Origin of the sequence: Natrialba swarupiae (genome assembly GCF_008245225.1) — an archaeon.
Lineage (GTDB): Archaea > Halobacteriota > Halobacteria > Halobacteriales > Natrialbaceae > Natrarchaeobius > Natrarchaeobius swarupiae.
The window spans coordinates 111080-167334 of sequence record NZ_VTAW01000003.1 but is presented as its reverse complement, the minus strand read 5'-3'; the positions used below and the strand labels follow the sequence as shown (position 1 = coordinate 167334).

Sequence of the window (56255 nt, the reverse complement as noted above, 5' to 3'; positions counted from 1 at the left end):
TTCCGTTTCCCCGGTGTTCAAATGGGTGTGGTCCTAGCCGTGGCGTATGCAAAAGCCCGAATTGAGTCGCCGCGGCCTCCTCGCTGCCGCTGGCGGCGGTCTCGTCGGTTCCCTCGCCGGCTGTGCACAACCCCAGCGCGACAGCGCCGTCGAGGGCGGCTTGTCGGCGGAGATCGACCGCGACGATCACGCCGAGGGATCGACGTACACCGACGTCTACGACGCGATCATCGACTCCGTGACCCAGGTCCGCGTCTTCGGCGTCGAGGATCCGCTCACCCAGACCGAAGGTCGCGGTCAGGGATCCGGCTTTCTCTACGATGACCGCCACCTCGTGACCAACGAACACGTCGTCGCCGACGGCGAGGAAGTCGACCTCCAGTACATCAACGGCGACTGGACGGCGACGAAACTCGTCGGCGTCGACCGGTTCAGCGACCTGGCCGTCCTCGAGGCCGACCACGTTCCCGACGCCGCGACGCCGCTTTCGCTGACCGAACAACGGCCCGTCGTCGGACAACAGGTGCTCGCGATCGGCAACCCCTACGGCCTCGAGGGATCGATGTCGGCTGGCGTCGTCAGCGGCGTCAACCGGACCCTCGACGCGCCGGGGCGGCGCTTTTCGTTCCCGAACGTGGTCCAGACCGACGCGGCCGTCAATCCGGGCAACAGCGGCGGGCCGCTCGTCGACCTCGAGGGGAACGTCGTCGGCGTCGTCAACGCAGGCGGCGGCAACAACATCGGCTTCGCCATCTCGGCCGCTCTGACCGAGCGTGTGGTACCGGCGCTCATCGAAGACGGTGAGTTCGAACACCCATTCATGGGGATCACGCTGGCGACGGTCGATCGGCTGATCGCCGAGGAGAACGACCTCTCGGAGGCGGGAGGGGTTATCGTCGTCGACGTCCTGCCCGACGGCCCCGCCACCGGCGTCCTCGAGGGCTCGGATCGGACGACTACCCGCCGAAACGAGGAGATCCCGGTCGGCGGCGACGTCATCCTCGAGATGAACGGCGAGCCGATCCCCGACAGGCACGCACTCTCGACGTTTCTCGCCCTCGAGACCAGCCCCGGCGACGAACTCGAGTTGTTGCTCCGACGCGGTCGCTCCGAGACGGTGGAGACGATGACGCTCGCGGCTCGTCCGGAGTAGTCGTCGCTCGCACCGGCGAGAGAGGGCGCACAACGCCCACCCCGTGACGGGTGGTCGCGTCACCGTCGACGATCGACGCGAGTGCGTCCGAAATTCGATATTACTCGATCGTAACGGGAAACTACCGTTACAGTCGGCCCGTAAGACCGCCGGACACGTCACGCAAAGACGAACTCACTGACGTGGAAACGGTGGTCACGATCGACGCCGGGCGTACGAGCGCCATCGTTGCCCAGTCCGGTAATCGATCGATAACAATGGGGTCCAATCGGGTAAATTCGATCGGCGCATCTCGCCTGTTACCATATGACACACGATGTCGAATCACGGACCGACGAACTCGACGACTCGAGTGCAGCCCTCGATCACGTCGTCGTCGAAAACGACGACGCGCCGAACGAATGTGCGATCTTCCCGAAGGCGGCGAGCGAGGATCGACTGCTGACCAACTGGCTTACGGCTCACGGGGACTCGTTCGTCTCGCTCGAGTCGATGCGATAGGCCGCAGTATGCACATCGGCGACTCCGCGACCGCTGCAGGCTTCTGGATCAGCACGCTCCTTCCCGTCGCCTACGTTCCCGTCCTCGTCGCCGGTATCGACTCCGTCGGGAGACTGTCGCTGTTCCTCGGACTGCTCGCGGTTCACGCCCTCGCACTCGTCGTCGGGCACGACTACCCGAAGTCGCGCCCGCAGTGAGCGTCCCTCCTCGTCTTTCGTCTTCGGCCAGGCCGAAGAGCGCGGACTCGAGTCGGCAACCGAAGGCCGTCTCCCCAACCGCTCGTCCTTTAAGTGTCTCTGGTCACAAGATGAAGATATAGTAGGGAAACGCCGTCTACGACGGCGGCGTTCCAGTTCGTTCTCACGATGACATCCGTTCCAGCGACCGTGATCGACGCCGCCGACGAAGAACTCTCGGCTCTCGAGTCGGATCACGACGTCGACGTCGTGCTGGCGGCCGCCCGGGGTAGTCACGCGTGGGGCGCGGCCGGCCCCGAAAGCGATTACGACGTCGGGTTCGTCTTCGTCCAGTCGGACCTCCGCCGGTACGCCCACGTTCGCCAACCGCCGACGACGATAACGTCGGAAGCCGATCGCACGGACGTCGACCTCGAGTTCCAAGGGTGGGACGTCCGTACGTTCGCCCGGTTGCTCGCCGACTCGAACGACGGCGCGATCGATCTCCTTCGGAGTCCGATCCGCTACCGGAGCGCGTACGAGCCCGACGAACTGGCGGCGTACGTCGAACGGACGGTCGATCCGATGGACCTCTATCACGCCTGGCGCGGGATCGCGACGAACAACTACCGGAAGTACGTCTCCCACCACCTCGTGCGAAACGACGACGAGACGGTTCCCATCCTCGAGACGACCGACGACGGCTACGTGGTCGAGGCAGGCGACGGGACGACGACGGTTCCGGCCGACGACGAACGATACGCGGAGACGCAGACGCGACCGACCGTCAAACGAAACCTGACGATCACCCGGGCGGCGATGTACGCACGCTACCTGTGGGCGACCGGCGAGCGCAGCGAGCACGAGCTCCCCGAACTCGAGTTCGATCGCTTCCTGTCCGAGCAGGCCCCGACGGTGTTCGACGCCGAGCGGATCGACCGCGCTCACACGTTGCTCGAGCGAAAGCGCCGGGGAGAGGGCGCCGAAACGGTCGGCGACGCGGTCGGGCGCGCGTTCGCACACCCACCCGTCGAAATCGATCCAGAGATACACGCACGCGACGGACCGAACCCGGCTCGACTCGACGCGTTCGTCGACGGGATGATCGCGACGGCTCGAGCCGACGACGGTCGCTCGATTCTTTAAGTGCTTCTGGTTACAAGGTGAAGCTACGAAGGGCTTTTCGCGGCATCTCACATCGGGAGCATCAGCGCTGCCCGGTCACTCATCCGATTATCGGCACCTGCCGATTACTGTCCCCTCTGACGACCAGCGTCGGGTAGCCAACGGCTTCGCTCCGCGTTTCCCATCCGACAGCCGACACGTGACGTCCCGTCTGTCGCGAAACGAGCGAGCATTTTTCACTCTCCCCCGCCGAACCACCGACGAGATGAGAGACGACGGTGTCGATCCCCGATCCAACCCGGAAGGGGGCGTCGCACTCGAGCGCCCTCGAACGCCCGAACGCGAGCGTCGCCTCGAGACGCGCCCTGGCTCCGGATCGCTCTCCCGGGCGGACGTCCAGCGTGACTCGACGGTCCGCCGGTGGGGCGTCGTCACGCCGAGTGCGACCGTCATCGGCCGCGCGGAGTCACCCGACGGCGATCTCTCGGAGAACGTTCGCCGCCTCCACGACGAACAACACGCGGCGACGCCGGGCTACAGCGAGCGCGCACACCACCTCGACCGACTGCGCACGACGCAGGCGCTGTGTAACGCCCTCGAGGTGACACCGTGGCAACGCGACCTCGCACTCGGCGTGATGGACGAGATCGACCTCACCGAGTTCGGAAGCCAGCGCGCGATCGAGAAGGTCGCGCTGGTGGTCATCAGACACGTCGTCGACGTCGACCGGCGGACGTACTTCGGCCTCGACGACATCGACGTCGGATCGCTGTCGGCCGACCGAATGGACGACCTGTTCGGTCGCTACCGCGCCCACGACATCACCGACGAACCGGCGTTTACGCGGCTGGCCGCCCAGTACGGCCTCGACAAAACGAATCTCAACCGGCTCCGGCGGGTGTTGAAGAGTCAACTCGACGACGAGCTACCCGCGTACGGCCGGAACCCCTACCGTGATCCCAACCTGCCCGAGTCGTCCACAACCGACCCCGAGACCGGCACCGACAGCACGACCGGAAGAGACGACAACTGACGGGGTTCTCCGGAACAGCCTCGCTGAGTCGACGGCCGGATCGGTCACTCGAGTTTCTCGAGGCCGTCGAAGAAGTTCGTTCTCGGACCGACGAGGGTGACGGGGTCGGCCGCAAGCGAGACCGAGACCGTCGCAGGCGACTCGAGTTGGTGGCGATTTCGTCCGTCGCTGATCGCATACGCCGTCTCGGCCCCCGTGACAGCGAGTTCGAGTTCTGCGCCGGGATCGACGACGAGCGGCGGCATCGAGTCTTCAGCCGCCATCTGCGTGACGACGAGGGCGTCGGCCGTCGGGTGGACGAGTGGCCCGCCCTCGCTCAGATTGTACGCCGTCGAACCCGTCGGCGTCGCGACGAGGACGCCGTCGGCGTGGCCGTCCGCGTACCGCGTGCCGTCGACGCGAATCTCGATCGTCGCCCCGCCACCGTGGCCCCGTCGGGGCCCGTGGACGACGATCTCGTTGAGCGCGGGTTCGAGCGTCCATCCGTCGCCACGCGCCCGGAGTCGCTCGAGGGTTCGTCTCTCGAGTGGATCACCCCGCCGGAGTCGGTCGACGAGATCGGTGACGACGTCGACCGCATCGGCTGGTGAGACGGCGTTTAGAAAGCCGACCTCGCCGAGGTTTACCCCGAGGATCGGCGTCGATCCGACCTCACGGGCGACGAACAGCAGCGTTCCGTCGCCGCCGATGCTCACGACGAGGTCGGAGTCGGCCATCTCGGTCACCGGAACGGACACCACGTCGATCGCGTCGCCGGTTTCCTCGTCGACGGCGACCGCGACCGAATCAGATTCGAGCACGTCGAGAAGCGCTTCGGTGAGTTGCTGTGCCCGCTCGTTGCCACGTTGGGCGACGATTCCGACGTCGACGTCCATCGTCGGCGGATACCCGTTCCGGGGTCAAAAAGCCACGCCTCTCGAGCGCCACGGCCGGAAACGACATTACGCCGGCTGAACACATTTTAGACGAGTGAACGATTCGTCACGGACGGTCACCGTCTCCCGTACGCTCCGCGCTCGGACGGAGACGCTCGAGGCGCGGACAGCTTTCGGTCAGCAGCGCGCGTACGTCGCGTGCACGGACGCGACAACTGCCGGAGGCTGCCCGTGACCGACCACGACGACTGGTTCGAGCGGGCGCTCGCCACAGAAGGCGACGATGACGACGTGGCTGACGGCGATACGGGCGACGCAGACACTACCGCGGAGACGGGCGATCGGGAGGAGACAACCGGTGAACACGACCGCGGGGATGAATCGCACGACACCGAGATCGACCTCGAGTTCGTCGACGAGGGCCACGGAGGGGGTCCCGAGACCAGCGACAGAGGCCACGGCGGGAAACGCAGCGAGGACGACAAGAGACGCGAGACAGACAGCGACGAATCCGATAGTAACGATAGCGACACCCTGTTCGACGAGGACTTCGGCTCGGCACTCGAGAACGCACCAGCCGCCACCGGTGGTGGCCAGAGCGGTTCACCCGCCGGGTTTTCGGATATCGACTTCGAACTCGGCGGTGACGACCCCGACTTCGAGGAGGACCCCGACACGGATCTGCCGCGGATCGATCTCGGCGTCGACGGTCTCGACCGGATGATCCAGGGTGGCGTCCCGGAGCGATCGCTCATGGTGGCCATCGGGAGCGCCGGTACCGGGAAGACGACGTTCGGGCTCCAGTTTCTCGAGTGCGGCCTCCAACAGGGCGAACAGGCGGTGTTCATCGCCTTAGAGGAGAGTCGGGAGCGTGTGATCAACAGCGCGACGGAAAAGGGGTTCGCCTTCGACGAACACGTCGCGGATGGTCGCCTCGCGATCGTCGACTTGAATCCCGTCGAGTTGGCTCATAGCCTCGGATCGATCGGGTCCGAACTGCCGACGCTCATCGAAGAGTTCGGCGCTTCACGACTCGTCCTCGACTCGGTGTCGTTGCTCGAGATGATGTACGACGACCAGGCGAAACGCCGAAACGAGATCTTCAGCTTCGCTAAGAGCCTGAAAGACGCCGGCGTCACGTCGCTGTTGACGAGTGAGGCCGCAGACGACAATCCCTACGCCTCCCGCCACGGGATCGTCGAGTACCTCACCGACGGCGTCTTCGTCCTGCAGTACGTCCGCCCGAACGACTTCCGGGAGACGCGACTCGCGATCGAGATCCAGAAAATCCGCGACGCGAACCACTCGCGGGAGAAAAAGCCCTACGAGATCACCGGTGAGGGGATCTCCGTCTATCAGCAGGGAAACCTGTTCTGAACGATACTCGGCGCGAGCGATCGGTAACGTTCGATTGTCAGCCGTTCGCACCCCATACTTTTTTCGAGCCGTTTGCCACACCAAACCATGGCCCAACGGACGACGGCCGACGAGACGCTCACGCGCGAGGAGGTCGCAACGTACTTCGAACACCTCGCTACGGCGTTCGGCGGGGACGAGGGAACGGTCCGCATCAGAGTCGGAAACAAGACGGTCGACCTCGAGCCCCCGGACGGCGTCGACCTCTCGGTCGACGTGATCGAACGCTCGACGATGTTTCGCGGGAAACGCGAGAGCGTCTCGATCGAACTGAGCTGGAAACCCTGACCTGTCGGCGTTCCTCGTCGGAACGATTCACCCCACTCGCGGGGTCGACACCCGTTCCCAGCGAGTCGAATCGATAGCGAAGTTCTTGTCCCTTCGCGCGAGTAGTGGCACCTAGATGTACGATACGATCCTCTTTGCCACGGACGGGAGCGACCACGCCGAAACCGTCACAACTCACGCGATCGACGCTGCGACCACCCGAGATGCGACGTTACACGTCCTCTCCATCGTCGACGATCGCGCGTTTCTCGTCCTGGGCGACGACCGCGTCGAGGCCATCCGCGACGACCTCCGTGCGAACGCACTCGAGGCGACCGACGAGGCGGCGACCCGCGCCGACGAGGCGGGTCTCGAAGTGGAGACAGCGATCGACACGGGCCACCCCGCCGAGTGTATCGTCGACTACGCCGACGAGATCGGTGCCGACCTGATCGTCATGGGAACGAGCGGCGACGACTACGAGAACAACGTCGTTGGCAGCGTCTCCCAGCGCGTCGTCCGAACCGCGTCGGTCCCGGTGACAACCGTCGGACCGGACGTCGACGCCTGAAACGGCTCGCTTCCGGGGGTACCGGCAGTCGGGTTTTCCGGCACTGGCACAACGCGAGGCGCGGCCAGGCGGGTCCCTGACGTACGTCGGACCGCAGACGTCTCGAGAGAGCGAAACGACGGCGCTATCGTTTCGATCAAATTGATATGTAAGGCGTCGCTAGTGCGAGTGCATGCGCCGCTCGATCGTGATCGCGACGGCTCTGCTGGCGGTCGCGTTTCTGCTTGTCGGCGGTCCCTCGCTTCTGTTCTCGCCGTCGACGGAGGAGATCACACCGGAAGAAAAAGAGCGGGCCGAACCGGAGATCGTCTCGTTCGAGGACAGCGATAGCGGCTTCTGGCCGTATCTCAACTCCAAGGAGGCCCACGAGAAACGAAGCCCGCTCAACGTCGTCGTCCGCGGCGACACCGACCGCGTCGTCCGCTTGTTGGCACGACACGGCGAGGGCGACTGGGAAGAAGCCGAACACGACCACTTCGAAGCGGAAGAGCTCTTCGAGCCCGGTGGCCCCGAGAACGGTTCCGCGATGGATCCCGACGGCGATGGAGAGGCGAACACGACCGTCGACGAGGTTCGTCCCGTCTCCCCGACTGACATTCCGTGGTCCGAAGCGGACGGAACGACCCGATACGCCTACGTCGATCCCGGCCCCGACGAGGACACGTACTGGACGACCGAAACCACGCAACTCGAGGACGGCGAGTACTACGGCTACCGGTATCACATTCGCCTCTACGAGAGTCCGAACCCCGACGACCGATGGGTCGTCATGCAAACTCACTCCGAACACTTCGACTGGTTTACCCTCCGACACCGAGTCGACGGCGTCGAGGACGCCCAGTCGCGACTCGAGGCCGACCTGATGGCGATCCCGAGCGTGGACATCCAGGAGGACGTCCAGCGGATCTACCTCGACAACGCCGGCCCCTCCGACGCCGACGGCTGGGCTACCAAGGTCGATCTCGCCGCCATGGCGCTCACACCGGTCGCGGTCGGACTCGCCGCACGTCGGAGACGCGACTCCCGGACCGAGCGGGCGGGAGGCCCACTGCGAACCGAGCGAGCCGGCGTCCTCGAGCGAGCAGAACACGAGGTCGACGGGAAGCTGAGCGACTCCGACCGCGCCCGTCTGGCGGCCGCCTCCGCCCGCCTCGAGGCGCGACACCTGATCCTCGCGGGCACGATCCTGACGATCGTCCTCGGCGTTCGGATCGCCGGGATTGCCCTCGATCGTTCCGCCGGCTTCCTCTCCGTCCACGCGATCGCCGCGTTGTTGTACCCTCTCATTGCACTCGGACTCCCCATCGCGACCTACGCCATCGCCGGCGGGCTCGAGCGCCGGCTCGACGCCGCACTGGCGGCGTCGGCCTCGCTCGCCGTCGCGATCTGGCTCGACTACGGCCTCCTCGGCGTCGACGTCCTCCCGATCGACGTCGTCTTCCAGCGGGCGCTCGTCGTCGTCGCCCTCGGACTGATCGCCGGCGGCGCGGCCAAACGCGCGACCCGCGACTCGAGAATAAACGACATGGTCGTCGTCGGCGTCGCCATGTGGACGCTCGTCCTGGTCGGGACGCTGTTGGGCTACCTGTAGTCACAGTGGCGTGTATCGGAAACGGTTCGCGTTGATTTCGAAACCGATCAGTTCGAGCGATACACCGTTGTTCGGGCGTTACACAGGTAGGATTTTTTTGATGGCGCGCTGGACTGCGGTGAGTCACCGACGAACCGCAGACCAACTTCGCGAGGGATGAGAGAGGGAACGACGTGACCGAGCGAATCGGCTGGGGAGGGAGTGGTTACTCCTCGTTGCCACGCGAGTCGAACGCTCCTTCCTCCCTCGTTATAGCGTGCTATCAGAATCTCACGCGCCAGCCTCCATCTTTCGGACGAGTTACCTGTTGCAGAAAACGGATGTGCCGGCCGGACTCACTCTGTTCGTCTATCGACCTTCGCCTCGCTTCGCTCGGCTCAGCACCGGCGCGCTCGTCATATCTTCCTCGCGTGCCGAGGATCGCAAATCCGTTGGATTTGCTCACCACCGGCGTGTATAGTATTCGAATTTACTGCATCGACACATTTCAACGTAGTGCTCTCGAGCGGTCTCCGGACGAACCGGGACGATAGATTTACGTTCGTCCACTTTTTTCCGGAGACGCGAGCCTATTAGGACAGGCAGACCGTATCGACGGTCGATGATCGACCTTCGCTTCTCGGAGGAGGAACTGGAACGACGACGCGAACACATCCTCGAGTTCGTCCGCGACAGCGTCGACGCCGCGGGTGCCGACGGGGCCGTGCTCGGGCTCTCGGGGGGGATCGACAGCACGCTCACGGGCTACCTGACCGTCGAGGCGCTCGGGGCAGAGAACGTCCACGGCCTCGTCCTCCCGGCGACGGTCAGCAGCGACGAGAACATGAGCGACGCCGAACGCGTCGCCCAAGAACTCGAGATCGGCTACGACGTAATCGAGATCGAACCGATCGTCGACTCGCTGCTCTCGGTCTACCCCGAAGCCGAGGGTGACCACGTGGCCACCGGTAACGCGAGAGCCCGCATCCGCGGCGTGCTGAACTACCTCGTCGCCAACCACGAGAACCGCCTCGTCGTCGGCACCGGCAACCGAAGCGAGGCCGCCGTCGGCTACTTCACCAAGTACGGCGACGGCGCCGTCGACTGTCACCCGATCGGAAACCTCTACAAACAGCAGGTCCGTCAACTCGCCCGCCACGTCGGCGTTCCCGAAGACCTCGCCGCGAAAACCGCTACCGCAGAACTCTGGGCCGACCAGACCGACGAGGACGAACTCGGGATCGCGTACGACACCCTCGACGCCATCCTCGCGACCCACGTCGATGGCCCGCTGTCGGTCGCCGCCACCGCCCGCGAACTCGAGGTCGACGCCGAGACCGTCGAGATGGTTCGCGGACTGTACGAGCGGAGCGAACACAAGCGCAACGCGCCACCAGCGCCCGAACCGCTCGAGTAAGACGGTCCGTCGCAATCGCTGTGATCGAAGGACGACCCCGGTCGCTACTTCCGACCGTTCCGCCACTCGCCGGCGAGTAAGCCGTACCAGTACGTATCCTGATGCTCGCCGTCGGCGAACCACGCGTCGCGATGGACGCCCTCCCTCGAGAAGCCAATCGACTCGAGCAGTCGCTGTGAGGGCTCGTTGAACTCGAAGACGCGAGCCTCGATCCGGTGGAACCCGAGCTGGTCGAAGCCGTAGGCGACGACCAGTTCGGCCGCCTCCGTCCCGTAGCCCTGCTCGTGGTGGTCGGGCGCGAGCCAGTAGCCGATCTCCGCGCGCCGTGCCCGCCAGACGATCGAATTGAAGCCGACGATCCCGACGCGCGTTCCGTCGACGTCGACGAGAAAGTCGATCGTCTCGTCCCCGCAGACGACCTCCTCGAAGAACTCCTGTTCTTGTGCCTGGTTGACCGGCGTCCGTCGGCCGATCGCCCGCCAGATCCGCGGGTCGTTGATCCACTCCTGGAGGAACTCGAGGTCCTCTTCCTCGATCGGACGGAGGGTGACGCGATCGCCGGAGAGAAACGCGGGTGTGGTCATAATCGTCCATTCCTCGAGTCGTACAAGAGAGTTCGTGTGCTACGGTACCAGTTGACAAAGTCTAATTCGCTCCGACAGGATACCCGTCGTTCCAGCGGACATACTGGTTTCGCTGCGCTCACAGGAGGGAAACTCCAGGCCAATCACAGCAGACCGTCTCACTCGAGCACCGCGTCGACGTCGTCCGCGTGAGCTGCCACGAGGTCGCCGAACGCTCGAGCCTCACGTCGTTCCTGCGTCTTGCGGTCGCCGTCGTCCCGAATCCGACGTTTCAGTACCGCACAGGCGTCGAGGGCGTTGTCGGCGATCTCGAGTGCCACCGTCCGGGGGTCGTCCTCGATCCGCGAGATCAGCCCCAGTCGCAGAGCCTCTTCGGCGTCGACGACTCTCCCCGTGAGTGCGAACTCGAGGGCGTCGCCCTCCCCGAGGATCTGTGGCAGGCGGACCGTCCCGCCCCAGGCACCGAACAGTCCGAACGTGACGCCGGGTTCGCCGTAGGTCGACGCCGGCGTCCCGACCCGAACGTCGCAGGCGAGTGCGAGTTCTAGCCCGCCGCCGCGGGCGGGGCCGTCGATCCCGGCGACGACGACCGCCGGCGACGCCTCGATCGCGCTGGCGACCCGCTGGCCCAGACGGGCGAACTCGATCGCAGCTTCGCGGTCGCCGTCGAGCGCAGCGACGGCCTCGAGATCCGCACCCGCACAGAACGCCGGGCCGCGCCCGCGGAGGACGATCACCGATTCGTCGGCGTCGGCGATCGCCTGCTCGAGCGCCTCGAGGCCGTCGACGGTCAAGGCGTTTCTCGCGGCGGGACGGTCGAGCGTGACGGTGCGGATCGATCGGTCGGCGTCGACCTCGACGTCGATCATGACTCGAGTCGATCGAGCGTTTCCAAAGGTCTTTGCTTCCCCCCTCGTAAGATCCCGCTAATGGAAGAGGCCGACGACTGTCGGCGTGCCGCCGTCGAAGCCGTTGCGGACGTCGAACCACCGCGGTTGCACGATCTCGTCGAAACCATCCTCGAAGACGCGTCGATGGTCCCCGGCGTGCTCACGATCGAGAGCGCCGGTGTCGCCACTCGCGAGACGACCGCCGGAATCGAGACGCGATCGGACAGCGAGGACGCTGTCCGCACCGATTCGAGCACGGAAGGTGTACTCACTCACGCCGCCGGCGTCCAACTCATCTACGAGGGACTACGACTGACCCGAACGCTCGCCCACGAGGAGCCCTGGCACGATGACGGCGAACCCCACGACGACGGAAACGGGGACCTCGAGATCCTCGCCGCCGACATCCTCGTCGCCCGCGGGTTCTACCTGCTCGCCCGCACAGACGCCGCCGGAAAGGCCGTCCGCACGGTCCAGGCGTTCGGCCGCGATCAAACCGAACGTGACGACCTCATCCGCGCCGACGGACCCGGCGGCGATCCCGCCGACCTCGACGCGAACTTAGAGCGCGACGTCCTCGAACTCGCCGTGCTCACCGGCGCGGCCGCCGCAGACGAGACGCCCTCGCCGCGATTGCTCTCGACCGCCGACGATCTGGCCGACGACTTCGCGCCGTCGTTCCCACCGGTCGAGAAGTGCCGCGGCGCGTTCGCCCGTTTGCCCTCCGAGCGCTCGCTCGAGGACCACACCACCGACAGAGCCACTTCCGCGACGGATCCGTGAGCGACTCGCGCAAGCGAACCGTCCCCACGCCCGGCGGCGAATCGAAACCCATAAAGACGACTCGAGTCAACGAACAGTTGCGCGCCTGGGTAGCTTAGCGGTAAAGCGCGTCCTTGGTAAGGACGAGAGCCCGGGTTCAAATCCCGGCCTAGGCTTGATACGATTCCTTCAACGCTCTTGTGTAGCACATTGTTGATAGAGAGCCGTCTTGCGATTCTATGGTGAACTAACCGAAACTAAAATCCGCTCGCTGGGCGATCAAACGATCAATTTCTATTCAGTTCCTTGATGGAAAACTGTATCAACAATCTCCTACAGAAGAGCGTCGAATAAATCGATTAGAGTACAAATACCTCGAGTCTGACGCTGCTACCGTAGCCGTCACTCGTGTACCTCCGCTCCCGTCCGGAAACTCGTGAGCTCGTCGATGCGGTCCTCCAGGTCCTCGATCTCTTGGCGTAGCTCCTGGGCTTCTTCGCCTTCTGTCGCTGCGAGTTGGTCTTTGAGACCTTGTAGCCGCGTCTCTTTGACCTCCTCGTCTACCTCGGCCTTTCGAACGTACTCGCTTTCGTTGACTTCGTAGACGTCGCTCTCGGCCAGCTCTGTCACCTCGAGCGCGTCGTCAACCTTGTCGCGGTCCACACCCATGACGCGCTCGGAATCGATTCCAGCGTCCTCGAGCGCCGCAAGCACTTCCTCGTCGTCCCTGAGCGTACGATTTCGCCGAGTCGTCCGCTGGACAGAGCCGAACGAACCGTTGATGGGTCGATCGTGATGGAGACGATTGAGGAGCACGTCGGCGACATCCTGACGGAAACTGTTGGCGTTGCGCTGCACGTCCGAGAGTAGGGTGTACAGATTGACCAGCGCCTCCGTTTCCATCTCCTCCAGCGTGGTTACGTCGTGGCGTTCGAGCGCATCAACCAGCAGGAGCGCGTCGGCGTACACATCGAGATCGGGCTCCGTCCGGTCTTCGGTCTCCGGCTCGGTTTCGGCCTCGAGCAGCTGTGTCGCTGTCGGCCCATCGGTCTCGACGATCACGCCAGCATCCTCGTCGATCTCGAATCGAGGATGGAGGCTCCACACCGCCGGGTAGGGATCGGCATCGGGCGGGAGCCGATCGAGCTGAAACCCGTTCGGTGCATCGGTGATGCGCCGGTACAGCGTCTCGAACTGATCGCGCTGGAGTGGTCGCTGTTCGTCTTTGTCCTCGAAGCTGATGATGACACGTTGCTCCTGTACGTCACTGATCCGGAACCGATTGTGCGATAGGGGCGTGACGAGCGTCGCTCCATCCGGGAGATCATCGAGTTCGTCGAGAAGCGTGTGCCAACTCACACTAAACGGCATAGTAGATGAGAAGTGGTCGGAACGCAAAACCGTACGGGATGTATCCAGACCGTTCATCGTTGTGGCCGTCGAGGCTGTCGACATCCTCGAAATCACGTCCCTCCTGTCGTCATTTCATCGTGCCTTCAACACGGCGAGTATTATGGACTAGGTGGCCCAATAGATCGATATGGAACAACGGTGGGACGGATTTGCGGCTGACATTCGATCAGGTGATTCCGAGCAGGTTACCGAGACGATCGACGAAATTGAGGAGTTAGATCTCGAGGAACGAGTTCGATTGTTCGAGACCTGCTTTGACGAGTTGAGCTCCATCTACGCCCAGAGCGATGACGGATACGTCCGACAGTCGACCGTCCGGGTTGCAGAACGACTGACGCCGGGGATCGCACTGGTGTTCGCCGTCGCCGAGAGCGATCGATCGATCGAGGCAGATGTGGACACCGTTCGCCAACAAACGGACGAAATCGGTGGATTCCTGCTGGAGGCACTGACCGACGAGGACGGTCGTGTCAGGCAATCGGCCAAGCGCGGGCTGAAAGATGTGTTCAGAACCTACGATTCCCTCGAGGACGAGGAGACGATCGAGGCGTTCGCCGTCGAATTGGACGAGATGGCGACGGAGTACTCGGATAAACGCCGAAAGCACCTCCTCGAGGCGAAAGAGGACGCCGAGTTTTTCCTCCAATCCGGCTTCGGACGGCTTCTCGAAGGGTTCCAGAAAGAATTCGGCGACTCGCTGGAAAAGTAGGACGAGCTATCAGGACCGCTGAAATGCGTCGCGTTTCCCGGTATCTCGTATGCCTTCACCGGTCCGTTCGACGAACCCGTACTGCTCGAGATACTCGTATCGACGTTCGATCTCTTCTTCTGAAACGTCTAACGTCGACGCGAGTTCGCTGACGGATTTTGCGGTGTCCTCGTCTAACTGTAACCGGAGTTCGTACCCGTTCATGTACCGTTGGTAGTACTCCCGGACAACATCGTCAAGGGGTGTTTGGATACCTTCGTTCTGATCGAGCCGTTCAAGCGATTCGGAGACCACTGTGACAAATTGCTCTCCTCCCAGAAGGTCGACCTGGCGTTCGATCTCGTCTTCGATCACATCGAAGTCGAGATCTGTCTGGACGAGTGTCGCCATGTCTCCGATATCGTCCGGACGCTCTGCGACGGCCTTGAAGAGGAAGATGTCCTCGAACGAAACGAGCCCGACTGAGAAGGACTCGTCCGAAAGAAACGCCTCACTCCGCGCTTGCATTCCGTCGCTGAAATACAGCTTATCGGCAATCTGTCGATAGAAGACGTCGAACTGACAACCGGCATCGTTTCGAACGCAGTGACGCGCTCCTAATCGATCGTACTCCTTACCGAGATCGGTAACTTCCTCGTAGCCGAGGTCATTGAGTACTCCCATTAGCCGGCGAAGGGCGGCCTCATCCACAACGACAAGATCGATATCTTTGGTCGTGTCCTTGAGAGACGGCTCGTGAAGTGACATTGCGCCACCGCCGATGAGATAGGCATCAACATCCGTCTGGAGGTGATCTGCGATTTCCCGGAGCTCGGCCTCGATATAATTACGACCGAATCGTTCACGAGAGCTCATACAGTGATCTCATAGTCTCTGGCCGTTTGTTTGAAGTCTTCCCATTCGGGCAGCTGCTCAGTTGTTGTCGTTCCGTCTGTTTCTAAGAATTCGAGGAGTTCATCGACGATCGCGCGCAGGTCGGTCGTCGCTTCGGGGAGATAGTGTTCAGCACGTTCCCGCAATACCGTTCGCTCGATGTCCTGCCGTTCCATCAATAAGAGACAGTACGTTCGGTAGCGGGGACCGTCATCGATCAGCAGAGTGTGACAGACTAATTCTGCGGGAGTAATCTTGGAGAGTCGGTCCGTCCGGAAGTAGTGTCGTCGATCTCTGGTGAGAAGCGGAACATCGAACGCTTCGAACAGGGCAGGCCCGGTTAGGTAAAACCCGTCGGCAGTAACGTCACTGTCGCAGGCGAAGAGGAATTCGTCGTGTGTTTCCCAGATAAAGTTGAGTCCATTCGCGTGTCGCTCTGCTTCGCGACGATGTTTCTGGTGGAGCAGTCCTCGAGCGATCGGGGCCAGCACTGCAAACGGATCGTTGAGACGATACTGGGACTTCGATTTCCCAACGACACCAACGCGCTGAAAGTCATCTAACCGGCGGTATATCGTTGCCTGACTAACACCACTTAGTTCGGCCAACTCGGTTGCGGTCCGTCCTCGATCGAGATAATAGAGCACGAGTAACCCAGCGCCAGCAACGAGATCGGGCAGATTCATGTGGCTATACTCCGTGAGAAGTCCCTCGAGTTGCTGGATTGGTTCGATATCCGTCGGAGAAACCAACTTTTGCCGACCGCTTTGCTTGGTTTGGACGTAGCCGTAGGCTTCTAATTCGGAGACAATACGTGAGGTGTGACCAGCGCTCCAGTCGAGTTGATCAGCAAGCGTACTGATACCCACTTCTGAACCACTCCCCACTACAAGATGTGATAATAGACGAAAGTGACTCTTTTCTACCATGTGGTCTCATATTACGCAAACAATTTATAAAACCCTTTCGTGATTTGAGATTATATGGTTAGGATCCAATAGGTTAAAATTCGAATGTTACTGATAGCGCATCTATTCAATAGTTAGCGGCTTTCGTGATGGAAACTGCTGACACTAAATTCCTCGATGGTAGCAAGCACGTGGGACAGAACCCGGAGAGGGTGAAACCGATTCCAGGCAGGATGATGAGATGGGGGCGTCAACGTTTGCACGTCGTCTGACCCACTGCGTGATACCTTGATATTATCTGCGTCAGGAGGATGTGTCCACCGAAGGAGTGGGGAGCCACCGTTCTCACGGTCCGTCTGATACGTGATGACGAAATCACTTGTCTCGTACCATCGAGCCTCGAGAATGCCAGGTGCTGTTGACGAAACCTGATCACTAACCGTTGCGCGTACCAGATGCGGGTGAGTCCTGCATGGCTCGAGGCTGGCGTTCTCGATCGCCTCGCGACGACTCAGAAAACGGTGAATCACCCGCAAGGATTCCCTATCCGGGTTGGTGTCCCATCGCTTGATCGTCGGGACGTGGTTCGTGGTAGTCATTTCGACTCAGACGACGTTTGGTCGTTGGTGTGGGTCTCAACGAACGGCGATATCAGACGACCGTCGTTCTGTTGGAGTTGACGCGCTGCCTCGTAGAGGCGGATATCGCGCTGAATACCGTTCCATGTACCGATCGCCTGCATCAGTTCGTGTGTTGGCCGGTCACTGTTTGATGAGTATATTGAGGCGGTATCTGGCCCTTCAGCACCGAACTCTTCTTTGAGCTCGGTTTCCTTCTCTTCTAGTTCACGAACCCGCTCAGCGATCTCTTGGACCGAATGATCGTCCGCAATCTGGTTTACCTCTCGCCATTCCAGATACGCATCGTCCCGACGGAACATGAGAGACCAATGTGAACTTCGACATTCGGCGATCCCCATCTGATTCAGGCGTTTCAAATGCTTCTTTGCGGTATTAGGGGCGCATCTGGCGACCTCAGCAATATCACTGTGTCTCGTGAATTCAGAAATTCCCAAAATCGCTTCGTAAACTCGTCCAAACGCGTCGTTTTCCGTTTCCCATGAATCGCGGATTTGGGTGACAACGTCATCTGAAGGTTCCATACTACCTGCTATCCGACTGTCGCAAACTATTTTTTGGTTTCGCAATTATCTGGCTTCACTAATCTATATTAACTCAAGGACCCTCGTGCTGAGTGTGAAACACGCATCGGCTCTTGAAGGAAACCCACGTTTGCTGGCCCCCGCATTGACGACCAGTAGACCACTCACAGAGCCGAGAAACACTTGATACCGTAACCGGCAGCACGACAAACTCAAGAATATGTCCACAGATACGACCAGCATCCGCTCTAGCGAACGCATCGCACGCAAATCGACTGCTCAGACGGAGGGAGAGCAATGAGTAGCCAGGAACCGATCACTGAAGTGAGCCGCTATGCGGACCGAAACACCGAGTTCCTGTCTCGGGTTCTCGCTTACGGTGACACAGAGGCACGAGCGTATGCTCTGGCCCTCCTCTCGAACGGTGCCTCAGCTGAGGATATCGACAAGATTCAAGCAGAACTCGATCGGATACGACGGAACCTCAAGTAATGGCGCTACTCGTCCGAGAGGGACTCTGCGAACGCCTGTGCGTCTTCGAGGATATCGGGATTGTCGTCGACGATATCGGAGAATTTTCTCGCTTGCTGGATGTCCTCGAGGAACTCCGGATTTTCCTGCGCGAGCCGGAAGACTTGGTCCCGGACCTCTTTCTGATCGTCTTCGATCGATTCGATCGCGCCGTACTCGAGTGGTTGATTGCACCAGACGCACGTTTCCCGATGTCGCGGTGTCTCCTTTTCACACCGAGGGCACTCGACCGGCCCGATCGGCTCGGGCTCCTCCTCTTCGACTTCGAGACCGTGGAGCCGAGCGTAATCGGCTTCGGTGTCAGTCCCGAAGCGAGCAACGTAGTGGGCGGTCGCGTCACTCCCACGCTTTCGTCCCTGGCGATCCTCGATGAACGCTTGATTCACTTCATTCCGTGCGAGGAAGGTCGCGTTGGACTTTCTGAAGTTAGTCGGTGTGACCGATTTGGTAACACCTGCTCGATCAGCGGCGTCTTTGAAACAGTTCAGGAACTGCCGATAGCTGATCTCATCAGCTGTGTTCAACTTCGACCAGAGCGGTGCAGTGCTATCGTCTGGTGCGGGATGATCACTGAGCCACCGCTTGAGATACGGTACACAGGGGATAAGGTCAACCGAGCGCTGTCCGGTCTTCCCATCGACCCAGATTCGGAGTCCGTGTTCGCCATCGGTCACGTCGCCGACCGAAAGGTTCCGAAGTTCGTCCGCTCGAGGTCCCGCGTCGAACGCGACGGTAATGAGCGCTGCGTCGCGAGAGTTTCTCGTTGCATCGACCATCGGCAGAATATCTTCCTCCCACTCGAGCATGTCTGCTGGGTCGGGAACGGGATCGTGACTGCTCGAGGTTCCGGATGGTATCCACTCGATACTCGCGGGGTAGTCCCCGCCCTCGGTAACACGTTTGCCAAAGACGCGAAGCGCCGTTCGGTAGTCGTGATTTGTGTACTCGTTGTCGTACGTCCGGTTGATCCAGCGAAGGATCTCCTTTGCGGCGTCCTCGTCCTCGAGTGCCGCGGCGAGTTCCCCGCCTTCTTCGGCCATGATGGTGCAGTGGCGGAGGAGTTTGTTGTGACGATGGTCAGAATATTTGGATTTGAGGAGGTCAATCTCGTCGCTGAATGCGATGAGGAGTTCCTTATCTCTCTCACTGATGTCATTAGATTCCTGGATCCTTTCGTGCAAGTTCGTGATCTGTTTTCGGATGTCCGGCATTTTTTGATTGAGGTATCTTTAATAAGGGAGACATTGAACCTTTCGTCTATGTCCCGGCCTAGGCTCTTCTCGTGAACCCACGCTCGGACCGGGAGGTTTGGCGTGGCATCCGGGCTGCCATGAGAACCAGCAAGAAACCCTCGAGAGAGCACGATACTCGCTCGTGTGTCGGTGTACACGACGTAGTTCTATCACGTGGGAAGGAGTGACAGTCGATACGGGAGGGTGTTAGACGTCGACGTATTGATCGACCCACTCCTGTCGGCGCTGTAAGACCCGTTGACCTTTCGGCGTCAACGCGTAGTAGTTCGTCCGCCGGTCCAGTTGCCCCTTCTCGACGAGTTCTTTCTCGACGAGGGTGTCGAGGTTCGGATACAGCCGACCATGTGTGACCGGTTGGTCGATATACCGGTTGATGTCGTCGAGGATTTCCTGTCCAGACGGCCGGTCTTTTCCTGCGATCACGTACAGCAAGTCGCGCTGAAATCCAGTTAGTTGATCCATGGATCGTCCTCTGAATACCGACGTTCACCGATCTGTGGTTTTGTTATAGAGCAGGTACACCACCGACCGTGTCCGAAACGAGTGCCGGAGAATCGTACACCGGCGCATTCCCTACCGGTAGCTGGTGCGTTTCCGACCCGCCCACGTGACGGGACGCTTTTGAGGATCATCAGCGTACGGACTCCTATGACGGCAGATCCGCTCGCCTGGGAGACCCTCGAGAGCCGGGTAGCGTACAGTTGTCCTGGCTTCGATATCGTTAACGAATCCGTTCAGCTTCCCGACGGGACCGAGACCGAGTTCGACTATCTCTCCGAACCGCCGAGCGTCTGCGTGCTCCCGTTTACCCCCGACGGCGACGTCGTCTGTATCGAAGAGTGGCGACAGGCCGTCGACCGAGTCAACCGCGGACTCCCCGCCGGCGGCACCGAACCCGGCGACGACGATCTCGAGGAAGCAGCTCGTCGCGAACTCGCCGAGGAGACGGGCTACGAGGCCGATCGGCTCGAGTCGCTGGTCACTGTCGAACCGGCGAACGGAATCGCCGACGCCGTTTTACACGTGTTCGTCGCCCACGGCTGTCGTCCGACGGCCGAACAGCAACTCGACGACGACGAGAGTATTCGGGTTACTGCGATTCCGTTCGACGAACTCCTCGGCTCCCTCCTCGAGGGCAATATCCGCGACGGTCGGACGGTTCTCGCGGTCTCCTACTATCGTCTGTCCACCGAGTGAGTTCGCCGTCGATACGGTCGAAGCACGGTACCGATCACTCGGGTTTCGAGTCGGGGGCGAACGGACGGGTCGGACCTCCGATCTTCCGGAGGCAGGGAACGCGTCAGCAACCGCCCGCCGCCGACAGCGGCTGCCGGTTACCGATCGTACCGTGCCGACCGCAAACGGTGGATGCCGGTCGATGGTGAACCGGCGATACGTCCCCGCGTCGATCAGTTCAGGATGGCGATCGACTGTTGTTCGTCGTTGTCGTCGTCAGTGACGTCGTTGTCGTCGTCAGTAACGTCGTTATCGTCGACATCGTTGTCGTCTTCCTCGACATCGTCAGTAACCTCCTCTAACTCCTGCATGTCACCGATAGTCACGGTGTCTGCGTTCATGTCGTCGATCGACATCGACGTTGCGGAGGCCTGTGTGACGGTTTCGGTCGTCGTGTCGTCCTCGTCGTCGGCGTCGTTGTCGTCAACGCCGTTATCTTCGTCGTCGGCGTCGTTATCGTCAACGCCGTTGTCTTCGTCGTCGACGCCGTTGTCGTTCGTCATGGCATCGTTATCTTCGTCGTCGGCTTCGTCGTCGACATCGTTCTCGTCGACCTCGTCATCGTCCGCTTCCTGGAGGGTGTCGATGGTCATCGTGTCGACCGAGACGTCGTCGATGTCGAACTGCTCGATGGTGAGATCGTCGATCTCCTGCGTGGTCGCCTCGTCGTTCTCGTCTTCGTCGTCGACGACGCCGTCGTTCTCGTCGTCGATGCCGTTCTCGTCGTTTTGCTGGTCGTCCTCGTCAACTGCAGCGTCGTCCTGGTCGTTCTCGTCAGCCGCAGCGTCGCCCTGGTCGTTCTCGTCGTCCTCGTCACCGTCAAACAGCCCCTCGAACCAGCCGGTGATCCGATCGAGGACACCTTCACCCTCGACCGTCAGGTCGTCGATGACCAGGTTCTCGGTGTTCATCTCTTCGATAGTGAGGTCCTGGACGACGAGTTCGTCAGCGTCCTCGTCGATGAGGTCCTGACCGTTGGTTTCGTCGCCGACTCCGTTGTCGTCCTCGTCAACGTCGTTCTCGTCATCGACGCCGTTATCATCGTCGTCGACGCCGTTGTCGTCAACTCCGTCGTCTTCGTTCTCGACACCGTTCTCCTCGTCGGCGTCGTTGTCGTTCTCGTCGACGTCGTCTATCTCGTCTTCCTCGAGGTCGAGGTCAGTGAACGAGACGTTCTCGAGTTCGAGCTGGTCGATCTCCATGTCGGAGATCGTCACGTCCTCTGCCTGCTCGAGGTCGTCAGCGCCGTTCTCGTCGTTCGCATCGTCTTGCTGATCCGCGGTTTCGTCGTCCGCATCAGCCTCGATGTCGTCGTTCTCTGCCAGTTCCTCCTCGAGTTCCTCGGAATCGAACTCCAAGGTATCGGCGTTCAGTTCCTCGATCGTCGCGTTCTCGACGGTGACGTCGTCGAGGTCGAGTTCGCCGACCTGTACGTTCTCGAGTGTCGCGCTCGTGTCTCCGGTGTCGCTCGCGCCAGCCGTCGCACCGGCGAGGGCAGGACCCCCCGCAAGTGCGACCAGTAGGGCGACGAACACCACACCGATTGCGTGCGTTCGTGAAGCCATTGCGCTCCGGTCTACAGCTCATTTCGGGCTAAAACATCTCGACTGTTGCGAGATTATTCCGAAGAAAAGCGGTATTTGATACCGAGTGTCGATTCGTAATCCCGGTTTCCACGTTCAGGTATATCGAACCCTCTCGAGACCGAGACGTATCGGACTGGACAAACGGTCGTATCCCTTGTGCTTGCGTTCCCCACGACGTATCCCGTTATCGGTGAACGCTCTCCTTACACCGCTATCCGAACGTGCGTGACGAGCGACGGGCTCCGGACGACTCGATCGGAAACCTTCACTGACTTACGTCGGACACACCAACTGACGACCGATGCGCGAGTGCTTCGAAATCCGGGATACCGACGCAGGCGGTCGAATCGGTCGGCTCGCCGTACCACGAGCCGACGTCACCGTCGAGACGCCCGCACTGCTCCCGGTGATCAACCCGAACCTGGACACGATCAGTCCCCGCCGGCTCGCCGAGGAGTTCGGTGCCGAGATCCTCATCACGAACTCCTACATCGTCTACGGCACCGACGACGTCCGCGAGCGCGCACTCGCCGACGGCCTCCACGAGCTGCTCGACTTTCCCGGCGCGATCATGACCGACTCCGGTTCCTTTCAGCTTGCAGAGTACGGCGAGATCGACGTCACCACCGAGGAGATCCTCGAGTTCCAGTACGAGATCGGCTCCGACATCGGAACGCCGGTCGACATCCCGACGCCGCCTGACGTCCCTCGCGAGCGCGCCGAGAGCGAACTCGAGACCACACAGGAACGTCTCGAGGTCGCAGAGACGGTCGACACCGGCGAGATGCTGGTCAACGCGCCGGTCCAGGGATCGACGTATCCCGACCTCCGCGAGGCGGCGGGTCGCCACGCCGACGCGACGAATCTCGACGTCTTCCCCGTCGGGGCGGTGGTCCCGCTGATGAACGACTACCGCTACGACGACGTGGTCGACGTGGTTGCGGGCGCAAAACGAGGGCTGGGGTCCGACGCGCCAGTCCACCTCTTCGGTGCCGGCCACCCCATGATGTTCGCGCTGGGCGTCGCCATGGGCTGTGACCTGTTCGACTCCGCGGCGTACGCGCTGTACGCCCGCGACGATCGGTACCTGACCGTCAGCGGCACCCACCACCTCGAGGATCTGGACTATCTCCCCTGTTCGTGTCCCGTCTGTACGGAGTACTCGCCGGCGGAACTCCGGGCGCTCGACGACGAGCGCCGCGAGGAGGAACTCGCCGCCCACAACCTCCACGTCACCTTCGCGGAGATTCGCCGGATCAAGCAGGCGATCCGTGCCGGAAACCTACTGGAACTCGTCGAGGAGCGCGCTCGCGCCCACCCGACGATGCTCGACGGCTACCGGACGCTGCTCGACCACGCCGACCAACTCGAGCGGTCCGACCCCGTCTCGAAGGGCTCGTTTTTCTACGTCTCCCACGAGAGCGCCCGCCGACCCGAAGTGGTGCGCCACCATCGCCGACTCGAGCGCCTCTCCGTCCCGGACTCGGTGTTTCTGACCGAGGGCGGTCCAGCCCGCGGCGACGAGTTCGACGACTCCTGGCGCGTCGAACCGCCGTTCGGGCCGTTCCCGCGGGCGCTCTCGAAGAGCTACCCGCTGACGGCGGAGGTGCCCGATCGAACGGACCGGTCGGCGCTTCGGGCCGCCGCCGACGGGATCCGGCGACTCGTCGAGGCGAACCCGGAGACCGAGTTCACGCTCGGCCACCGCGGGTGGCCCGAGGACGTCCTCGAGTCGGTTCCCGAACGCGTAGACCGGATCGATTTCGACGCCGGTGACGAGTGATATAACGAGTTGGTCGCGGTCGCCCGAACCGGCGGAGCGCCGTCGGATACCGATACCAGAACAGCAAAGAGGCGAGCGACGCCCAGGTACTGTATGCTCGGCGCAGCGTCGCTGATACTCGGGGCGATCGTAACCGTCGTCTTCGGATCCTGGCTGATCAGGCGGTTCCGGGGCGGGAACCGGTCGGCCGACGAGGGCGAGTCCTGGGACCACCACCGGAAGGCACAGGAGCGTGAGCCACCGGTCGAGGTCGGCGACGTCCACGAGTCCGCGGTCTTCGAGTTCTCGGACCACCACTCGGGGGAACGCAACGCGGTCTGCAAGGTCGAAGGGTTCGTCGTCTTCGTCGAGGACCTCCCGCCGGGGCTCGAGGCGACCGACGTGATCCGATTCAAGATCCTGTCGTTCAATCGGGGTCACACGTCCGCGACGGCGACGTACGTCGAACGCGCGTAGTCGCTCGTTATCAGGCCAGCAATATTTTCAGTGTATCCTTACCCCGACAGCGAGACGGCCGTCGCACCGACCACGACGACGAACGCCGACGCGCCGACGCGCCAGGTCACCCGCTCGAGCCGTCTGGGGAGGAAAACGACGGAGAGGCCCGCGACGAGCAGTGGCGTCAACTGTAACAGCGGCATGACGAGGACGACCGGCGCGACCTCGAGGGCGGCGAAGTAGGCGACGAAGCCGATCGTCGTAGAGACGCCAGCGGCGACGTACCACGCCGTCGACGCGCTCCGGAGGGGGATCCGGCGTACCGATCGCGTGACCACGAGGTACGCGGCGAAGCCGACGGTCGCCGTTCCGGCCATCACCGTCAGTCCGGGAAGGACCGCGGTCCCCGCCGCCAGCCCGGTCGAGACGAAGATCGGCTCGAGGCCGATACAGACGGCGGCGGCGAGCGGCAAGGCGAGCGGTGCGCCGGCCTCGCGGATCGACTGGCTGGTGTTCGTCGACGCGGCGGTCTCCCAGGAGACGACCGCCAGGCCGACGACGATTAGCACGATGCCGGCGAAGTGAACCGCGGTCAGTCGCTCGTCGAGCAGCGCGACCGCGAAGATCGTCGCGAAGAGGACGTTCGAGGCGATCACTGGTGAGGTCAGGCTCGCACCGATACGCTGGATGCTCTCGAACATCAACAGCCGCGCGACGAACATTCCCAGGATGCCGGCCGCCGCAAACGACGCGAACGAGGTGGGAGTAAACAGCGCGGAGTACGGCGGCGAGTACAAAATCACCGTCGGCGCGGCCACGAGTGCGACGTTACACAACAAGACGATCAATACGGCGTTCCCGACCTCACCCTCGTCGGTTCCCAGGCGGACGAAGAGAAACTGACCCGCGAACGCCAGCGCGCCGACTATCGCCAGACCGACGCCGAGAAGGGAGTCAGAGACCTCGAGCATACCCCCGATTTCGATCGAGAGCCGATAACGGCTCTGGAACCGCTCGCAAACTGCCGGAAGTTCGTCGAGTCTCCGGGACCGGTCTCAAGTCGGACGTCTTATACGGATTGCTGTAACGAGGTACCGCCGAAACCGCGATCGGTCTGCGGTTTCGCCGGTACCGACGTACAGTATGAGGGGACTGCCGGGTTGGGTGAGTGACTTCCCGTGGCGGGTGTGAGTTTCGCCTCGGCGAACGCAGAGCCACGTAGCACTGACGCGGACCGCGACCGATAGCCTCTTTCGCGCTCCCCGGTCATACTCGGTATGACCGATTACTTCGAGGTCCACGAGCGCGACGGGGCCGCGCGCGTGGGCGAACTTCGCCTCGAGTCGCCGCGGACGACGCCTGCCCTCGTCGACGACGTCGTAGAAGACGCGGGATCGCTGTGGAGCGCGGATCGCGAGGTACCCGAGGGCGACGACTCGACGCTTACCGTGTTGCCCCACCGGTCGTTCCCCGGCGGCACCGCCGAGGAGGTCCAGGAGTCGTTCGCCGTCGAGTATCCCGACGTCGGCTATCCGAGCGTCGCAGTGATCTCGAGTGAGGGTGCAGCGGATCACGGAACCGACGCCTACGCCGTCTCGGACGTCCAGTCGATCACCGGCCACGGCGCGGCGCTCGTCGAGGCCGTCGTCTCCGTCCGGGAGGCGATCCCGGCCGACACCGCCCTCCTCTTTTCGGGCGTCGCGACGCCACGGAACGTGGCTCTGCTCGCCTACGCCGGCGTCGATCTGTTCGACGAGACTGCCGCCGTCGTGAAGGGAACCCAGGGGCGGTATCTGACGACCGACGAGGCGTACTTCTTAGAGGACTTGGAGGAACTGCCCTGTTCGTGTCCCGCGTGCCAGAAACCGCGCGAGGAGTTCACCCGCGAGGACTGTGCCGAGCACAACGTCAACGCGCTCGAGGCCGAACTGGGGATCGTCCGCCGGCGGATTCGCGACGGCCGACTGCGGGACTACCTCGAAGGGCAGGCCCGCCACGACCAGTGGCTCACGGCCGCGATGCGCGAACTCGACTCGCAGTGGGGCTATCTCGAGGAGCGTACCCCGATCCTCCGGGACGCCCAGATCTCGGCGGCGAGCGAGGACACCCTCCGGCGGGTGGAGATCCAGCGCTACGCCGATCGCGTCACCTCGCGCTATCGCAACCGCTTTGCGAACCCGCTCGTGTTGGCCCCCTGTTCCGCCGCGAAACCCTACAGCGAGTCACAGAGCCACCGCCAGTTCCACGACGCGATCCAGTGGCGTGGCCACCTCGTCTCGATGACCAGTCCGATCGGCGTCGTTCCCCAGGAACTCGAGACGACCTACCCGGCCCAGCACTACGACACCGTGGTGACGGGCCGGTGGTCCGCGGACGAAAAGGAGTTCGTCGCGAAGGTGCTTCGCCGGTACCTCGAGCGAAACGCCGACACCTACCCGTACGTGGTTGCCCACGTTCCCGACGAGGGCTACCGCGACATCGTCGAACGCGTCGAAGACGGGTGGGAGGGCGAGGACCTCGATATCACCTACACTGTCCCGCGGGGCGGCCATCCGACGGACGAGGAGTCGCTTTCGAATCTCGCGGAGGCGCTGTCGGGTGAACTCAAGTACTCCAAACGAGAGCGCGAGCACAACACCGTCCGGGCCATCGCGGACTACCTGCTCGGCGACGGCGCGGGCGACGAGTTGTTCGACGACATCCAGACGACCAGCCGGTATCCGAAGATTCAGGTGCGGGACCGCGAGGACACCCAACTGGCGACGATGGTGCCCCAGTACGGCACGCTCTCCTTTACGCTCGAGGGCGCAAAGCGGTGGGTCGAAACCGACGCCCCGGTGCGGCGGGTCGAGATCGACGGCTTCGTCCCCCACGGGAGCGTGCTCGCGCCGGGGGTCGTCGACGCCGACGAGGACATTCGAGTGGGAGACGAGGTCGTCGTCGAGGGGCCGAAGGCCTTCGGCGTCGGCCGCGCGGAGATGTTCGGCCGGGAGATGGCCGGGAGCACGCGCGGCATCGCCTGCGAGATTCGCCACGTCGAAGAGAAGTGACTCGAGTCCGAGCGTGGGGTGGTTGGGTTTCGCTCGAGCGGGCGGTTTCGGATCGTCAGCACCACGCTTGCGAGAGTAACGCTGGAGAAGAACCATTATGTCGTAATCGCAACGTCGAGTCATGTGCGCCCAGATTCAGGACGTGATGACCGAGGACGTCATCTCGTGTGAAAACACCACGTCGCTCCAGCGGGTCGCGGAGCTGATGATTCGCCACGACGTCGGGAGCGTCGTGATCACGACTGACGGCGATCCCTACGGCATCGTCACCGAATCGGATCTCATCGAGGCTGGCTACAAGTCGGGGAAACCGTTCGCGGAGATACCGACGCGAGCAGTCGCGAGTCATCCACTTGAGACGGTCGACCCGAACCGCGGGATTCGGTTCGCCGTCAAGCGAATGCAAGAGGAGCGTATCAAGAAGCTCGTCGTGGTAGAGGGACTCGACGTCTGCGGTATCGTGACCGTGCAAGATCTCCTCGATCACTACGGGACGCTGAACCAGGATTTGCGGAAAATTCACGAGCTACGGGATCGTCGATCGGGTGGGCGCTGACGTCTTCCGTATGATCTGTTGTCACGACCGAAGAAACGATCCATCGTCCGCCGCCGTGATCGGACTGTCCGAAAAACGACCGGTGTACCGGTTGTAGTCACTCGAGCGGTTTGCTGGCACGCAGCGAGACGCTCATCACGCCGTACTTCTGGCACGCGTTTGCCGCCCGCTCGGAGATAAACTCGTACTGGGTGTTCTCCCGAATCTCGTCGAGGTCGAAGCCAGCGGCTTCGACGAGTGACGCGTAGCTGTCGACCTGTTCGGCACCGCCGATGCAGGCCGCCCAGAGATCCGCGTCGGTTTTGATGCCCCCGGGCAGCTGGTGCTCGCTGACGATGTCGGAGAGTGTGATCCGTCCACCCGGCCGCAGTACGCGGTACGCCTCCTCGAAGACTCGACGTTTCTCGGCCGAGAGGTTGATCACGCCGTTCGAGAGCACGGCGTCGAACGATTCGTCCTCGAACGGCAGGTCCTCGATGTACCCCTGATGGAAGCTGACGTTGTGAAACCCGTTGTCTGCGGCGAGTTCGTTGGCCTTCGCGACCTGTTCTGGCGTCATGTCGACGCCCGTGACGGATCCGGTTTCGGTGACGTTCATCGCGGCGTAGAAGGCGTCCATTCCGGAGCCGCTGCCGAGATCGAGTACGTCCTCGCGCGGGTCGAGATCCGCGGACTCGAAGTAGTAGCCGACGCCTGCGAACGAGTCGATCGCCTCGTCGGGAACGTAGGTGAGAGTGTCCGGTTCGTAGCCGAGACGCTCTGCGAGGTCCCGGCCCGTCTCGAAGTGGAACTCGGCGTCGGCGGACTCCGCGACGTCACAGTACATCGACTTGACCTCCCGTTCGAGTTTGTCCGTATCGAGCGTCTTACTCATCGGCGCTCACCAGTGAGTCCTCGCCCGCGACCTTGGCGGGACTGTTGATGGTCATATCGACGTCCTGAGCGTGCGAGACGAAGGTGTAGACGGGTGCCCGTCGCGCCCATTCGTCGATCAGGTCCTGATCGAGATCCTCGCCGTCGATCTCGACCTCGGCGGTGACGGTCTCGAAAACCGAGTCGGCTTCGTCGAGGCCCTCGAGGCTGAACAGAACCGCTGGATCGAAATCGGTTCGGACGCGTGTCTCGAGGTGGTCGATGTCCACACCGCTGGCGGCGGCGTTGATCGTAATGCCGACGTTGATACAGGCAGCCAGCGCGGATAGCGCCGCTTCTATCGGCTCGAGTCGGTCGGTCCCGCCGACCCACCCACCGGCGTCCAGCACTTCCTTCCAGGCGCCGTAGGGGATCGTGTACTCGCGCGTTTCACGAGCGATCGTCTCGCCTCCCAGTTCGTAGCTATCGACTCTCGCCAGACTGTGTGCGGCCGTCCCCTCGTAGGTCGCGGACGCCCCGAGGCCGAGCTGGACGGCTTCGGGATCGTCGGCCGCGTGTTCGGCGAACCCCTCGAGTGTCTCGAGGTCGATTCCGTGTGCGGTCTGCTTGTCGGTTGACATTCTCGTATCACCTCTCGGCTAGACGCAACGGAACCGGAGATATTGTAGCTAATTTGTGAATTTTCGGCAGTTCATGGCGATCTCGCAGTCGCTGCACACGTCTCACCGACTGCGACAAAGCAGTGCCCGTGGTCCACTCGCGTGGTGCTTACGTGGCTACGACGACAGACCGGATATCGTCCTCAAAAACGTCACTCGACGGTCGACTGTGGGTCGAAGGGATGGGCATCGGACGTGTACCGCTCGTAGATCGACTGCGCCCACTCGTGGACCGACGGGACGTCGGTATCGACCAGCGCCCGAACCGTCCCGCTGCCTTGTTCGTAACAGCTGATGATCACGCGCTCGTCGAGGAGTCCGATCCCGTACGGCGGAAGGTCGTCGTACTCGAGAACGGTAAAGTTGTCCCGTTGTAGTAGCTCTCGGTTGTGTTCCGGGTAGTTCGAGTAAAAGTACGCGTTGCAGTTCGGGCGGCCGATTACCGTTACATCTACACCGTCGTTGATCCGTTGGCGGAGGACGTCGAAGCAGGGGTCCATCAGGGCGATCTCGGCGCGTAGGTATCGTACCGCAGTCGCCTCTCGGAGAAGGAACTCGAATCGGTTCACCGGCCTGTACGGGGAGTCTGGATCGGCGACGGTGACGGTTAGATCGGTCCACATCTCGACCGGGAACTCGCCGACTTCGTCGGGGAGCCAGTGCCAGACGTCACGTAGCTTTCGCGCTGTTTCGACCCGTTCGATCAGCTCTTCCATCCCCGAAGCGATCACCTCACCCAGCCGTGTTGCCGTGTACTGGTAACCGTCTTTGCGGATCCAGATCTGGTCTTCGAACTCGTCCAGCGTCCGCCGTATCGTCGAGTCCGAAACGCCGGTCAACTCGCACAGTTCGGAACGACTTCGAGGACGCTCCGTCAGTGCGACGAGTGCGGGAATTCGGTGTCGAGATCGCGCGAGATACGCGATGTCACCAGTCGGTGAATCCGTTTGTCGATGTTGTATGTTATCATCTGCCATAGACAGTGTACGCAAACGAGTGTGAAAACGATTCGGTCCACTCGGTGGCTGATCGAGAAATCGATCGAAAGAACTGCTCCGCAAATCGACTCCGCCGCCTTAGCTACGTGGCTGCTATCGGTTTCTGTGAGATCACCGACCCGCGTTCGAGGGGCCAATACGGACCGTCTTGCGATCTCGAGCACACCGTGGTCAGGTGCTCCGCGGGTGCGTTCGTCTACTCGATATCCCGCGAGAGGCCGTCACGGAGGTCGCGACCGAAGTAGTATCCGAGAACCGAGACGACGAGCCCCGCGGCCGCGCCGGCGGCAAGCAGCGTCCGTCCCGAGCCGGCGATGGCGAGTGGGAGATCGAACAGTACAGTCGTCAGCCCGCCAGCAGCCGTCCCCGCGACCGATAGCTCGAGGTACCGCCGTTTCGACGTGAGCAAGCCAAAGAGGAAGGTGACCACCACTAGACCGACGAACCGACCGAGCGCGCCGATCGGGAGGAGCGTTCCGCCGGCGAACAGCCCAACGGACACGAGCGCCAGCACGGCGAGAAACGCCTTCGGTGAGAAGTACTCACCGAGCGAGCGACTCGGTCCGAGCCTCGAGAGGCGTCCGGAAGCCGAGTCGCTCGTGCGTGCGCCCTCGCTCGAGTCGCCCCTCGAGAACGGCCACCACGAGCGCGATCCGTCGGCGTCAGCGGTCGACGCCTCGGCTGACGGTGATCCGGAGTCGGTCTGTCGCCCCTCGCCGTCGACCGGCGCGGGCTCGCCGCCCGTCTCGGAGAGCAACTGCTCGGTCTCCTCGAGGAGGTCGTCGGTAGACGGAGCGTCCGCGTCGCGACTCTCGGTCAGTTCGTCCGAACGCTCACCCATGTTCGAACGGTGGCCGGCGAGCACTATGGAGCTTTCCCATATCTGCGCGGTCCTCGAGGTGACGGTTCCGCGCGCTCGCTCGAGCCGTGAAGATGTGAACACGTTTTTTTACGGATCGGCTGGTACGGTGATGAGTGAACGTCGAACTGGTCGCGTTCGGGGCGATCGCCCTCGCCGCCGGCGCGGGATTGCTCTACGCCGCGCGTCAGCTCTATCCGAGACTCGATGTCAGCGACGACGCACTCGTGTCGATCCGGCTGCTGACGGCGCTCATCGTCGGCGTGCTCCTTCTGGGTGGGGCCGGACTGGTTCTCGTTGGGATCCTCGCGTGACGGACGGTCCTCGGACGGAGACGTCACTGCCCGAGGACGAAAGCGTGGCTTCAAGTCCAACGGCGCGCAACGCCCACGCATGAATCCAGGCGACCGCGTTCGCGTCGACCGCGCAGAGCGCACGTACGAGGGCGTGTTGCTCCCCTCGAGTACGGACGATCACCTCGTGGTGAAACTCGAGGGTGGGTACAACGTCGGCGTCGACCGCGAGAACGCCGACGTCGAGGTGCTCGCGGAGGACGTCTACGAGATCGACGGGACCGATTCGGTAGGCGACAGCGACGAGGCCTCCGAGATCGCGTTCGACGACGACCTCCCGACGATTTCGCTGATCTCGACCGGCGGGACGATCGCCTCGACGGTCGACTATCGTACGGGTGCTGTCACGGCCCAGTTCGACGCCGAGGACGTCCTCAGGGCGGTCCCGGATCTCGCCGGCCGGGCGAACTACCGCGGGCGCGTCGTCGCGAACATCCTCTCTGAGAACATGGAGCCGCCGATCTGGCAGGATCTCGCCGAGGCCGTCCACGAGGAAATCGAGGCCGGTGCCGACGGCGTCGTCGTCATGCACGGCACCGACACGATGCAGTACTCCGCGTCGGTCCTCTCCTTTGCCCTCGAGACGCCGGTGCCGATCGTCTTCACCGGGAGCCAGCGCTCGGCCGATCGCCCCTCGTCGGACAACGTGATGAACGCCGTCTGCGCCGTCGAGGCCGCAAAGAGCGACTGCGCGGAGGTGCTGGTCTGTATGCACGCCTCCGAGTCCGACGACGTCTGTGCGCTCCATCGGGGCACTCGCGTCCGGAAGAACCACACCTCCCGCCGAGACGCCTTCGAGACCGTCGGTGCGGAGCCGCTGGGGGAGATCGACTACGACGCCCTCGCCGAGGACGGAACGGAGTCGATCGAGTTCCACCGCGAGCACAGAGAACGCGGCGAGGCGGATCTCGCCATCGACGCCGACCTCGAGAGCGACGTCGAACTGCTGAAGTTCACGCCCGGAATGGATCCCGCCTTCCTCGACGTCGTCGAGGGGTCGGCGGGCCTCGTACTCGAGGGAACGGGACTCGGACACGTCCACACCGACCTCATCCCCCGGATCGAAGACCTGATCGAAGGCGGGACGACGGTCGTGATGACCAGTCAGTGTCTCGAGGGTCGGGTCTGCGACCGGGTCTACGACACCGGCCGCGACCTCCTCGATGCGGGCGTAATCGAAGCCGGCGACACCCTCCCCGGGACGGCGAAAGTCAAACTCATGTGGGCACTCGCGAACGCCGACGACGTCGAGGAAGCGATGGGGACGTCGCTGGTCGGCGAGATTCAGGAGCGGTCGGTCCCCTGGGAGTAGACACGAGCGAATCGGGGGATCGAACTCGAGTGCAACTGTGCGCTCGAGTTTCGTGATCGCGTTCTCGAACACTGATCGTTCGACCACCGGCCACGATACCGATCGCTCGACCACGAACCATCTCATCGATGAACATCAGGAGAGCGACACACGACGATTACGAGGCCGTCGTCGAGATGACGAGCGATATCTGGGCGCATCGCGGCGGTGACTACCTCCCCGACATCTACCACGACTGGCTCGAGGACGAGGACGACCCCGAGACGAAGACGTTCCTCGCGACGATCGACGGCGAGGCGGCCGGGATCGTCCAGGCGCGGCTGCTCTCACCCGACGAAGCCTGGTTCCAGAGCCTGCGGGTCGACCCCGACTACCGTCGGCGAGGGGTGGCCCGCCGGCTCACCGAGGCCTGTTTCGAGTGGGCGCGCGACCGTGATGCCCGCATCGGCCGAGCGATAATCTTCTCGTGGAACGTCGCCTCGCTCTCGATGGCGCGTGCGATCGGCTTCGAGCCGGTGACGGAGTTCCGGTTCGTCTTCTCCGAACCGGACCGCGATGCGTCGGGCCCGGGAGAACACGCCGTCTCGAGCGATCCGGCGGCGGCGTGGCGCTATTGGAGCCGAAGCGACGCGTGCGAGCACCTGCGGGGACTCGGACTCGCGCCCGAAGAATCGTGGGCGATGCGCGAGATAACGTCGGCCGATTTCGATCGGTTCGCCGACGAGAGTGCCGTCCTCGTCGTCGAAGGCCCGAACGGGACCTTAGGAACCGCCTACCGGTCTCGAACGTTTCATCGACGGACCGACCGGGGCAACGAAGAAACCGTCGCCGAGTACGGCGTCGGTGCCTGGGACGACGTCGACGCGGCGCGCTCGTTGTTCGCCGCGATGGCTCGAGACGCCGCGACACTCGAGGCGGACCGAACGCGGATCGCGATCCCCGAAACGGCCCGATTCGTCAGCGACGCTGCAGCCGCCGGGGTCGAACTCGCCGAGGAGCCGGATTTCGTCCTCGACGTCGATCTCGTCGAGTGACTGTCGACGAATCGATACTACAGGGACTCAGCCGCCGCTGACTGGCGGGAACAGCGCTAGCTCGTCCCCGTCGCCGAGTTCGGTCTCGAGCCCGTCTTCCTCGACGAGGACGTTCGTTCCGTTGCGTAACACGTTGACCTGCGACCGGAGTTCGCCGTCCTCGAGCACCCGTTCTGCGAGTTCGGGACGGCCGTCGAGCAGCTGCTCGAGGGCGTCTCCGACGGTGTCTCCGGCCGACGCCTCGACCGTAACGTGTCTGTCGCCCGCGTGTTCGGCGAGGTCGGCGAACAGTTTCCACTCGGTGGACATAGGTGGCGGTATCGGTGCCGGAGGCAAGTAGCTACCGCTCCTCGAGTCGTGATACGGATTGCTGTACCGGTTTACCGGTGAAACCACAGACGGCTCGTGGTTTCGCCGGTACCGATTTACAGCAGACCGTATGAGACGGGTCACTTCGGTTCGCGTCGGCCGCGGACGCCTCGACTCCCGGTGAGAAACGCGCCGAATTCGGTGAGGAAAACGGCGAATCTTAACTGGTGGGGCGACCCAACGGGTCGTATGGTCGTGGCCGAGACACTCCGAAGCCGGCTGCCCGAGAACTGGCAGCGGGTGCTCACGACACGAGCGGCGATCGCGCTGGCACTCGCGGTCGCCTTGCTCTCGGTCGCGACGGCGCTTTTCAACATCGGCGTCGCACCCCCTTACGAGCCCCTCGATCCGTACATTCCGGACGTCGTCCAGCAGACGGCCCGGTTTACCGGTGCGGTGACCGGGTTCATGATGGTCGTCGGCGCGCTCGCGCTCAGACGCGGACTGCGCGTCGGCTGGTGGATGACGATCCTCTTGCTTCCCCTGACCGCCGCCCAAGGATTTCTCCAGGTGAGCCAGTACTCGGTGCCGCTGATCGTCCTCTCGCTCGTGTCGATTCCGATACTGTGGCTCACTCGCGACCGCTTTAGCAAAACCCTCTCGTTGAGTACGACGCAGATCGCGGCCGGCGCTGCACTCGTCGGTGTCCAGGCGTACGGGACCATCGGCGCGTACGCACTCCGCGACGATTTCGAGGGAATCGAGACCCCCCTCGACGCCTTCTACTTCACGCTGATCACCTCGAGTACGGTCGGCTACGGCGACATCACGCCGAACCTCGGGTCGATCGACGCGCGGCTGTTCACGATGTCCGTCCTGGTCCTCGGCGTCTCCAGTTTCGGCCTGGCTGCCGGGGTTCTCCTCGGCCCGGCGATTCAGGCGCGGATCACGAAAACACTCGGAATCATGACCGAATCGGAACTCGAACTGCTGAGCGACCACGTTCTGGTGCTCGGCTACGGCGAACTGACCGAACCGATCGTCGACGAACTCGCGGACAACGACCGGGAGTTCGTCGTCGTAACGTCCGACAACGACGCGAGCGACGCACTCTCTAGACACGACATCCCGGTCATCATGGCTGACCCCAGCGACGAGGCTCCACTCCACCGCGCCAAGATCGAGCAGGCATCCGCAGTTCTGGTCGCGACGAACGAGGACGCACAGGACGCACTGACGATCCTCACGGCCAGACAGCTCGCCCCCGACACGCACATCGTCGCCGCTGCAACCGACCGCGAGAACACGAAGAAACTCGAGCGCGCCGGCGCCGATACGGTCATCAGCCCGGCACTGATCGGCGGTCACCTTCTCGTCCGGTCGGTGCTCGGCGGCGACGATTCCGAGTTGATCGATCGGATCCTCAACGAGGAGTAGCGTCGCCGACTTTCGTGGTCCTCGACTCGGCCGCCGATCCTGACGGGCAGTAATCCGTATTAGAGCCGCGCGTCGAGGTACTCCGCCATAATCCGGTAGGCGCGAATCTTCTGTTCGGTATCGGTCGAGCCGTGGCCCTCCTCGCCGAGTTCCTCGTACCGGAACGCCTCGCCTTCGACCCAGCCGCGGTCCTCGAGGGCGGCCTGGCGGAGCCGTCGTCGCGCTGGTCGCCTGGAAGACCGAGAACCTGCTGCTGGCGCTGCCCGCGGGGGTGGCGACAGCAGTGCACTCGAGCAATTCCGGTACGTTATCGAGTGAGTTACCGCTCGAGACGCCGACTCAGTAACACGGTGCGATCGTCGAGGTCGAACCCTCGCTTCTCGTAGAACGCGTGAGCGGCGGTGTCACGCAGGGTCAGCAGGTAGATGGAGTCGACGCCCGCCCGACGAAGCTCCTCGGCGAGGTGGTCCATCAACGCCGTGGCGACCCCGCGGCGCTGGTGAGCGGGGTCGACACACAGCTCTCGGACGTAGAACTTCGAGCCGTCGTCCCACCGCTCTTCCGTCCCGACCACCAGCCCGGCGAGGTCGCCCTCGAGCCGGGCAGCGTAGCCGCGAGCACCCGGCGTCTCGAGGAGCTGCGAGAGCCGCGTTCGCGCCGTCTCGAGGGTCCAGTCGTCGTTCCAGGGAGGTTCGTTGAAGACGTCCCGGTAGAGCCGCGCGCCCGCCGCCAGCCCTGCCGAGTCACTCAGGAACGCCTCGATCGTGGGTGTCATCGGGCGTTGTTGGAAGGGGACCACTAAAACCGTCGGGATGGCGTGGGTACGCACCGCACAGCCAACCGCAGATTCGACGGCGAAGACGAACGAACTACCGAACCGACGTCCTACGCCGACGGCTCGGGCGCGCCCTCGAGTATCTCGACGCCGCTCGAGGCACCGATCCGTTCGGCACCGGCCTCGAGCATGGCGATCGCCTCGTCGTAGCTGCCGACGCCGCCGCTGGCTTTGACGGGGAGATACTCGCTCATCAGTTCGACGTCCTCGAGCGTCGCGCCACCGTCAGAAAAGCCGGTCGACGTTTTGACCATCGCGGCGTCGGCGGCGACGGCGGCCTTACAGGCTCGGTGTTTCTCCTCTTCCGTGAGCAGTGCGGTCTCGATGATCACCTTCACCGGGATCGGCACCGCGGCGACGACCTCGGCGAGTTCAGCCCGGATCACGTCGTCCTCACCGGCCTTGAGTCGGCCGACGTTGATCACGACGTCGAGTTCGTCCGCGCCGGCCTTCCAGGCGAGGACGCCCTCGCGGCGTTTCACGTCGGGGTCGTTCTGGCCGTGGGGGAAGCCGATGACGGTCGCCAGCGTCACGTCCGGCGCGTAGTCGGCCGCCTCCTCGATCGCGTACGGCGGGATACAGGCGTTCATCCCGTACGTATCGGCGTCGTCGAGGACGGCCCTGACGTCGGCGGTCGTCGTCTCGGGGCCGAGAACGGTGTGGTCGATCAGGGGGGCAAGGTCGGCTCGATCCATAGCGGACCGACTCGCCGAACCATCAAAAATCCGCCCGGTCGCTTTTGTCCCACGGAGTGCAAAGGATCGACATGGAAGACGACCCGCCCGACGTCGATCCGGTCGTCGACGCCACCGCAACCGACATCGCGGAGATGCGGATCCGCGGGGCCGCAACGATCGCCGACGCGGCCGCCGAGGCGCTTGCGACCCACGCCAAACGATCGGAGGCCTCGAGCCCGGAGGCGTTCCGGTCGGGGATGCGCGCCGCCGCCAGACGGCTCTACGAAACCCGGCCGACCGCCGTCAGTCTCCCCAACGCACTGCGGTACGTCCTCCAGGGGATGGACGGCGAGACCGTCGCCGAGTTGCGATCGTCGACGGCCGCCAGAGCCGAGGCGTTTCGCCGGGATCTCGAGCAGGCTCAGGCCAAACTCGGAGAGATCGGGGCGAACCGACTGCGCGATGGCGACGTGGTGATGACCCACTGTCACTCGACCGACGCGCTGTCGTGTATCGAGGCCGCCCTCGAGGACGGCAAACACGTCGAGGCGATCGTCAAGGAGACCCGGCCGCGAAAGCAGGGTCACATCACGGCAGAGCAGTTACGCGAGTGGGACGTCCCCGTGACACTGATCGTTGACAACGCGGCCCGTCGGTACCTCGACGACGCGGATCACGTCCTCGTGGGGGCCGATAGCATCGCCGCCGACGGCAGCGTCATCAACAAGATCGGCACGAGCGGACTGGCGGTCAACGCCCGCGAACGCGGCGTGCCGGTGATGGTCGCGGCCCAGACGATCAAACTCCACCCGGATACGATGACCGGCCACACGGTCGCGATCGAGATGCGCGAGGAGAACGAAGTCCTCTCGACGGACGAGCGATCGGAGATTACGGGACTCGAGGAAGCCGACGACGGACTGATCGTCGAGAACCCCGCCTTCGACGTCACGCCGCCGCGACACGTCGACGCGATCGTGACCGAACGAGGGCAGTTCCCGCCGGAGAGCATCGTGACGCTCATGCGGGAACTGTTCGGGGAGACGATCGGGGAGCCTTGGGAGGCCTGACGCCGCCGTTCGACCCGCTGGCCCCACGGAATCGGCGACCGTTGCGGATCGGAACATGTTAGTCTCTGGCACGTTCCTCTCATCGTATGGTGCTTCCAGAGGGGTTCGTGCTCCCGCCGTGGTACCTCCTCGTCCCGCTTTTGGCCGTGCTCTTCGGCGTCGTTGCGCTCCTGTGGTCGCTCGAGCCGCCGGTGACCGATCGAACTGTCCTCGCGTTCGCGCCGTGGATGATGGTGGGCGCGACGCTTCACGTCTTCTATCGCCGCGAGATGTACCCGGACGTCGTCGCCGTGTTGTTCGCCACGCCGAGTGTCTACCTGGTGACGGCCACCGTCGCAGGGTTGCTCTGGATCGTCGGGCTCTTCCTCCAGGCGGGCGGAGTGTGGAAGACTTCCGACAGGTTCCTGGGCGGAATCGGCGCGGGGGTCTTCGTCGCGGCCGTGTCGGTACTCGTCGCGACGAACGTCGGGACCGGAACGTTTCGGCCGCTCTGGCTCATCGTCATCGTCGTCCTCACGGTCGTCGTCACCGCGCTGACGTGGTTCGGACTGAGCATCTGGTTTACCGACGTCGCCGCGGTCACGGGGGCAACGGGCGCTCTCGTCGTCTTCGGACATACGCTCGACGGCATCTCGACGGCCGTCGGCTACGACTTCCTCGGCGCCAGAGAGGAAGTGCCAGCCTCGCGGCTGATCCTCGAGGCTGGGGGGGCGCTTCCGACGGCGGAGTACATCGGTGCCGGCTGGCTGTTCGTCCTGGTGAAAGTGGCGCTCGCAGCGGTCATCCTCGGGCTGTTCCGGGAGTACGTCGAAGTCGAGCCGAAACGGGCACGACTCGTCCTCGCGTTCATCGCGGCGATCGGTCTCGGGCCGGGCGTCCACAACGTCTTACTGTTCATGGTCGGCTGATGCGGATTGCTGTACCGATGGACCGGCGAACCCGCAGACAGGTCGCGGTTTCGGCGGTACCGACGTACAGTAAACCGTATGAGGGGAGCCGTTCACCGTCGCCTAGACTTTTCTCACCCGCCGTCGTTTGTGCCGACAACCGAATGGTCGATGTGCTCACTGCCGGTCACGTCAACTGGGACGTGACGCTTCGCGTCGATAGGCTCCCCGAACCCGACGGCGAAGCGGCGATCCGATCACAACGACAGTCCGGCGGCGGCAGCGCCGCAAACGTCGCCACGGCCCTCTCCGGTCTCGGTCTCGAGGCCGGTCTCGTCGGGAGCGTCGGCGACGACGACAACGGACTGCTCGCCCGCCGAGAGCTCGAGGACGCCGGCGTCTCACTGGACGGGCTTCGCGTCGTCCCCGACGCGGACACCGCCGTCAAGTACCTGCTGGTCGATGACGGCGGCGAGGTCGCAGTGTTAGGCAACGACGGTGTCAACGAGGCGGTCGGTCCCGAGGATCTCGACGACTCCCGGATTCGAGACGCCGATCACGTCCACCTCACGAGCCAGCGACCCGAGACGGCGGCCCGAATCGCGACGGTCGCGAGCGAAGCCGGTTCGACGATCAGTTTCGATCCCGGACGTCGACTCGCAGACCGCGACTACGGCGAGACGCTCGCGGCCGCCGACGTCCTCTTTGCAAACGACAGGGAGGTCGCGGCGCTTCTCGAGGACGAGTACGTCGGCTCCGCGTTCGGCGATCGCGTCCTCGTCGTCAAACACGGTTCGGACGGAGCGAAGGTCCACACGCCCGACGGGTCCTACGATCACCCAGGGTTCGACGTCGATACGGTCGATACCGCGGGAGCCGGCGACGCCTTCGCCGCCGGCTTCATCGCGAGCACGTTCGCATACGACGACGTCGAACGCGCCCTCGAGTACGCAAACGCCTGTGGCGCGCTCACGGCGAGACGGGAGGGAGCTCGGAGCGCGCCGACGGCCGAGGCGGTTGCGGCGTTTCTCGGCGATCGGTACTGATACCGATTGCTGTCCCGATGGACCGGCGAACCCGCAGACGGGTCGCGGGTTCGCCGGTACCGACTGACAGTAACCCGTATGACAGGGCGTATCGTCGCCAACCGAACGTGACCCGACAGCTGTGACACTATCACACGCTCTCTCAGCACGTGCCGTCTGACGATATCTATATGCGTCGGGCCGTTGGCCACTCGAGTAGACAGTCACGGAAACGTGACGGAGAGACATGACCGAACGAACGATATGCGAGTCGAATGGCCGTGCGGTTGGTCGGCGCGTCCAGTACGAGTACGAAGCGGACGAACCGCCGAGCATCGCCGTGACGATGGCGTTGGCACAGTATCGGGGCGAGGATGCGACGCAGATGTCGACTCACCTCTACGATTACGTCGACCCGGAGGCGCTCGACGCGATCGTCGACGGCTCCGGGGAGGGCAATCGATCGGCACGGCGTGTCGAGTTCGCGGTCGGCGAAACGACGGTCGTCGTGAGACCGTCCCGCGTCGACGTGTTCACGACCGAGTGATCGACGCGCCCGACCGTCGGTAACCGAACGCCTCGACTCTCGAACCTTTTTTCTCGCCGCCCGGAGAACGCGAGATATGGCAACGCAACCGCACCTGCTGGTCGAGGAGGGAGAGCTCACCGACGTCGCGCTCGTTCCGGGCGATCCCGGACGCGTCGATCGGATCGCAGACCACTGCGACGAAGCGGAGACGGTCTCGCAAAACCGCGAGTATAAGGTCGTCAACGCGAGCTACGACGGCCGCGAGCTGACGATCTGCTCGACCGGGATCGGCTGTCCGTCGGCCGCGATCGCCGTCGAAGAACTCGCGAACGTGGGCGTCGAGACGGTCCTCCGTGTGGGGACGACCGGCGCGCTCCAGTCGGGAATCGAGATCGGCGATATGATCGTCGCCACCGGCGCGGCGAAAAACGAGGGGACGTCGAAACGCTACGAGGACGTCGAGTATCCTGCCGTCCCCGACTACGAGGTCCTCTCGGCGCTGGTCGACACCGCTGAGGCCAGAGACGAAGACGTTCACGTCGGCCCAATCGCCTCCGACGACGCCTACTACGCCGAGACCGACGCCTACGTCGCCGACTGGGAGGCCGCCGGCTTGCTTTCAGTCGAGATGGAAGCCGCCGCACTCTTCACCCTCGCCCGGCGCCGCGGTCTGCGCGCCGGCGCAATCTGTACCGTCGACGGCAACCTCGTCGAGGGGACCCAGAAGGGGACCGACACCGAAGACGACGAACTCCCCGAGAAGGCCAAGAACAACGTCGGCCGCGCCATCGACATTGCCCTTGATGCGACGACGACGCTGTAGCTCGGTTTCGCCGGAACGCCTCGAGAAGCGCCGGCCGTCGAGACTTAGCCTCGGAGCGCTTTGGCGACCGCCGTCGTGTGTCCCGTCAGCGATTTGGTCGTCCCCGAGGCCGCCTGTAGGGCCTCGTTGACCGCCTCGAACAGTCGGTGAAAGGCGACGTCATCGCCGGGTTCGGGCCGCCAGTCGTCGGCGTCGCGATACTCGAGGCCGCAGGTCGGACACTGCGATTCGCCGTCGACGATCGGGTCGAAACAGCCGTGACAGCGCCCGACGCCGGCCGCCACGGACTCTCCGAGCGCGACGATGCCACGCAGTTCCGACTGGAGTTTGGTTCCGCCGCCCCGGAACGCGGCCAGTGGCTCGGCGACCGTGGGTTCGAGATCGGCGTCGTCGACGGCGTGGAGGTGATCGAGTCGGGAGTCGACGGAATCGATGGCGAGGAGGACCTCACGGCGGACCTGGACGTACTCGGATCCCAGGTCGTCCTCTTGCTCGCTGATCTCGAGTTCGCTCGGAAGTTCGGTGGCGAGCGAGGCGAAAGCGGCGACCGCCGAGACCGTCACGCCCTGGCGTTCGGTCGTCTGTCGGACAAGGTCGAACAGAGCGTCGTCGTCGAGTTCGACGTCTTCGTCCGGGTCGGACTCGAGGGAGACGAGACAGGGCGAGCAGACGGTGACGAGCGCGCTCTCGTGGACTGGTCCCGTTTCCGGGACGTCACCGACGGGGTACAGCGCCAGCCCGTTGGGGTCCTCGTCGGCACTGGCCTCACAGCGACGACAGACGCGTTCGTCGCGTTCGAACACGGCGTCGGGATCGCCGTGTCGGCTGGAAGTGGTCACGAGCGAGCGAAGACGGGGAACTGACAAAAGTACTCCGGCTACGGTCGCAACTCGTCGTGTTCGAGGTCGAGGTCGAACTCCGGTTCCCGATTCGATCGAACGTATTTGAGCGACGGCGACGCCCCCGCCGGAACGGCGTTGTACTCCCGGAGAAACTCGAGGATTCCGCGTTTGCCGCCGAAGTCACCCCGGTACCGGCTGAAGAGCCGCGGGATCGTCGCGACCTCCTCGTCGGCGTCGTACTCGGCGTTTTCCTCCAAGTACCACTCGACGGCGATGTCGAGTTCTTCGTCGACGTTTCCCGGGGAGTAGACCGTGATCGGCGGGCAGTTCTCTCCCCCTCGACCCAGCGCGAAGTGGATCCGCGGGTCACACTCCTCGAGTCGGAACTGTCGCTCGAACGGCGAGGGGAACGGCCGCGGCAGGTAGCCAAGCCCCCACGGCAGTTTCGAGCGACGGAGAAGCCCGTGTTCGATGTCGTTGAGGCTGAGCCAGACGCCGCTGACGGGGACCCGATCGCGGGCGAAGAACTTCCAGCGGTCGATAACGCCCCCCGACAGCAGCGAGGACTCCTCTTCGAGCAACAACTGGCCGTAGGCGTTGTAACAGTTGAGCCAGAACGAGAGCTTCTGCTCGCGACCGGCGAGCCCCCGTTCGAGTCGGGGTCGCTCGAGCGTCGCGAGGTGCTCTCGGAGCCAGTCGGTCTCGCCCTCGGTTTTGACCGTATAGAGGAGGTCGCCCGCCAGCGAGAGCGGATCGAGCTGGGTCGACATTCGATGTAGGATTCGCGAACCAGACCCTTGAAGGAGTGTGGCGGCTGAATACGACAGTCTCGTCTACGAACAGATTACGTCTGGTTTTATCGCCCCGAACGTGGTCGGTTCCCGCGTGAATCGTAGCAAGGGCGTTCTCCTCGCAGTCGTCGTGATCTTCGCGTATCTCTCCTGGCAACTCGTCGTGCCGTTTCTCCAGTACGTCCTCGGTGCAGTTCTAATCGCGTTCGTCCTCTACCCGCTCCAGGAGCGCCTCGAGCGGGTGAGTTCGCCCGGAATCGCGGCGTTCGTCCTCGTCGTCCTCGCGATCGTCGGCTTCATCGTTCCGTTCGTGCTGGTCGCGCTCGTGGTCGCCGACGACGCCGCCGACATGGTCACATCGGTCGATCCACAGGACCTACAGATTGCCGACCTCGAGGGGTGGATCGCGTCGGAAATCGGGATCGAAGTCGACGTGACCGAAACGGTCGCGGACTCCGCCGAGCAGATCGGGTCGATTCTCGTCGATCAGACGACGGCGTGGATCAGCACGATCACGCATACGCTGATCGGATTCGGCCTGACTCTCTTTTTGCTCTACTACCTGCTCAAGGAGGGGGATCGACTGATGGCGTGGATCCGAGATCGAACGCCGCTGCCGTCGGACGTCCAGGAGGACTTCTACGGCGAACTCGACGAGGTGATGTGGGCCGTCCTCGCAGGCCACGTACTGATCGCGATCGTCGAAGGCGCTATCGCGGGCCTGGGGCTGTTCGCGACCGGGATTCCGAACGCCGCGTTCTGGACGTTCGTCATGATCGTCCTCTCGCTCGTGCCGCTGATCGGTGCCTTCCTGGTGTGGGGTCCCGCGGTCCTCTATCTGTTCGCGACCGGCGAACCGCTGTTGGCGGTCGCGCTCGCCGTCTACAGCGCGATCGTCGTCGGCGTCGCGGACGACTACCTCCGGCCGATCGTCGTCGACCGGTACGCTGACCTCAGCCCGGCGATCATCATCCTCGGCGTCCTCGGCGGTATCTACGCGTTCGGCATCATGGGACTGTTCTTCGGCCCCGTCGTCATCGGCGCGCTGATCGCGACGATCGACGTCATCGACGAACACTACTGGCGACTCGAGGGTGACGCGGAGGGAACGTAGCGCCAGCTGATACGGGTTCCTGTTCCGATGTTCCGCGCACCCGCTCCGGGTCGCGGGTGCATCGACACTGGCCGACAGGAAACCGTATGACACCGACAGCGCCACGGTGGACTCGCCCGTCGGCGGATAGTAGAACCGAATCCCGTGGCCACCGCGACTCGTTCCGCGATCTCACCGGCAAACAGGTACGACATCCCGTATGACACCACAGATTATAGTACTCGGGATCAAACGATCGGTATGGAGATTCTAGTTCCACTCGACGACTCCGAACCGGCGAGAGAGGCCCTCGAGTTCGCCGCTCGAGAACACCCCGACGCGACGATCGTCGCCGTACACATCATCGATCCTGGAACGATGGCCTACGGCGAAGGCTCGGTCTACGCCTACGACGCGTTGCTTGAGGCCCAGCAAGAACAGGCGGCAAAACTGTTCGAGGAGGCAGCCGACCTCGCCTCGGCCCACGATGTCACCCTCGAGACGGAAACCACCGTCGGACGAGCGGGTCGGGAAATCGTCGCGTTCGCCGACGAACGCGACGTCGATCGGATCGTGATCGGCAGCCACGGCCGGTCGGGCGCCTCACGCGTCCTGCTCGGTAGCGTCGCCGAACACGTCGCTCGTCGGTCGCCGGTCCCGGTGACGATCGTCCGGTGAGACGCAATCCGTCGGTCACGGTCGACGGTGATCTGACCGGGACCGACCGACTGCACGAGACGGGGCGTACGCTGCCCCCGCGAGGAGACCGACGCCGACGGCTGCTAAGGATTAGCAGGGAAAATCATCGTTTTGCTTCAGTTCTCTCAAGAGACTGATAGAAATACGGTGATGAATACAAGGCGCAAGCCTTGTACCGGAATCTCAAACGAGCACAGTGATATAGTACGGTGAACTTTCCGTTTCAGGAGCGCGTGGGACGTCGTTCACCCCAACGAATCGATGGTTTTAAATTGATGTTGGATTTCCTACCAGACAAAATTATGACGGGGGAGAAGTCGCCGGTTTCCGTGTCCGACTCCGATTCGCCTGGGCCGACCGATCCCGGGGATCGAATTGTCAGCCTCGATGCCCTCCGTGGATTCGCACTTCTGGGAATCCTGGTAATCAACGTGTGGCTCTTTGCGATGCCGTCGGCAGTAGATAAGAATCCGGTCGTGTTCGGCGATCTAACTGGCGCCAATTACGCTGCCTGGTTCGTCAGCCACGTGTTCTTCGAGGTGAAGTTCATGACCTTGTTTACGGTGCTCTTCGGCGCGGGGATCGTCCTGTTCACCGAAAGCAAGGAGCGAAAGGAACAGCCGGCTCTGAAACTGCATTACCGTCGAACGATCTTGTTACTCCTGATCGGGCTTGGCCACGCCTATTTGCTGTGGTACGGCGACATTCTCGTCGCGTACGCGCTGTGTGCGCTGCTGGCGGTGCTGGCTCGAAACTGGCTTCCCCGGACGCTCGCGGCCGTCGGGCTTGCCCTGCTGGTGGTCCCATCGCTGTTGTACGTCTGGCTGGGGACGTTTGCCCACGAAATTCCGGCGGAGTTCCTCACGGCGTGGCAACCGACTGACGAAATGATACGAGCCGAAATCGACGCCTACCGGGGCGGATGGATCGATCAGATGGAGTATCGGGTTCCAACGGCGCTGAGCTTCCAGACCGTCGGATTCGCTTTTTACACGTTCTGGCGTGTCACCGGGGTCATGTTGCTAGGAATGGCGCTGTTCAAGATGGGCATCCTCTCGAACGAGCGCTCCAAACGGTTCTACCGGTGGCTGCTGGTCGGTGGCGCGGTCTTTGGACTCGCACTAATCCTCGTCGGTGTCTGGTACCGGGGGTACCACGACTGGGCGTTCGTGGAGTCGGTCTTCTTCGCCAGACAGTTCAACTACTGGGGGAGTCTCCTGCTGGCCGGGGCCTACATCGCGGGGATCATGCTCTGGTGTCGCCATCGGGCGGACGGAGTCGTCACCGGCGCGCTCGCCGCGGTGGGCCGGACCGCCTTCTCGAACTACCTGCTTCAGACGGTACTGGCGACGTTCATCTTTTACGGACACGGACTGGGGCTGTTCGGCACTCTCAGCCGGATCGAGCTGTTGGGCGTCGTCGTGCTCATTTGGATGATACAGGTGCCGCTATCAGTACTCTGGCTGCGGCACTTCCGATTCGGCCCCATCGAGTGGATCTGGCGGACGCTCACCTACGGCGAACGGCAACCACTGTTCGATCGCGAATGATCGCCCGCGAGACGCCACCCCGAGTGATCATCTATTCGAACTGTAGTAAGCGATTAGCAATCACTTCAGCGAGAAACGAACAAAATAATCGTGCTGCACTCACTTTCTGGATGCAGCAGGTCTCTATTGGCAGCGATTCGGGAGTCTGGGCAGAGTTTGCTGAATAGAGGGCGCATATCTTGCGCGGGCGCAGATTCTGTCAGGAACGCTGCGGCCGGGTTGGCCGGTGAGAAACGGCTGTTCTGTTAGTGCGATTCGTGAACGTGCTCGCGCAGCGACTCTGTGTCGTCGAATTCCTCGCTGCAGACTCCACAGGTGTGGTGGTGGAGCGGGAGGTGTTGGGTGAGTCCTGCTGCGGTTTCGAACTCTTCGTCGCAGTTTGAGCAAGTGACTGCCATTGTATTGCTAACTTAGCGACCGTCGCATAAAAAGAGTTATTATAATATATGCAAGAGTCTTACTTCTATTTGTTAAAATAGAGATGCGGCATCTTATCAGTAGTTCCAGAGCGTTCGGTGAACAAACTCTAACATGACTGTCATTGTCCTTTGGAATTTCTGACTCTTTGTTGCTGACCTAAAAGTTACACGCGCTTTCTGCCAGCTACCGGATAGCTAGAACGAGACCTGCAAGATACATCCTCTGAGTGGGTCACGCCACTCCTGACAAAAGCCGGGTAGTTCAAACAACCCGTGCTGAACTCACAGCGCGAATGTGGCATGGGTTCCGACTCGATTCATAAAGGTAGTAGTCGCTCAGGACAGGAACGGTCAAGCTAAAACTTAGTAGTGGGAACTATCGGTTCGTACGGAGGCGTTCTGATAGGCGAATAAACGTTGCTCCGAGAACAACAACAGCAACACCAGTTAGTGCCACCAACGCCATCGTTTCAGGGTCTCCACTCGCCATCGCAAGAAGAGATATCGACCCGATAAGCAGAGTCATTGTAAATAGCAGTTCTGTTGCGCGAGCGTTCAGTCCAAGCCACGTCGACGGAAGGCTAAAACCACTCTTCTGATTGTATCCCATACGAATCCCTTCATTCTTCCAATATATATGTCTGACGGATAACCAACAAGAAGGCCCCTATCTTTGTCGTTCCGTTGCCCATTTGATTCAGTAGAAGGTTCTTGGAAGGAATTTCGTCGGTTTACTGCATCCATCCTCTATATTCATCATCCGGGTGTAAACGTATCCGTGATCTGCAACACCGAAACGTACGAGACTCGACGCTACCCACCTATGTATTTCCCGCTCGAGTAGCGGGAAATATAAGTCAGCACAGATACGGGTTGACCGTATGTCAGTCCCCGACGCCGCGTCGACTGCCGAGGCAGTCGTCGACGAGGTTCTCTCCGCCGTCGTCGCCGACCGAACCGTCCTCGAGGAGATCACTGCCGGGGTGCTCGCCCGCGGGCACGTGTTACTCGAGGACGTCCCCGGCACCGGGAAGACGCTTACGGCCCGGTCGTTCGCGACCGCGCTCGGCCTCGAGTTCTCCCGAATTCAGTTCACGCCGGATCTGATGCCCTCCGACGTCACCGGATCCTACGTCTTCGAGGAGGAGACCGGCGAGTTCCGCTTTACTCCCGGACCGGTGTTCGCGAACGTCGTGCTCGCAGACGAGATCAACCGCGCCCCGCCGAAGACCCAGTCCGCCTTGCTCGAGGCGATGGAGGAAGGTCAGGTGACCGTCGACGGGGAGACCCACGACCTTCCCGATCCGTTCGTCGTCATCGCGACGCAGAACCCGGTCGAACAGGAGGGGACGTTCGAACTGCCCGAAGCCCAGCGCGACCGGTTCATGATCAAGACGTCGCTTGGCTACCCCGACGCCGACGGCACGCGCGAGTTGATCGACCGCCGGGCCGACCGCGACCGGCCCGACCCCACTGTCGAACCGGTCGTCGGCCGCGAGGACGTCCGCGAGTTACAGACCGTTCCCGAGTCGGTCACCGTCGAGGGCCAGATCCGCGATTACCTGGGCGAACTCTGTCGAGCCACCCGCGAGGACGGCCGCGTCGACGTCGGCGTCTCCCCGCGGGGTGTCCAGCGGCTGTTCGAGGTGAGTCGCGCACGTGCCGTCCTCGACGGCCGGGAGTACGTCGTCCCCGACGACGTCAGACACATTGCGAAGCCGGCGCTCGCCCACCGACTCGTGTTGAACCCGGAAGCGAGCGTCCACGGAACGTCCCGGCGGGCGGTCGTCGACGCCGTCCTCGAGACCGTCGAGGTGCCGGCGATGGAGCCACCCGAGGGGTCGGCGTCGCCGCCCCAGTAGGTCCCGTCGACCCGTTTTATTGACGTATCCACCCCTCCCGACCCGTTCTCATCGCCACAGCACCCACGCGCCGACCCCGACTGCGGCGAGTCCGGCGAAGACGCCGATCGTCGCGGGAACCGACAGCGTCGGCGCGAGCACCGTCGCGATCCAGAGTCCGGCCACGCCGACGGGAACAGCGACGACGCCGAGCGCGCCGCTCCAGGCGATTCGGACGAGTTGGGGGCGACGATCGACGCCGATCGATCCGATCTCGAGGGCGATCGTTCGCCCGTACCGGCCGACGTCGTAGACGAAACACGCCGCGGTGAGCGCCAGGAGAGCGGCGACGCCGACGAGGAACGCGGTGGCCTCGGCGGTCGCCGCGACGACGACAGCGCCGAGGACGAGCGAACCGGCGAGCAACGCCGTCGGCCCGACGGGGCCGTCGGCGCGTACCACTTCGCCGTACCACGGGGCGACGATCAGCGTCACACCGAGGACGAGCGCCGTCACGCCGTACAGCGCGGTGAGTTCGGTCGCCGTGACGACGGTCTCTCCGACCGCGAGGGCGGCCAGAAACGGAGTGACGGTGCCGACACCGGTTCCGGCGAGGATCGCGACGGTCGCGTCACTCCGGGCCGTCGTCTGGGACCAAGCGCGACGGACGACGAACCCGAGACACGCCACCCCAGCGCCGACGACCGTCACGAGGAGACACAGCGCGCGAACGAGGGAACTGCCCACGAGGACCTCGAGGAGAAGCGAGGCGAGCGGTGTGAGAGCGGTGAGCATCGCCACCACGAGCACCGCGGCCACTGTGACGGCCGTCGCGATGGCGATGGATGCGACGAACGACCGCCGGACCGTGATGTAGCGCTCGCGGCGCTGCGGGACGGTACACATCGCCGGCGGGACGGCGATCACCGCGAGCGCGGCCGCGAGGCCGCCGAGAAGGATCGAACTGACGAGTCCCGTGACGGTCGGCTCGGCGACCCACAGCGCACTCGAGAGCGCGGCGCCGACGCCGCCCGCGAGTTCGACGCCGAGTGCGACGGGGACCAGCCCGGCGGTGAGAGCCCCCGTTACGAACGCGGCCAGCCCGGCCCGTCTCCGCGCGGACGGCTCGGGCGGCCCGGCGAGTGCGCCACAGAGGCCGATGCCGATCACGACGCCGACGGCCATCGTCCCGATCGCGATCGGCTCGCCGACGGCTCCAGCCGTCCCGACGGTCCCGAGAACGACCACCGCCACCAGCGCCGAGCGGACGACGACGTGACGGTGAGACCGGCCGAATCCGAGGAGCGTCGCGGCGAGAACGCCGCCGGCGAGCGTCCCCACCGCGGTCGTCGGCTCGACCAGCGACAGCGCGACCGTGCCGACCACCGCCGCGAGCGCGACCGCACCGGCCGTCTCCGTCGGCAACCGCTCGCTCGGCGGCGTCATCTGACGCCCACCTCCCCGACCGCGTCCGACAGCACCAGTCCGAACGAGCGCTCGAGGTCCCAGTCGACGACCCGGGCACCGGTCGCACGCGCCCGAGCCAACCGGGTTCGACGGTCGAGCGCCTCGAGTCGCGTCTCGAGGGCGTCCGGGCCCGCCGTCACGTCCGGCGAGACGACGCGGACGGCGTAGCCGTGGGTCCGGAGTCGTTCGAGGAGTTCCACCGGCTCGTCGTCGACGAACGAGGAGAACAGGTAGACCTGCGCCTCGCCGGGGAGCGTCCGGGGGACCTCGTCGACGGGATCGCCGTAGGCGGTTCGCGTCCCCTCCTCGCCGGTGAACTCGGCCCGACGTGCAGCCTCGAGCAGGTCGCGGATCCGGCGACGCGTGGTGGTGTCGCCGTCGGGTGGCACCGTCGTGATCCGCCGGTCGGCGATACCGACGACGCCCGTCGGGTGACCCTCGTCCAGGAGGGTGTCGGCCGTCCGTCGGGCCGCCTCCGCGGAGAGTTCGGCGGCCGGCGGGCGCTCGGTGGTCGCCGCACGGAACTGACTCGAGCGGACGTCGACGACGCAGACGATCCGCGTGGCGCGTTCGGCCCGATACTCGACGGTCGCGAGTTCCCGCGTCCCGGCGTACCGACGCCAGTCGATCGAGCCGACCGGGTCGCCGGGCTCGTACTCCCGGACGGAGTAGAACTCGACGCCGCTTCCCCCCTCGTCGGTCGGTACCTCGCCCGCGTAGTCGTTCGTTCCCTCGCCGAGCGGGACGGTCTCTGCCGTGGGGTGACACCGAATCTCGTCGTCGCCGCCGACGCCGTCGCTCCAGGTCTCCGCGACCGTTCCCGTCACGTTTCGCGCCCGAACCGTGAGGCCCCCGAACGCGTGCTCGCCGCGGTGAACCGCGAGTTCGTACTCGAGGACGGCCTCGTCACCGGGCTCGAGCGTCTCACAGAGCCGGGGGGTTCCGGAGACGACGGAGAGCGCGTCGGGGACATCGTCGACGACCCGGAGGTCGACGATCGTCTCGGCACCGGTGTTTCGGACGGTCGTCCGCACGGCAACGGTGTCACCGGGATCTGCCGAGACGAACCCGGCGTCGGCGCCGTCCTCACGGGCCTGCGGCTCGTCCGCTGCGTCGTCAGATCGCCGGGTGAGGATTCGCCGGCTGCTGATCCGGGCGTCGGGCGGAGCCCCGAAGCCGGCGGAGACGCCGTACCACAGCGGAATCGTCGCGCCGACGACGAGGATCGGGCTGGCGACGGCGACCCCGAGCCCGGCCAGCAACAGCGACGCGACGAACGCCCACTCGCCGTCGTCGACGCGCTCGAGCCGACGGTCTGTCACCGTGACACCTCCGCGGCCGACGGCGGCGGCGTTTCGGGCGAGCCGTCTGACGGTTCGTGCGATCGGCGATCCTCGGACGGCGAAGGGCGATCCTCCGTTGACGGCGCCGTGTCGAATCGCTCGATCGCCTCGATCGCCTCGAGCGTCCGTCGAATCCGACGGTCGTAGGCCCCGCCTGGATCGACGGCTGCCCGAAGCCGTTCGCCCACCGGCTGGGGGACGTCGTCTGCGAGGAACGCGGCAGCGACCGGGTCGTCGGTCCAGCGTCCGGTTCGGAGGGCGTCGCCGGCTGCCTCGGTAGTGAGGCCGCGTCTCGTCCGCACCGTGCGTAACGCGCTCTCGGCGAGGCGGTTGCGGATCTCCGCCGCCGACTCGTTGTGCTGACACCGGTACCAGCCGTTCGCGGCGTGGTCGAGCGTCCACTTGGTCTCCCGGCCGACTCGAGCCGACGTTCGGGTGATCCCTTCCTCGGGGGGTTCGCCGTCGACGAGCGGCGACACGTCTTCGCTGCCGTCTGCGACCACTGGACGGAACGCGAGAAGCGCGAGAACGACGCCGAAGACGGGGAGCAGCGTCGCGAGCAGGTAGAGTGACCCGATCAGAAACTGACCGAACGACGGCACGAAACCGCCGAGGACGACCGAGGCGACCGCCAGGACGGTGCCGGCGGCGACCACCACGACCGCGAGGCGTTCTGACTCCGCCTCGACGACGCGCGCGAGGACCACCCACCACGAATCCTCGATTTCGCGGCGTCGCCGGCTCATTCGTCTCCCTCCTCGTCCGGTTCGTGTGCGAGCAGTTCCGTCGCCGTCGCCCGTGCGTCGGCGACCCGTTCCGGGGAGGGGTCTCGACCGCCGTACTCGACGTCGCGGACGATCGAGACGAGCCTGCGGACGCTCGAGGGCGGGAAGCCGGCGCTGAGGACCTCACGAGCGGCCTGTCCGGGTGTCCGCGTCTCGCGGTTCTCGATGCCGACGCGGTCGAGGACGGCGTGCCAGGTCGCGCGGATCTCGGCACGGGGTCCTCGCGGCCCGAACGGTTCGTCGGCCAGCGTGGGGCCGGTATCGTCGTCCGCCACGTCGGGTTCGTCGTCGCCGAATCCGAGCGTATCGCTCACCCTCGACCGGATACCCCGGCGCGACCCGGAACTCGACGACCGGGTGACCGAGCCGAGCGACGGACGCGAGTAGCTCGGGAACGAAAACGAGGGTAGCGACGGCCACCCGAGCGACGGCCCGCCGCCGAACTCGAACGACGGGAGCGAGTACCGCGGGAGCCGAACCCCGGCGATCCAATCGGAGAACGCGGCGAGTGCGTCCGCGAGCGCGACCAGCAGACTGGTTCGTCCGTGCCAGCGGCTGCGCTCTGTGGTCGCGACCAACCGGAAGTAGGTCACCGCCGCGCCGATGACGAGTCCGGGGACCAGGACGACGACGGCCGTCAGCCGGAGGTAGAGGTTGCCGACGGTCGTCGTCGCGGTTTCGGCGCCGACCTCGGCCGTCACGGTCGCCTCGTCTGTGACGGGCAACCACACCCACGCGCGACCGTCGTCGCCGGTCGCCGTCTCCTCGTCGCCGACCGACACCGTCGCTCCGCCGATCCCGTCGCCGTCGGCCGACACCAGAACGACCGCGGGGGATCCCGGGAACAGGAGTGGGTGAGCGAACTCGACGTCCGGTTCTAGAACGTCGATCGTGCGGTCGCCCTCGACCGCACCGCGTTCGACGGAGACGTCCGCCGGACCGGCCGTCTCGGGCAACGCCACGGTCGCTTTCCCCGCCTCGTCGGTCGTCGCGACCGGGTCGCCCTCGAGCGAGACCGTCGCATCCGAAACCGGGGTCGAGCCGACTGCAGCCGCGACCTCGAGGTCGCTGCCAGGCGCCGCCCCGTCGCCGGGTTCGATCGCCGCGTCGGTCGGGACGTCGAACGTCCGCGATTGGCCCGAGTCGACGATCGTGACGTTCATCTCCTCCTCGTAGGGAACGGTGATCTCCGCCCGGCCGAACGGACCCGTCGACGCGACTTCCTCGCCGTTGACCGTGATGGCACTCGAGGACGTCGTGCTCCGCTCCGTCTCGACTCGAACCTCGTTTCCTGGCTCGACCGCGCCGCTGACCTCGAATCCGGGCGGGGCTGGCTCGGAGCCGGCTGCCTCGCTCGAGTCGTCAGTCGCGTCCTCCGCGTCGTCCGACGAATCAGGTTCCGTCACCTCCTCGACGGGATCCGTCGGGTCGGCGACCGACTCCCAGTCGCCGGGAGCGGACTCCCCCTGTGGCGCGCCCGGCGCGTCGAGACGCGGATCCGCGGCGGGGAGGGCGCTTGCGACCGCGAGCAGACAGACGATACAGCCGAGAACCAACAGAGTTCGACGGCGTCCGCTCACGGCGTCTCCCCCAGTTCCTGCTCGGCGGCGATCTCTCGAAGCCGTTCCAGCCTGTGCTCGAGTGGCGGGTGCGTCTCGATCGCGTCGGTATCGGTCGGGTTCGACGGCGTCGCCCCTGTGAGCCAGGCCGAAACCCGCTCGCGGCGGGCTGGCTCGTCGTCGGGACGATCGATCGTCGGAATCGCGTCGGTTTCGTCTCCGGCGACGAGATCCGAGGGGACGACACAGAGCGCGCGGGTTTTCGCGGTTCGGAGGTCCGTCCCCGGCGACGGGGAGGCGTCGGCCAGCGAGAGGAGCGCGGTCGCGAGCGCCATCGGATGTCCGGTGATCCGGGCTGCGGCGGCGTCGGCCGCGAACTCGCGGGTGTGTGAGAGCGTCCGGGTCGTCCGGTCGGCGACCGCGGGAAACGCCCACAGAAGCGGCGAGACGAAGACGTACGTCAGCGCGACCAGCGGGAGAAACCACAGGAGAGCCATCCGTCCGCGCGTCGAGAGTTCGTCCGGATCGGAAAGCGCCCGGCGAACGAGTTGGGTCGCGTGGTAGGCCCGGTCGGCGACCTCGAGAAACAGCGTCGCGATCGTCATCAGCGTGACGTCGCGGTTGGCGACGTGGGCGATCTCGTGGGCGAGGACGGCCTCGAGTTCGGCGGCGTCGAGACGATCGATCAGTCCCGTCGTGACCACGATCGTCGCGTCGGTGAGCCGGCCGACAGTGTAACAGCTCGCACGCTCGTCCCCGACGACGCACACGTCGGGGCTCGGAACGTCGGCCGTCATCGCGAGTCGGCGGACGATCCGGGCGACGCCGTGGTCCGTGTCGCCGGCGGAACCGGTCGTTCCGGAGAGAACCCGACGGTAGCCGTAGGAGAGCTGTGCCACGAGAAAGGCGGCGACGAGTGCGAGATAGAGTCCTGGAGAAACCGGCGACTGCAGGAGGGAGATGCCGACTTCGCCGTGCTGGAGGAACGTAACCGTCCCGCCGACGACCGCCGGCAACAGGACGCCGTACGCCCACAGGAGGACGAAGACGAACAGGGCGTTGACGGCGACGAACACGCCGAGGACGGCGTAGATCCGCAACCTGAGGATCATGGAGGGCGTCGAGTTCGCATTTCGAGTCAGCAATCAAAAATGTTCTGTGAGCCGTCCGATCGAGAACGACCGCGAGCGCCCAGTCGTGACGAACACTCGAGTTCCGACCGGATCGCCAGTGTGACCGACGGGTCGCCGTCGTACCGAAACAGCAGACAGGCTCATCACGGTTCGTATCACACCGATTCCGAGAGTGGGCACGATCCGTCGGGCTTTTGGCCGCTCGCGCCCGACGATGGTGTAACGCGGATGGCCCGGTATCACATCGAAACGTACGGCTGTACGTCGAATCGCGGAGAGAGCCGCGAGATCGAGCGGCGGCTGCGCGATGCGGGCCACTACCGGGTCGACGGCCCCGACGAGGCCGACGTCGCCATCCTCAACACCTGCACGGTCGTCGAGAAGACCGAGCGGAACATGTTGCGGCGGGCCGAGGAGTTAGCCGACGAAACCGCGGACCTCTACATCACCGGCTGTATGGCCCTCGCCCAGGGCGAGGAGTTTCACGAGGCCGAGATCGACGGCGACGTCCTCCACTGGGACGAGGTCCCCCAGGCGGTCACCAACGGCGAGTGTCCGACGACGACCCCGGACGTCGACCCCATCCTCGAGGGCGTCGTCGGCATCCTCCCGATCGCCCGCGGCTGTATGTCCGACTGCTCGTACTGTATCACGAAGCACGCGACGGGTAAGATCGACTCGCCGCCGATCGAGGAGAACGTTCGCAAGGCCGAGGCGCTGGTCCACGCCGGTGCGAAGGAGATCCGCATCACGGGCCAGGACACCGGCGTCTACGGCTGGGATACGGGCGAGCGAAAGCTCCACGAACTGCTCGAGGAGATCTGTGCGATCGAGGGCGACTTCCGGGTGCGCGTGGGGATGGCCAACCCGAAGGGCGTCCACGGCATCCGCGAGGAGTTAGCCGAGGTGTTCGCCGCAAACGAGAAGCTGTACGACTTCCTGCACGCGCCCGTCCAGTCCGGCTCCGACGACGTCTTAGGCGACATGCGCCGCCAACATCAGGTCGCCGAGTATCTCGAGGTGATCGAGACGTTCGACGAGACACTCGAGCACTGGACGCTCTCGACGGACTTCATCGTCGGCTTCCCGACCGAGACCGACCACGACCACGCCCAGTCGATGGCCTTGCTCCGCGAGACTCGCCCGGAGAAGGTCAACGTCACTCGCTTCTCGAAGCGCCCCGGCACGGACGCCGCGGAGATGAAAGGCCTCGGC

57 protein-coding genes and 1 tRNA gene (1 of these 58 cut by a window edge) are annotated in these 56255 nt (G+C 63.9%); 33 read left to right on the top strand and 25 right to left on the bottom strand.

The genetic code is table 11. The features are described from left to right. The first annotated feature begins 46 nt into the window (after positions 1–46). From FYC77_RS04305 to FYC77_RS04285, 5 genes are all read left to right on the top strand, one after another. The gene (locus FYC77_RS04305; RefSeq protein WP_149080274.1) at positions 47–1153 is read left to right on the top strand and encodes a S1C family serine protease; all 1107 of its coding nucleotides are present in this window, start codon (positions 47–49) and stop codon (positions 1151–1153) included. A gap of 306 nt (positions 1154–1459) precedes the next feature. Next, complete coding sequence (locus FYC77_RS04300; RefSeq protein ID WP_149080273.1) at positions 1460–1654, top strand: DUF7511 domain-containing protein; 195 nt, start codon at positions 1460–1462, stop codon at positions 1652–1654. An 8-nt stretch (positions 1655–1662) separates the two neighbouring features. Beyond that, a complete protein-coding gene (locus FYC77_RS04295; RefSeq protein WP_149080272.1) occupies positions 1663–1851 on the top strand; it encodes a hypothetical protein in 189 nt (62 codons plus the stop codon). 168 nt (positions 1852–2019) lie between these two features. Then, the gene (locus FYC77_RS04290; RefSeq protein ID WP_149080271.1) at positions 2020–2976 is read left to right on the top strand and encodes a nucleotidyltransferase domain-containing protein; all 957 of its coding nucleotides are present in this window, start codon (positions 2020–2022) and stop codon (positions 2974–2976) included. A 244-nt stretch (positions 2977–3220) separates the two neighbouring features. After that, positions 3221–3988, top strand: a complete 768-nt coding sequence (locus FYC77_RS04285; RefSeq protein ID WP_149080270.1) for a DNA-directed RNA polymerase subunit epsilon — start codon at positions 3221–3223, stop codon at positions 3986–3988. Between the two features lie 44 nt (positions 3989–4032). Here FYC77_RS04285 and FYC77_RS04280 read toward each other — a convergent pair whose 3' ends face one another. Continuing rightward, positions 4033–4863 (bottom strand): NAD(+)/NADH kinase, encoded by an 831-nt coding sequence (locus FYC77_RS04280; protein ID WP_149080269.1) that lies wholly within the window; start codon positions 4861–4863, stop codon positions 4033–4035. A gap of 225 nt (positions 4864–5088) precedes the next feature. On the opposite strand from FYC77_RS04280, the gene FYC77_RS04275 reads away from it, so the two are divergent. From FYC77_RS04275 to FYC77_RS04255, 5 genes are all read left to right on the top strand, one after another. After that, the gene (locus tag FYC77_RS04275; protein ID WP_449406743.1) at positions 5089–6240 is read left to right on the top strand and encodes a KaiC domain-containing protein; all 1152 of its coding nucleotides are present in this window, start codon (positions 5089–5091) and stop codon (positions 6238–6240) included. Between the two features lie 87 nt (positions 6241–6327). Beyond that, positions 6328–6567, top strand: a complete 240-nt coding sequence (locus FYC77_RS04270; protein WP_149080268.1) for an amphi-Trp domain-containing protein — start codon at positions 6328–6330, stop codon at positions 6565–6567. Between the two features lie 115 nt (positions 6568–6682). Continuing rightward, on the top strand, positions 6683–7117 hold the full coding sequence (locus FYC77_RS04265) for a universal stress protein (protein WP_149080267.1): 435 nt from the start codon (positions 6683–6685) through the stop codon (positions 7115–7117). A 172-nt stretch (positions 7118–7289) separates the two neighbouring features. Beyond that, positions 7290–8708: a hypothetical protein gene (locus FYC77_RS04260; RefSeq protein ID WP_149080266.1), complete on the top strand. Its 1419-nt coding sequence runs from the start codon at positions 7290–7292 to the stop codon at positions 8706–8708. Between the two features lie 601 nt (positions 8709–9309). Beyond that, the gene (locus FYC77_RS04255; RefSeq protein ID WP_149080265.1) at positions 9310–10104 is read left to right on the top strand and encodes an NAD+ synthase; all 795 of its coding nucleotides are present in this window, start codon (positions 9310–9312) and stop codon (positions 10102–10104) included. Between the two features lie 44 nt (positions 10105–10148). On the opposite strand, the gene FYC77_RS04250 is transcribed toward FYC77_RS04255, so the two are convergent. Both FYC77_RS04250 and FYC77_RS04245 read right to left on the bottom strand, forming a co-directional pair. Beyond that, on the bottom strand, positions 10149–10688 hold the full coding sequence (locus FYC77_RS04250) for a GNAT family N-acetyltransferase (RefSeq protein WP_149080264.1): 540 nt from the start codon (positions 10686–10688) through the stop codon (positions 10149–10151). Positions 10689–10846: 158 nt separating this feature from the next. Then, positions 10847–11557: an enoyl-CoA hydratase/isomerase family protein gene (locus FYC77_RS04245; protein ID WP_149080263.1), complete on the bottom strand. Its 711-nt coding sequence runs from the start codon at positions 11555–11557 to the stop codon at positions 10847–10849. Between the two features lie 60 nt (positions 11558–11617). Between FYC77_RS04245 and FYC77_RS04240 the strand changes: the two genes are divergently transcribed. Next, on the top strand, positions 11618–12361 hold the full coding sequence (locus FYC77_RS04240) for a DUF7114 family protein (protein WP_149080262.1): 744 nt from the start codon (positions 11618–11620) through the stop codon (positions 12359–12361). 83 nt (positions 12362–12444) lie between these two features. Next, positions 12445–12516: transfer RNA gene (locus FYC77_RS04235), tRNA-Thr, on the top strand. A gap of 226 nt (positions 12517–12742) precedes the next feature. Here FYC77_RS04235 and FYC77_RS04230 read toward each other — a convergent pair. Then, on the bottom strand, positions 12743–13711 hold the full coding sequence (locus tag FYC77_RS04230) for a DUF2800 domain-containing protein (RefSeq protein ID WP_149080261.1): 969 nt from the start codon (positions 13709–13711) through the stop codon (positions 12743–12745). 169 nt (positions 13712–13880) lie between these two features. Between FYC77_RS04230 and FYC77_RS04225 the strand changes: the two genes are divergently transcribed. Continuing rightward, positions 13881–14462, top strand: coding sequence for a hypothetical protein (locus FYC77_RS04225; RefSeq protein ID WP_149080260.1), 582 nt, complete (start codon positions 13881–13883; stop codon positions 14460–14462). A gap of 9 nt (positions 14463–14471) precedes the next feature. Here FYC77_RS04225 and FYC77_RS04220 read toward each other — a convergent pair whose 3' ends face one another. The 3 genes from FYC77_RS04220 to FYC77_RS04210 all read right to left on the bottom strand — a co-directional run bounded on the left by FYC77_RS04220 (position 14472) and on the right by FYC77_RS04210 (position 17405). Then, positions 14472–15317: a DUF6036 family nucleotidyltransferase gene (locus FYC77_RS04220; protein ID WP_149080259.1), complete on the bottom strand. Its 846-nt coding sequence runs from the start codon at positions 15315–15317 to the stop codon at positions 14472–14474. Then, positions 15314–16264, bottom strand: coding sequence for a winged helix DNA-binding protein (locus FYC77_RS04215; RefSeq protein ID WP_149080258.1), 951 nt, complete (start codon positions 16262–16264; stop codon positions 15314–15316). The genes FYC77_RS04220 and FYC77_RS04215 overlap by 4 nt, the downstream gene beginning before the upstream one ends. A gap of 574 nt (positions 16265–16838) precedes the next feature. Then, positions 16839–17405, bottom strand: a complete 567-nt coding sequence (locus FYC77_RS04210; protein WP_149080257.1) for a DUF7342 family protein — start codon at positions 17403–17405, stop codon at positions 16839–16841. 297 nt (positions 17406–17702) lie between these two features. Here FYC77_RS04210 and FYC77_RS04205 point away from each other — a divergent pair, with 297 nt between their 5' ends. After that, positions 17703–17897, top strand: coding sequence for a hypothetical protein (locus tag FYC77_RS04205; protein ID WP_149080256.1), 195 nt, complete (start codon positions 17703–17705; stop codon positions 17895–17897). Positions 17898–17902: 5 nt separating this feature from the next. On the opposite strand, the gene FYC77_RS04200 is transcribed toward FYC77_RS04205, so the two are convergent. Both FYC77_RS04200 and FYC77_RS04195 read right to left on the bottom strand, forming a co-directional pair. Continuing rightward, on the bottom strand, positions 17903–18976 hold the full coding sequence (locus FYC77_RS04200; protein WP_238386782.1) for a tyrosine-type recombinase/integrase: 1074 nt from the start codon (positions 18974–18976) through the stop codon (positions 17903–17905). A 399-nt stretch (positions 18977–19375) separates the two neighbouring features. Beyond that, entirely contained in the window at positions 19376–19651 is a 276-nt protein-coding gene (locus FYC77_RS04195) for a PadR family transcriptional regulator (protein WP_149080254.1), read from the bottom strand. Between the two features lie 186 nt (positions 19652–19837). Here FYC77_RS04195 and FYC77_RS04190 point away from each other — a divergent pair, with 186 nt between their 5' ends. Continuing rightward, on the top strand, positions 19838–20386 hold the full coding sequence (locus FYC77_RS04190; RefSeq protein WP_149080253.1) for an NUDIX hydrolase: 549 nt from the start codon (positions 19838–19840) through the stop codon (positions 20384–20386). Positions 20387–20598: 212 nt separating this feature from the next. On the opposite strand, the gene FYC77_RS04185 is transcribed toward FYC77_RS04190, so the two are convergent. Then, the gene (locus FYC77_RS04185; protein WP_202911771.1) at positions 20599–21990 is read right to left on the bottom strand and encodes a hypothetical protein; all 1392 of its coding nucleotides are present in this window, start codon (positions 21988–21990) and stop codon (positions 20599–20601) included. Between the two features lie 322 nt (positions 21991–22312). On the opposite strand from FYC77_RS04185, the gene tgtA reads away from it, so the two are divergent. Beyond that, on the top strand, positions 22313–23794 hold the full coding sequence (gene tgtA / locus FYC77_RS04180) for a tRNA guanosine(15) transglycosylase TgtA (protein ID WP_149080252.1): 1482 nt from the start codon (positions 22313–22315) through the stop codon (positions 23792–23794). Positions 23795–23887: 93 nt separating this feature from the next. Continuing rightward, on the top strand, positions 23888–24250 hold the full coding sequence (locus FYC77_RS04175; RefSeq protein ID WP_149080251.1) for a TRAM domain-containing protein: 363 nt from the start codon (positions 23888–23890) through the stop codon (positions 24248–24250). 38 nt (positions 24251–24288) lie between these two features. Here the strand turns inward: FYC77_RS04175 and FYC77_RS04170 are convergent, their stop codons facing one another. Further along, the gene (locus FYC77_RS04170) at positions 24289–25203 is read right to left on the bottom strand and encodes a DMT family transporter (protein WP_149080250.1); all 915 of its coding nucleotides are present in this window, start codon (positions 25201–25203) and stop codon (positions 24289–24291) included. A gap of 306 nt (positions 25204–25509) precedes the next feature. Between FYC77_RS04170 and arcS the strand changes: the two genes are divergently transcribed. Together arcS and FYC77_RS04160 are read left to right on the top strand one after the other, a co-directional pair. Further along, a complete protein-coding gene (gene arcS / locus FYC77_RS04165) occupies positions 25510–27282 on the top strand; it encodes an archaeosine synthase subunit alpha (protein ID WP_149080249.1) in 1773 nt (590 codons plus the stop codon). Positions 27283–27403: 121 nt separating this feature from the next. Further along, entirely contained in the window at positions 27404–27838 is a 435-nt protein-coding gene (locus FYC77_RS04160; RefSeq protein ID WP_149080248.1) for a CBS domain-containing protein, read from the top strand. A gap of 97 nt (positions 27839–27935) precedes the next feature. On the opposite strand, the gene FYC77_RS04155 is transcribed toward FYC77_RS04160, so the two are convergent. From FYC77_RS04155 to FYC77_RS04140, 4 genes are all read right to left on the bottom strand, one after another. Further along, entirely contained in the window at positions 27936–28712 is a 777-nt protein-coding gene (locus tag FYC77_RS04155) for a methyltransferase domain-containing protein (protein ID WP_149080247.1), read from the bottom strand. Continuing rightward, on the bottom strand, positions 28705–29331 hold the full coding sequence (locus tag FYC77_RS04150) for an OsmC family protein (protein ID WP_149080246.1): 627 nt from the start codon (positions 29329–29331) through the stop codon (positions 28705–28707). Before FYC77_RS04150 ends, FYC77_RS04155 begins: the two co-directional genes overlap by 8 nt. Before the next feature lie 191 nt (positions 29332–29522). Then, the gene (locus FYC77_RS04145; protein ID WP_149080245.1) at positions 29523–30347 is read right to left on the bottom strand and encodes a helix-turn-helix transcriptional regulator; all 825 of its coding nucleotides are present in this window, start codon (positions 30345–30347) and stop codon (positions 29523–29525) included. Positions 30348–30564: 217 nt separating this feature from the next. Beyond that, positions 30565–31209 (bottom strand): DUF456 domain-containing protein, encoded by a 645-nt coding sequence (locus FYC77_RS04140; RefSeq protein WP_149080244.1) that lies wholly within the window; start codon positions 31207–31209, stop codon positions 30565–30567. Between the two features lie 134 nt (positions 31210–31343). Here FYC77_RS04140 and FYC77_RS04135 point away from each other — a divergent pair, with 134 nt between their 5' ends. The 3 genes from FYC77_RS04135 to FYC77_RS04125 all read left to right on the top strand — a co-directional run bounded on the left by FYC77_RS04135 (position 31344) and on the right by FYC77_RS04125 (position 33926). Then, on the top strand, positions 31344–31541 hold the full coding sequence (locus tag FYC77_RS04135; protein ID WP_149080243.1) for a hypothetical protein: 198 nt from the start codon (positions 31344–31346) through the stop codon (positions 31539–31541). Positions 31542–31620: 79 nt separating this feature from the next. Continuing rightward, positions 31621–32892, top strand: a complete 1272-nt coding sequence (gene gatD, locus FYC77_RS04130) for a Glu-tRNA(Gln) amidotransferase subunit GatD (RefSeq protein ID WP_149080242.1) — start codon at positions 31621–31623, stop codon at positions 32890–32892. Positions 32893–33020: 128 nt separating this feature from the next. Beyond that, a complete protein-coding gene (locus FYC77_RS04125) occupies positions 33021–33926 on the top strand; it encodes a GNAT family N-acetyltransferase (RefSeq protein ID WP_149080241.1) in 906 nt (301 codons plus the stop codon). A 27-nt stretch (positions 33927–33953) separates the two neighbouring features. On the opposite strand, the gene FYC77_RS04120 is transcribed toward FYC77_RS04125, so the two are convergent. Continuing rightward, positions 33954–34235 carry a ubiquitin-like small modifier protein 1 gene (locus FYC77_RS04120; protein ID WP_149080240.1) on the bottom strand — a complete coding sequence of 94 codons (282 nt, stop codon included), beginning with the start codon at positions 34233–34235 and terminating at the stop codon, positions 33954–33956. 249 nt (positions 34236–34484) lie between these two features. Here FYC77_RS04120 and FYC77_RS04115 point away from each other — a divergent pair, with 249 nt between their 5' ends. Continuing rightward, entirely contained in the window at positions 34485–35672 is a 1188-nt protein-coding gene (locus FYC77_RS04115) for an NAD-binding protein (RefSeq protein ID WP_149080239.1), read from the top strand. Between the two features lie 319 nt (positions 35673–35991). On the opposite strand, the gene FYC77_RS04110 is transcribed toward FYC77_RS04115, so the two are convergent. Beyond that, positions 35992–36447, bottom strand: a complete 456-nt coding sequence (locus FYC77_RS04110) for a GNAT family N-acetyltransferase (RefSeq protein WP_149080238.1) — start codon at positions 36445–36447, stop codon at positions 35992–35994. 110 nt (positions 36448–36557) lie between these two features. Next, entirely contained in the window at positions 36558–37202 is a 645-nt protein-coding gene (gene deoC, locus FYC77_RS04105; RefSeq protein ID WP_149080237.1) for a deoxyribose-phosphate aldolase, read from the bottom strand. A gap of 71 nt (positions 37203–37273) precedes the next feature. On the opposite strand from deoC, the gene FYC77_RS04100 reads away from it, so the two are divergent. From FYC77_RS04100 to FYC77_RS04080, 5 genes are all read left to right on the top strand, one after another. Beyond that, positions 37274–38254 (top strand): ribose 1,5-bisphosphate isomerase, encoded by a 981-nt coding sequence (locus FYC77_RS04100; RefSeq protein WP_149080236.1) that lies wholly within the window; start codon positions 37274–37276, stop codon positions 38252–38254. An 86-nt stretch (positions 38255–38340) separates the two neighbouring features. Continuing rightward, positions 38341–39162: a DUF63 family protein gene (locus FYC77_RS04095; protein ID WP_149080235.1), complete on the top strand. Its 822-nt coding sequence runs from the start codon at positions 38341–38343 to the stop codon at positions 39160–39162. 143 nt (positions 39163–39305) lie between these two features. Continuing rightward, positions 39306–40187: a carbohydrate kinase family protein gene (locus FYC77_RS04090; RefSeq protein ID WP_149080234.1), complete on the top strand. Its 882-nt coding sequence runs from the start codon at positions 39306–39308 to the stop codon at positions 40185–40187. Positions 40188–40413: 226 nt separating this feature from the next. After that, positions 40414–40713, top strand: a complete 300-nt coding sequence (locus FYC77_RS04085) for a HalOD1 output domain-containing protein (protein WP_149080233.1) — start codon at positions 40414–40416, stop codon at positions 40711–40713. A gap of 76 nt (positions 40714–40789) precedes the next feature. Further along, positions 40790–41518, top strand: coding sequence for a nucleoside phosphorylase (locus FYC77_RS04080; protein ID WP_149080232.1), 729 nt, complete (start codon positions 40790–40792; stop codon positions 41516–41518). A 44-nt stretch (positions 41519–41562) separates the two neighbouring features. Here FYC77_RS04080 and FYC77_RS04075 read toward each other — a convergent pair whose 3' ends face one another. Both FYC77_RS04075 and FYC77_RS04070 read right to left on the bottom strand, forming a co-directional pair. Next, positions 41563–42357, bottom strand: a complete 795-nt coding sequence (locus FYC77_RS04075; protein ID WP_202911770.1) for an HNH endonuclease — start codon at positions 42355–42357, stop codon at positions 41563–41565. A gap of 38 nt (positions 42358–42395) precedes the next feature. Beyond that, positions 42396–43130, bottom strand: a complete 735-nt coding sequence (locus FYC77_RS04070; RefSeq protein ID WP_149080231.1) for a DUF547 domain-containing protein — start codon at positions 43128–43130, stop codon at positions 42396–42398. A 115-nt stretch (positions 43131–43245) separates the two neighbouring features. On the opposite strand from FYC77_RS04070, the gene FYC77_RS04065 reads away from it, so the two are divergent. From FYC77_RS04065 to FYC77_RS04045, 4 genes are all read left to right on the top strand, one after another. Continuing rightward, positions 43246–44265, top strand: coding sequence for an AI-2E family transporter (locus FYC77_RS04065; protein WP_149080230.1), 1020 nt, complete (start codon positions 43246–43248; stop codon positions 44263–44265). Between the two features lie 240 nt (positions 44266–44505). Then, positions 44506–44922, top strand: a complete 417-nt coding sequence (locus tag FYC77_RS04060; RefSeq protein ID WP_149080229.1) for a universal stress protein — start codon at positions 44506–44508, stop codon at positions 44920–44922. Positions 44923–45245: 323 nt separating this feature from the next. Then, entirely contained in the window at positions 45246–46493 is a 1248-nt protein-coding gene (locus FYC77_RS04055; protein WP_238386781.1) for a DUF418 domain-containing protein, read from the top strand. A 1300-nt stretch (positions 46494–47793) separates the two neighbouring features. Beyond that, entirely contained in the window at positions 47794–48774 is a 981-nt protein-coding gene (locus FYC77_RS04045; RefSeq protein WP_149080226.1) for an AAA family ATPase, read from the top strand. Between the two features lie 48 nt (positions 48775–48822). Here FYC77_RS04045 and FYC77_RS04040 read toward each other — a convergent pair whose 3' ends face one another. Genes FYC77_RS04040 through FYC77_RS04020 form a run of 5 tightly spaced genes read right to left on the bottom strand, consistent with a single transcriptional unit; the run spans position 48823 to position 55019 of the window. Continuing rightward, the gene (locus FYC77_RS04040; RefSeq protein WP_149080225.1) at positions 48823–50199 is read right to left on the bottom strand and encodes a hypothetical protein; all 1377 of its coding nucleotides are present in this window, start codon (positions 50197–50199) and stop codon (positions 48823–48825) included. Next, positions 50196–51542 (bottom strand): DUF58 domain-containing protein, encoded by a 1347-nt coding sequence (locus tag FYC77_RS04035; protein ID WP_149080224.1) that lies wholly within the window; start codon positions 51540–51542, stop codon positions 50196–50198. The genes FYC77_RS04040 and FYC77_RS04035 overlap by 4 nt, the downstream gene beginning before the upstream one ends. After that, entirely contained in the window at positions 51539–52309 is a 771-nt protein-coding gene (locus tag FYC77_RS04030) for a DUF7269 family protein (RefSeq protein WP_202911769.1), read from the bottom strand. The genes FYC77_RS04035 and FYC77_RS04030 overlap by 4 nt, the downstream gene beginning before the upstream one ends. Continuing rightward, positions 52306–53928: a DUF4129 domain-containing protein gene (locus tag FYC77_RS04025; RefSeq protein WP_149080223.1), complete on the bottom strand. Its 1623-nt coding sequence runs from the start codon at positions 53926–53928 to the stop codon at positions 52306–52308. The genes FYC77_RS04030 and FYC77_RS04025 overlap by 4 nt, the downstream gene beginning before the upstream one ends. Then, the gene (locus FYC77_RS04020) at positions 53925–55019 is read right to left on the bottom strand and encodes a M48 family metalloprotease (protein ID WP_149080222.1); all 1095 of its coding nucleotides are present in this window, start codon (positions 55017–55019) and stop codon (positions 53925–53927) included. Before FYC77_RS04020 ends, FYC77_RS04025 begins: the two co-directional genes overlap by 4 nt. Positions 55020–55268: 249 nt before the next feature. On the opposite strand from FYC77_RS04020, the gene FYC77_RS04015 reads away from it, so the two are divergent. Further along, a protein-coding gene (locus FYC77_RS04015) for a tRNA (N(6)-L-threonylcarbamoyladenosine(37)-C(2))-methylthiotransferase (RefSeq protein ID WP_149080221.1) crosses the window boundary here: on the top strand, positions 55269–56255 show its 5' portion. The gene runs 267 nt beyond the window's last position; the window shows 987 of its 1254 coding nt (coding positions 1–987); its start codon is at positions 55269–55271; the stop codon falls past the right edge of the window.

Bases quoted from the DNA above. Each gene is read 5' to 3' on its own strand.
- FYC77_RS04305 (WP_149080274.1), top strand. From the start codon at position 47: ATGCAAAAGCCCGAATTGAGTCGCCGCGGCCTCCTCGCTGCCGCTGGC.
- FYC77_RS04300 (WP_149080273.1), top strand. From the start codon at position 1,460: ATGACACACGATGTCGAATCACGGACCGACGAACTCGACGACTCGAGT.
- FYC77_RS04295 (WP_149080272.1), top strand. From the start codon at position 1,663: ATGCACATCGGCGACTCCGCGACCGCTGCAGGCTTCTGGATCAGCACG.
- FYC77_RS04290 (WP_149080271.1), top strand. From the start codon at position 2,020: ATGACATCCGTTCCAGCGACCGTGATCGACGCCGCCGACGAAGAACTC.
- FYC77_RS04285 (WP_149080270.1), top strand. From the start codon at position 3,221: ATGAGAGACGACGGTGTCGATCCCCGATCCAACCCGGAAGGGGGCGTC.
- FYC77_RS04280 (WP_149080269.1), bottom strand. From the start codon at position 4,863: ATGGACGTCGACGTCGGAATCGTCGCCCAACGTGGCAACGAGCGGGCA.
- FYC77_RS04270 (WP_149080268.1), top strand. From the start codon at position 6,328: ATGGCCCAACGGACGACGGCCGACGAGACGCTCACGCGCGAGGAGGTC.
- FYC77_RS04265 (WP_149080267.1), top strand. From the start codon at position 6,683: ATGTACGATACGATCCTCTTTGCCACGGACGGGAGCGACCACGCCGAA.
- FYC77_RS04260 (WP_149080266.1), top strand. From the start codon at position 7,290: ATGCGCCGCTCGATCGTGATCGCGACGGCTCTGCTGGCGGTCGCGTTT.
- FYC77_RS04255 (WP_149080265.1), top strand. From the start codon at position 9,310: ATGATCGACCTTCGCTTCTCGGAGGAGGAACTGGAACGACGACGCGAA.
- FYC77_RS04250 (WP_149080264.1), bottom strand. From the start codon at position 10,688: ATGACCACACCCGCGTTTCTCTCCGGCGATCGCGTCACCCTCCGTCCG.
- FYC77_RS04245 (WP_149080263.1), bottom strand. From the start codon at position 11,557: ATGATCGACGTCGAGGTCGACGCCGACCGATCGATCCGCACCGTCACG.
- FYC77_RS04240 (WP_149080262.1), top strand. From the start codon at position 11,618: ATGGAAGAGGCCGACGACTGTCGGCGTGCCGCCGTCGAAGCCGTTGCG.
- FYC77_RS04230 (WP_149080261.1), bottom strand. From the start codon at position 13,711: ATGCCGTTTAGTGTGAGTTGGCACACGCTTCTCGACGAACTCGATGAT.
- FYC77_RS04225 (WP_149080260.1), top strand. From the start codon at position 13,881: ATGGAACAACGGTGGGACGGATTTGCGGCTGACATTCGATCAGGTGAT.
- FYC77_RS04220 (WP_149080259.1), bottom strand. From the start codon at position 15,317: ATGAGCTCTCGTGAACGATTCGGTCGTAATTATATCGAGGCCGAGCTC.
- FYC77_RS04215 (WP_149080258.1), bottom strand. From the start codon at position 16,264: ATGGTAGAAAAGAGTCACTTTCGTCTATTATCACATCTTGTAGTGGGG.
- FYC77_RS04210 (WP_149080257.1), bottom strand. From the start codon at position 17,405: ATGGAACCTTCAGATGACGTTGTCACCCAAATCCGCGATTCATGGGAA.
- FYC77_RS04205 (WP_149080256.1), top strand. From the start codon at position 17,703: ATGAGTAGCCAGGAACCGATCACTGAAGTGAGCCGCTATGCGGACCGA.
- FYC77_RS04200 (WP_238386782.1), bottom strand. From the start codon at position 18,976: ATGGCCGAAGAAGGCGGGGAACTCGCCGCGGCACTCGAGGACGAGGAC.
- FYC77_RS04195 (WP_149080254.1), bottom strand. From the start codon at position 19,651: ATGGATCAACTAACTGGATTTCAGCGCGACTTGCTGTACGTGATCGCA.
- FYC77_RS04190 (WP_149080253.1), top strand. From the start codon at position 19,838: ATGACGGCAGATCCGCTCGCCTGGGAGACCCTCGAGAGCCGGGTAGCG.
- FYC77_RS04185 (WP_202911771.1), bottom strand. From the start codon at position 21,990: ATGGCTTCACGAACGCACGCAATCGGTGTGGTGTTCGTCGCCCTACTG.
- tgtA (WP_149080252.1), top strand. From the start codon at position 22,313: ATGCGCGAGTGCTTCGAAATCCGGGATACCGACGCAGGCGGTCGAATC.
- FYC77_RS04175 (WP_149080251.1), top strand. From the start codon at position 23,888: ATGCTCGGCGCAGCGTCGCTGATACTCGGGGCGATCGTAACCGTCGTC.
- FYC77_RS04170 (WP_149080250.1), bottom strand. From the start codon at position 25,203: ATGCTCGAGGTCTCTGACTCCCTTCTCGGCGTCGGTCTGGCGATAGTC.
- arcS (WP_149080249.1), top strand. From the start codon at position 25,510: ATGACCGATTACTTCGAGGTCCACGAGCGCGACGGGGCCGCGCGCGTG.
- FYC77_RS04160 (WP_149080248.1), top strand. From the start codon at position 27,404: ATGTGCGCCCAGATTCAGGACGTGATGACCGAGGACGTCATCTCGTGT.
- FYC77_RS04155 (WP_149080247.1), bottom strand. From the start codon at position 28,712: ATGAGTAAGACGCTCGATACGGACAAACTCGAACGGGAGGTCAAGTCG.
- FYC77_RS04150 (WP_149080246.1), bottom strand. From the start codon at position 29,331: ATGTCAACCGACAAGCAGACCGCACACGGAATCGACCTCGAGACACTC.
- FYC77_RS04145 (WP_149080245.1), bottom strand. From the start codon at position 30,347: ATGGCAGATGATAACATACAACATCGACAAACGGATTCACCGACTGGT.
- FYC77_RS04140 (WP_149080244.1), bottom strand. From the start codon at position 31,209: ATGGGTGAGCGTTCGGACGAACTGACCGAGAGTCGCGACGCGGACGCT.
- gatD (WP_149080242.1), top strand. From the start codon at position 31,621: ATGAATCCAGGCGACCGCGTTCGCGTCGACCGCGCAGAGCGCACGTAC.
- FYC77_RS04125 (WP_149080241.1), top strand. From the start codon at position 33,021: ATGAACATCAGGAGAGCGACACACGACGATTACGAGGCCGTCGTCGAG.
- FYC77_RS04120 (WP_149080240.1), bottom strand. From the start codon at position 34,235: ATGTCCACCGAGTGGAAACTGTTCGCCGACCTCGCCGAACACGCGGGC.
- FYC77_RS04115 (WP_149080239.1), top strand. From the start codon at position 34,485: ATGGTCGTGGCCGAGACACTCCGAAGCCGGCTGCCCGAGAACTGGCAG.
- FYC77_RS04110 (WP_149080238.1), bottom strand. From the start codon at position 36,447: ATGACACCCACGATCGAGGCGTTCCTGAGTGACTCGGCAGGGCTGGCG.
- deoC (WP_149080237.1), bottom strand. From the start codon at position 37,202: ATGGATCGAGCCGACCTTGCCCCCCTGATCGACCACACCGTTCTCGGC.
- FYC77_RS04100 (WP_149080236.1), top strand. From the start codon at position 37,274: ATGGAAGACGACCCGCCCGACGTCGATCCGGTCGTCGACGCCACCGCA.
- FYC77_RS04095 (WP_149080235.1), top strand. From the start codon at position 38,341: ATGGTGCTTCCAGAGGGGTTCGTGCTCCCGCCGTGGTACCTCCTCGTC.
- FYC77_RS04090 (WP_149080234.1), top strand. From the start codon at position 39,306: ATGGTCGATGTGCTCACTGCCGGTCACGTCAACTGGGACGTGACGCTT.
- FYC77_RS04085 (WP_149080233.1), top strand. From the start codon at position 40,414: ATGACCGAACGAACGATATGCGAGTCGAATGGCCGTGCGGTTGGTCGG.
- FYC77_RS04080 (WP_149080232.1), top strand. From the start codon at position 40,790: ATGGCAACGCAACCGCACCTGCTGGTCGAGGAGGGAGAGCTCACCGAC.
- FYC77_RS04070 (WP_149080231.1), bottom strand. From the start codon at position 43,130: ATGTCGACCCAGCTCGATCCGCTCTCGCTGGCGGGCGACCTCCTCTAT.
- FYC77_RS04060 (WP_149080229.1), top strand. From the start codon at position 44,506: ATGGAGATTCTAGTTCCACTCGACGACTCCGAACCGGCGAGAGAGGCC.
- FYC77_RS04055 (WP_238386781.1), top strand. From the start codon at position 45,246: ATGACGGGGGAGAAGTCGCCGGTTTCCGTGTCCGACTCCGATTCGCCT.
- FYC77_RS04045 (WP_149080226.1), top strand. From the start codon at position 47,794: ATGTCAGTCCCCGACGCCGCGTCGACTGCCGAGGCAGTCGTCGACGAG.
- FYC77_RS04040 (WP_149080225.1), bottom strand. From the start codon at position 50,199: ATGACGCCGCCGAGCGAGCGGTTGCCGACGGAGACGGCCGGTGCGGTC.
- FYC77_RS04030 (WP_202911769.1), bottom strand. From the start codon at position 52,309: ATGAGCCGGCGACGCCGCGAAATCGAGGATTCGTGGTGGGTGGTCCTC.
- FYC77_RS04020 (WP_149080222.1), bottom strand. From the start codon at position 55,019: ATGATCCTCAGGTTGCGGATCTACGCCGTCCTCGGCGTGTTCGTCGCC.